38 protein-coding genes and 1 pseudogene are annotated in these 41,202 nt (G+C 74.4%); 30 read left to right on the top strand and 9 right to left on the bottom strand.

Translation table 11 applies throughout. The features are described from left to right. Nucleotides 1-967: 967 nt before the first annotated feature. From ACFY4B_RS36465 to ACFY4B_RS36435, 7 genes are all read left to right on the top strand, one after another. On the top strand, nt 968-2,338 hold the full coding sequence (locus ACFY4B_RS36465) for a PLP-dependent aminotransferase family protein (protein ID WP_387975190.1): 1,371 nt from the start codon (nt 968-970) through the stop codon (nt 2,336-2,338). Further along, on the top strand, nt 2,335-3,480 hold the full coding sequence (dpgA, locus tag ACFY4B_RS36460; protein ID WP_387975187.1) for a 3,5-dihydroxyphenylacetyl-CoA synthase DpgA: 1,146 nt from the start codon (nt 2,335-2,337) through the stop codon (nt 3,478-3,480). The genes ACFY4B_RS36465 and dpgA overlap by 4 nt, the downstream gene beginning before the upstream one ends. A gap of 20 nt (nt 3,481-3,500) precedes the next feature. Beyond that, nucleotides 3,501-4,184, top strand: a complete 684-nt coding sequence (gene dpgB, locus ACFY4B_RS36455) for an enoyl-CoA-hydratase DpgB (RefSeq protein WP_049659703.1) — start codon at nt 3,501-3,503, stop codon at nt 4,182-4,184. Further along, nucleotides 4,181-5,482 (top strand): (3,5-dihydroxyphenyl)acetyl-CoA 1,2-dioxygenase DpgC, encoded by a 1,302-nt coding sequence (gene dpgC / locus ACFY4B_RS36450; RefSeq protein ID WP_387975184.1) that lies wholly within the window; start codon nt 4,181-4,183, stop codon nt 5,480-5,482. The genes dpgB and dpgC overlap by 4 nt, the downstream gene beginning before the upstream one ends. A gap of 67 nt (nt 5,483-5,549) precedes the next feature. Further along, nucleotides 5,550-5,780, top strand: a complete 231-nt coding sequence (locus ACFY4B_RS36445; RefSeq protein ID WP_074005399.1) for an MbtH family protein — start codon at nt 5,550-5,552, stop codon at nt 5,778-5,780. After that, complete coding sequence (locus tag ACFY4B_RS36440) at nt 5,777-7,825, top strand: ABC transporter ATP-binding protein (RefSeq protein WP_387975181.1); 2,049 nt, start codon at nt 5,777-5,779, stop codon at nt 7,823-7,825. Before ACFY4B_RS36445 ends, ACFY4B_RS36440 begins: the two co-directional genes overlap by 4 nt. Further along, the gene (locus ACFY4B_RS36435) at nt 7,822-12,792 is read left to right on the top strand and encodes an amino acid adenylation domain-containing protein (protein WP_387975178.1); all 4,971 of its coding nucleotides are present in this window, start codon (nt 7,822-7,824) and stop codon (nt 12,790-12,792) included. The genes ACFY4B_RS36440 and ACFY4B_RS36435 overlap by 4 nt, the downstream gene beginning before the upstream one ends. 57 nt (nt 12,793-12,849) lie before the next feature. On the opposite strand, the gene ACFY4B_RS36430 is transcribed toward ACFY4B_RS36435, so the two are convergent. From ACFY4B_RS36430 to ACFY4B_RS36420, 3 genes are all read right to left on the bottom strand, one after another. Continuing rightward, the gene (locus ACFY4B_RS36430; protein ID WP_387975175.1) at nt 12,850-13,149 is read right to left on the bottom strand and encodes a hypothetical protein; all 300 of its coding nucleotides are present in this window, start codon (nt 13,147-13,149) and stop codon (nt 12,850-12,852) included. 123 nt (nt 13,150-13,272) lie between these two features. After that, nucleotides 13,273-13,848, bottom strand: a complete 576-nt coding sequence (locus ACFY4B_RS36425; protein WP_387975172.1) for a GNAT family N-acetyltransferase — start codon at nt 13,846-13,848, stop codon at nt 13,273-13,275. After that, nucleotides 13,845-15,149, bottom strand: coding sequence for a hypothetical protein (locus ACFY4B_RS36420; protein ID WP_387975169.1), 1,305 nt, complete (start codon nt 15,147-15,149; stop codon nt 13,845-13,847). The genes ACFY4B_RS36425 and ACFY4B_RS36420 overlap by 4 nt, the downstream gene beginning before the upstream one ends. Nucleotides 15,150-15,825: 676 nt before the next feature. Between ACFY4B_RS36420 and ACFY4B_RS36415 the strand changes: the two genes are divergently transcribed. The 17 genes and pseudogenes from ACFY4B_RS36415 (at nt 15,826) to ACFY4B_RS36335 (ending at nt 26,572) form a co-directional block, all read left to right on the top strand. Next, the gene (locus ACFY4B_RS36415) at nt 15,826-15,957 is read left to right on the top strand and encodes a hypothetical protein (RefSeq protein ID WP_387975167.1); all 132 of its coding nucleotides are present in this window, start codon (nt 15,826-15,828) and stop codon (nt 15,955-15,957) included. Beyond that, nucleotides 15,957-16,508, top strand: a complete 552-nt coding sequence (locus tag ACFY4B_RS36410) for an ATP-binding protein (protein WP_387975164.1) — start codon at nt 15,957-15,959, stop codon at nt 16,506-16,508. The genes ACFY4B_RS36415 and ACFY4B_RS36410 overlap by 1 nt, the downstream gene beginning before the upstream one ends. A 244-nt stretch (nt 16,509-16,752) precedes the next feature. Beyond that, the gene (locus ACFY4B_RS36405; RefSeq protein WP_387975161.1) at nt 16,753-17,229 is read left to right on the top strand and encodes a hypothetical protein; all 477 of its coding nucleotides are present in this window, start codon (nt 16,753-16,755) and stop codon (nt 17,227-17,229) included. A 19-nt stretch (nt 17,230-17,248) separates the two neighbouring features. Continuing rightward, on the top strand, nt 17,249-17,593 hold the full coding sequence (locus ACFY4B_RS36400) for a hypothetical protein (protein WP_387975158.1): 345 nt from the start codon (nt 17,249-17,251) through the stop codon (nt 17,591-17,593). Continuing rightward, nucleotides 17,590-18,435, top strand: coding sequence for a hypothetical protein (locus tag ACFY4B_RS36395; protein ID WP_387975155.1), 846 nt, complete (start codon nt 17,590-17,592; stop codon nt 18,433-18,435). The genes ACFY4B_RS36400 and ACFY4B_RS36395 overlap by 4 nt, the downstream gene beginning before the upstream one ends. Nucleotides 18,436-18,474: 39 nt before the next feature. Further along, a complete protein-coding gene (locus ACFY4B_RS36390) occupies nt 18,475-19,500 on the top strand; it encodes a thymidylate synthase (protein WP_387975152.1) in 1,026 nt (341 codons plus the stop codon). Further along, a complete protein-coding gene (locus ACFY4B_RS36385; RefSeq protein WP_387975149.1) occupies nt 19,497-20,018 on the top strand; it encodes a nucleoside-diphosphate kinase in 522 nt (173 codons plus the stop codon). Before ACFY4B_RS36390 ends, ACFY4B_RS36385 begins: the two co-directional genes overlap by 4 nt. Continuing rightward, nucleotides 20,015-21,190 carry a radical SAM protein gene (locus ACFY4B_RS36380; protein WP_387975146.1) on the top strand — a complete coding sequence of 392 codons (1,176 nt, stop codon included), beginning with the start codon at nt 20,015-20,017 and terminating at the stop codon, nt 21,188-21,190. Before ACFY4B_RS36385 ends, ACFY4B_RS36380 begins: the two co-directional genes overlap by 4 nt. A 9-nt stretch (nt 21,191-21,199) precedes the next feature. After that, nucleotides 21,200-21,814, top strand: a complete 615-nt coding sequence (locus tag ACFY4B_RS36375; RefSeq protein WP_387975143.1) for an exonuclease domain-containing protein — start codon at nt 21,200-21,202, stop codon at nt 21,812-21,814. Next, nucleotides 21,811-22,410, top strand: coding sequence for an AAA family ATPase (locus tag ACFY4B_RS36370; RefSeq protein ID WP_387975140.1), 600 nt, complete (start codon nt 21,811-21,813; stop codon nt 22,408-22,410). The genes ACFY4B_RS36375 and ACFY4B_RS36370 overlap by 4 nt, the downstream gene beginning before the upstream one ends. After that, nucleotides 22,407-23,147: an aldo/keto reductase gene (locus ACFY4B_RS36365; protein WP_387975137.1), complete on the top strand. Its 741-nt coding sequence runs from the start codon at nt 22,407-22,409 to the stop codon at nt 23,145-23,147. Before ACFY4B_RS36370 ends, ACFY4B_RS36365 begins: the two co-directional genes overlap by 4 nt. A gap of 14 nt (nt 23,148-23,161) precedes the next feature. Then, entirely contained in the window at nt 23,162-23,677 is a 516-nt protein-coding gene (locus ACFY4B_RS36360; RefSeq protein WP_387975134.1) for an NUDIX domain-containing protein, read from the top strand. Beyond that, the gene (locus ACFY4B_RS36355) at nt 23,674-24,204 is read left to right on the top strand and encodes an NUDIX domain-containing protein (RefSeq protein ID WP_387975131.1); all 531 of its coding nucleotides are present in this window, start codon (nt 23,674-23,676) and stop codon (nt 24,202-24,204) included. Before ACFY4B_RS36360 ends, ACFY4B_RS36355 begins: the two co-directional genes overlap by 4 nt. Nucleotides 24,205-24,218: 14 nt before the next feature. After that, nucleotides 24,219-25,028: an NRDE family protein gene (locus ACFY4B_RS36350; protein ID WP_387975129.1), complete on the top strand. Its 810-nt coding sequence runs from the start codon at nt 24,219-24,221 to the stop codon at nt 25,026-25,028. Between the two features lie 96 nt (nt 25,029-25,124). Beyond that, entirely contained in the window at nt 25,125-25,463 is a 339-nt protein-coding gene (locus ACFY4B_RS36345) for a MazG-like family protein (protein ID WP_387975126.1), read from the top strand. A gap of 288 nt (nt 25,464-25,751) precedes the next feature. Next, nucleotides 25,752-26,111: pseudogene (locus ACFY4B_RS36340) on the top strand (sulfatase-like hydrolase/transferase); the annotation flags it as partial. A gap of 20 nt (nt 26,112-26,131) precedes the next feature. Further along, a complete protein-coding gene (locus ACFY4B_RS36335; RefSeq protein ID WP_387975123.1) occupies nt 26,132-26,572 on the top strand; it encodes an NUDIX hydrolase in 441 nt (146 codons plus the stop codon). Between the two features lie 659 nt (nt 26,573-27,231). Here the strand turns inward: ACFY4B_RS36335 and ACFY4B_RS36330 are convergent. Then, the gene (locus ACFY4B_RS36330; protein ID WP_387975120.1) at nt 27,232-28,278 is read right to left on the bottom strand and encodes a DUF4190 domain-containing protein; all 1,047 of its coding nucleotides are present in this window, start codon (nt 28,276-28,278) and stop codon (nt 27,232-27,234) included. A gap of 268 nt (nt 28,279-28,546) precedes the next feature. On the opposite strand from ACFY4B_RS36330, the gene ACFY4B_RS36325 reads away from it, so the two are divergent. Next, the gene (locus tag ACFY4B_RS36325) at nt 28,547-29,053 is read left to right on the top strand and encodes a kinase (protein ID WP_387975117.1); all 507 of its coding nucleotides are present in this window, start codon (nt 28,547-28,549) and stop codon (nt 29,051-29,053) included. Between the two features lie 84 nt (nt 29,054-29,137). After that, nucleotides 29,138-29,557, top strand: a complete 420-nt coding sequence (locus ACFY4B_RS36320; protein WP_387975114.1) for a helix-turn-helix domain-containing protein — start codon at nt 29,138-29,140, stop codon at nt 29,555-29,557. Between the two features lie 49 nt (nt 29,558-29,606). Here ACFY4B_RS36320 and ACFY4B_RS36315 read toward each other — a convergent pair whose 3' ends face one another. Next, a complete protein-coding gene (locus ACFY4B_RS36315) occupies nt 29,607-30,431 on the bottom strand; it encodes an arylamine N-acetyltransferase (RefSeq protein WP_387975111.1) in 825 nt (274 codons plus the stop codon). A 175-nt stretch (nt 30,432-30,606) separates the two neighbouring features. On the opposite strand from ACFY4B_RS36315, the gene ACFY4B_RS36310 reads away from it, so the two are divergent. The 3 genes from ACFY4B_RS36310 to ACFY4B_RS36300 are packed head-to-tail and all read left to right on the top strand — an operon-like array spanning nt 30,607 to nt 34,303. Further along, nucleotides 30,607-32,214: an alpha/beta fold hydrolase gene (locus ACFY4B_RS36310; protein ID WP_387975108.1), complete on the top strand. Its 1,608-nt coding sequence runs from the start codon at nt 30,607-30,609 to the stop codon at nt 32,212-32,214. A gap of 59 nt (nt 32,215-32,273) precedes the next feature. Continuing rightward, nucleotides 32,274-32,987, top strand: coding sequence for a response regulator transcription factor (locus tag ACFY4B_RS36305; protein WP_074005393.1), 714 nt, complete (start codon nt 32,274-32,276; stop codon nt 32,985-32,987). Continuing rightward, nucleotides 32,987-34,303, top strand: coding sequence for a HAMP domain-containing sensor histidine kinase (locus ACFY4B_RS36300; protein WP_049655786.1), 1,317 nt, complete (start codon nt 32,987-32,989; stop codon nt 34,301-34,303). The genes ACFY4B_RS36305 and ACFY4B_RS36300 overlap by 1 nt, the downstream gene beginning before the upstream one ends. A 128-nt stretch (nt 34,304-34,431) precedes the next feature. Here the strand turns inward: ACFY4B_RS36300 and ligA are convergent, their stop codons facing one another. The 3 genes from ligA to ACFY4B_RS36285 form a co-directional block, all read right to left on the bottom strand. Further along, a complete protein-coding gene (gene ligA / locus ACFY4B_RS36295) occupies nt 34,432-36,483 on the bottom strand; it encodes an NAD-dependent DNA ligase LigA (RefSeq protein ID WP_387975105.1) in 2,052 nt (683 codons plus the stop codon). A 66-nt stretch (nt 36,484-36,549) separates the two neighbouring features. Continuing rightward, nucleotides 36,550-37,593, bottom strand: coding sequence for a hypothetical protein (locus ACFY4B_RS36290; protein ID WP_387975102.1), 1,044 nt, complete (start codon nt 37,591-37,593; stop codon nt 36,550-36,552). Next, nucleotides 37,594-39,132, bottom strand: a complete 1,539-nt coding sequence (locus tag ACFY4B_RS36285) for a phenylacetate--CoA ligase family protein (RefSeq protein ID WP_387975100.1) — start codon at nt 39,130-39,132, stop codon at nt 37,594-37,596. It abuts the gene before it with no gap. Nucleotides 39,133-39,527: 395 nt separating this feature from the next. Here ACFY4B_RS36285 and ACFY4B_RS36280 point away from each other — a divergent pair, with 395 nt between their 5' ends. Beyond that, the gene (locus ACFY4B_RS36280) at nt 39,528-40,169 is read left to right on the top strand and encodes a hypothetical protein (protein WP_117484956.1); all 642 of its coding nucleotides are present in this window, start codon (nt 39,528-39,530) and stop codon (nt 40,167-40,169) included. A 51-nt stretch (nt 40,170-40,220) separates the two neighbouring features. Here ACFY4B_RS36280 and ACFY4B_RS36275 read toward each other — a convergent pair whose 3' ends face one another. Next, entirely contained in the window at nt 40,221-41,000 is a 780-nt protein-coding gene (locus tag ACFY4B_RS36275) for a hypothetical protein (protein WP_387975096.1), read from the bottom strand. Nucleotides 41,001-41,202: the final 202 nt, after the last annotated feature.

Raw genomic sequence — 41,202 nt, 5'->3', positions numbered from 1 at the left:
ACGGTCAGGGTGGTCGCCGTGGTCAGCAACCTGCCTGCGGTGACTCTGCGTTGCATCGAGGCTCCTCGCATGTGGGGGTCCTCGACCGCGGACGGTAGGGGCTGGTGGCGCGCCGCGCAGCCGTATCCGGGGGACGGCCGTGCGGGCCGTCCGCGCTCGGGTGCCCGAACCCTCACACGGCGTCATGCTCGGGTCAATGCCCGGTGCGCGCGGGGCGGGGGGTTGGCGAATTCCGTCAAGCCGGCCGGTCCGGTTCGGCGCCAACCTGGGCTTTTGTCCCAGTGGTTGAGACCACGTCAGGTGACGGGCCATGATCGGACGGCGACCGGTCGGAGCGGGCCGGCGGCGGTGGACCGGACCGGCGAGCGGGCCCCGGGGCCGCCCGGCCGTCGGGCCCCGGACCCTCCCCCGGCGGCGCCCCGGGGCGGCCCGGCACCGCGGGGGCGCGGAGGCGGGCCGGTCGGCGCCGGGGTCGCGGGCACGGCGGCGGGACCGGGAATCCGGTAGCAGACTGTGACGGGGCGGAAACCCACAGCGCTTGACAGCCCCTCGCCCGGGGGCGCGTACTGGAACGAGGACAAACAGCAGACAGGGCCCTGTGCTCCGGATATCCGTCGGATACCGCGGCCGGTGCGAAAGCGGCGACAGGGCGTGCTGGGATCTCGGTACCCCCTCACGCCGCCTTCGGCCCGGTGCCCGACGGCGGTTTTCGCGTGCGGGCACCGCGCCGCCGCCGTTCGGACGGTGCGCCCGCGGTGGCGCCGCCGGAGCCCGTGGCCCGTCCGAGGGGCCGCCATGAGACCGACGTCGAGACCGACCGATGTTCGAACGCGGGAGGACGGTACCGGCGATCCGCCCACGGGGCGCCGCCGCACCGTCGCCCTGCCGCGCGTCCTTCACGCGAGCCCTGGCATCCGCCGTCCGACGGGGTGCCGCACGGCGGCTCGTCCACGGAAAGGCGGGCACCATGGTGCTCGATTCGACCACGCTGCACTCGAGCATCGAGGACCCGGTTCTCGACCGGATGAACTTCCTCAACGAGATCACGTCCAGCTACCCGGACGCGGTGTCCTTCGCACCGGGCCGCCCCTATGACGGATTCTTCGAGGTCGAGGAGGTCCACACCTACCTGCGCCGGTACGCGGCCTACCTGGAGAGCCGGGGCGCGGGGCCGGCCGAAGTGCGCAGCGGCTTCTACCAGTACGGGCCGGCGGCGGGGCAGATCCGGGAGCTGATCGCCTACTCGCTGCGGCAGGACGAGGGGTTCGAGGTCGCGCCCGAGGCGATCGTGGTGACGGTCGGTGCGCAGGAGGCGATGTTCCTGGTGCTGCGCGCGCTGTTCGCGACGCCCGCGGACGTGCTGCTGCTCGTGACCCCCTGTTATGTCGGGATCATGGGGGCCGCGCGGCTGCTGGACATCCCGGTGGTCGCGGTGCCGGAGCGTGACGGGCGGCTGGTGGTGGCGGACCTGGACGCGGCGGTGCGGGAGCAGCGCGCGGCGGGTCGGCGGCCGCGGGCCGTGTACGTGGTGCCGGACCACGCGAATCCGACCGGGTCGACGCTGGACCTTCCGACGCGTACCGGGCTGCTGGAGCTGGCCGGGCGCCAGGGTCTGCTCGTCCTGGAGGACAGTCCCTACCGGTTGAGCGGCCCGGGGCCGCGGTGCCCGATGCTCAAGGCGCTCGACACGTCGAGGAGCGTGATCCAGCTCGGCACCTATTCCAAGACGGTGTTCCCCGGTGCGCGGGTCGGCTACGTGGTGGCCGACCAGGAGGTGCGCGACGGGCGCGGCGGGATCCGGCTGCTGGCGCGGGACCTGGCGAAGGTGAAGAGCATGGTGACGGTGAACACGTCCTCGCTCAGCCAGGCGGCCGCGGCGGGTGCGCTGCTGGGTTCGGACGGGCGGCTGTCGGTGCTGAACGCGCGGGCGGCCGAGCACTACCGGCGCAGCATGGCCGCGACGCTCGCGCAGCTGGAGCGGTGGCTGCCGGAGCGGCGGCGCCGGGAGCTGGGGGTGGGCTGGAACCGGCCCGACGGCGGTTTCTTCCTCACGCTGCGCACCGGTTTCCGGACCGGTACGGCGGCGCTGGAGCGGTCGGCCCGGGAGTTCGGGGTGATCTGGACGCCGATGGAGTTCTTCCATCCGCACGGCGGGGGCGAGCGGGACATCCGGCTGTCGATCAGCTACCTGACGCCCGGGCAGGTGGTCGAGGGCGTCGAGCGGCTGGTGCGGTTCGTGGAGACGCTCAGCGAGGAGACGCGCGGCGGTGGGGCGCGCGGTGGTGGACGCACGGTGGCGACGTGCCCGGTACCCGGAACGGAGAGTGACGCACCATGACCACGGCCCTGGACCGAGCGCCGGCCGCCACGGTCCCGCGCATCGTGAGCGTGGGCACCGCCGTGCCGCCCGAGCACTACTCCCAGGAGGAGCTGCTGGACCTGTTCGGGATCACCGACCGCCGGGTGCGCTCGGTGTTCCTGCTGGGCTCCATCCGGCAGCGTTCGCTGGTGCTGCCGCCGGCGGCGCCGGACGGCACCAGGCTCCGGGAGAGCCAGGGCGACCTGCTGGACAAGCACAAGGCGTGGGCCGTGAGCATGGGGGCGGACGCGCTGCAGCTGTGCCTCAAGCGGATCGGGGCCGACCTGTCGGAGGTGGCGTACCTGTGCTGCGTGACCTCGACCGGCTTCCTGACGCCGGGGCTGAGCGCGCTGCTGATCCGCGAGCTGGGCATGGACTGGCACACCGCGCGGGCCGACATCGTCGGCATGGGCTGCAACGCCGGGCTCAACGCGCTGGCGGTGGTGGGCAACTGGGCGGCGGCGAACCCGGGCCGGCTGGCCGTGATGGTCTGCTCGGAGGCCTGCTCGGCCGCGTACACGATGGACGCCACGATGCGCACGGCCGTGGTGAACAGCCTGTTCGGCGACGGCGCCGCGGCGGTGGCGGTGGTGGCGGACCCGGTGAACGACGGGCGCCGCACGGCGGAGGGGGCCGAGGACGAGGAGGCCGAGGAGGAGGGGCCCGGCCGCCGGCTGGAGGGGCCCCGGATCCTGCGGACCGCGAGCGTGACCATCGTCGACGCGATCGACGCGATGCGCTACGACTGGGACCGCGACCAGGGCCGCTTCAGCTTCTTCCTGGACCCGCAGGTCCCCTACCTGGTCGGCGCGCACGTGGAGGGGGTCGTCGACCGGCTGCTGGCGGGCACCTCGCTGCGCCGCGACGACGTCGCGCACTGGCTGGTGCACTCCGGCGGCAAGAAGGTCATCGACGCGGTCGCCGTCAACCTCGGGCTGACCCGGCACGACCTGCGGCACACCATCACCGTGCTGCGCGACTTCGGCAACGTCTCCAGCGGCTCGTTCCTCTTCTCCTACGACCGGCTCCTGCGGGAGGGCGTGGTCCGCGACGGCGACTACGGCGTGCTGATGACCATGGGGCCGGGTTCGACGATCGAGTCCGCGCTCATCCAGTGGTGAACCGACCAAGGGAGACCGCAATGCCCGTCAACGCCCTGCCCGAGGGCCCCGTGCTGCACGTGGACGGCCGCCGGGAGATCTCGGCCGAGCTGACCGCCGCCCTCGGCGCCCTGTGCGACGAGGCGGAGAGCGCCGGCGCCGACGCCGCGACCCTGTTCCTGTCCGGCGCCCCCGACGGCGAGGCGGTGGCGAAGGCGGGCGACACCGCCGCCGTCACGAAGTGGGAGCGGGCGGTACGGCGCTTCGAGCGGCTGCGGCTGCCCACCCTGGCGGCGGCGAGCGGGGAGTGCGGCGGCGTCGCGCTGGACCTGCTGCTGGCGGCCGACGTCCGGGTGGCGGCCCCGGACCTGCGGCTGCTGCCGTCCTTCCACGGGCAGGCCGTCTGGCCGGGCATGGCCGGCTACCGGCTGGTCCAGCAGCTCGGACCGGCCCGCGCCCGGCGCACCGTGCTCTTCGGGGTGCCGATCACCGCCCGCGAGGCCCTGGAGCGCTGCCTGGTGGACCAGGTGAGCCGGGACCCCGGGCGCACCCTGGCGGCCGCCGCCCGGCTGCTGCGCCGCCTGTCCGGCCCCGAACTCGCGATCCGCCGCCAACTGGCCTTCGACGCCCAGTGGATGAGCTTCGAGGACGCGCTCGGCCCGCACCTGGCCGCCTGCGACCGCGCGCTGCGGCGCACCCGGGCCCCGGACGGGGTGACGGCGTGAGCGCGGCCACCGGGCGGGCGCCCGCCGCCGTACGGGAGCGCGCCGCGGACGGGCTCGCCCGGGCGGCGCGGCTGCTGCCCCCGTTCCCCGCGCCCGGGCCGCGCACCGGCGAGGAGCGCGAGCGCGCCGAGCGGGAGCTGGACGCCGGCCGCGCGCGGCGCACCGCCTTCCTGGACCGCCACGCCGAGGAGCTCTACGACCGGATCACCGCGGGCCGCACCCTGCGCCCCCGGCTGGACGCCCTGGTGGAGGGCGCCGCCCGCGCCGTACCGAACCTGGTGCCCACCGCGGCGCAGCTGCGGGCGGAGCGGGCCCTGCCGGTGGCCGAGCGCCTCGGCTACGAGATCGACCTGGGCGTCCTGCTGCGCGGCGTGCTGCGCGGCCCGGCCGCCGGCGGCCACCTGATGGACTCCATGCTGCGGCCCACCGGGCGGGCGCTGGAGCTGCTCGGGGAGTTCCGGGCCACCGGGGTGGTGCGGATGGACAGCACCCGGCTGGAGCGGCGCGCGGGGGTGGCCCGGATCACCATGTGCGCCGGGGACCGCCTCAACGCCGAGGACGAGCAGCAGGTCGACGACATGGAGACCGCGGTCGACCTCGCGCTGCTGGACGAGGGGTGCGAGATCGGGCTGATCCGGGGCGGCGAGATGACCCACCCGCGCTACGCGGGGCGCCGGGTGTTCAGCGCCGGGATCAACCTCAAGCGGCTGCACGCGGGCGAGATCACCCTCGTCGGGTTCCTGCTGCGCCGCGAGCTCGGCTACCTCAGGAAGCTGCTGCTCGGGCTGCGCACGGACGACGCGTCCTGGCGCTACCCGTTCACCGACATGCCGTGGGTGGCCGCGGTGGACGGCTTCGCGATCGGCGGCGGCATGCAGCTGCTGCTCGCGGTGGACCACGTGCTCGCGGCCTCCGACGCCTACCTGAGCCTGCCGGCCGCGCAGGAGGGGATCGTCCCGGGCGCGGCGGACTTCCGGCTGCCCGCGGTGACCGGCCCCCGGCTGGCCCGGCAGATCATCCTCGGCGGCCGGCGGGTGCGCGCGAGCGACCCCGAGGCCCGCACGCTCGTCGACCAGGTCGTCGACCCGGCGGACCTCGACCGGGCCGTCGAGCGGGCCCTGGAGCTGCTGCACGACCCGGCCGTCACCGCCAACCGCCGCATGGTGAACCTCGCCCTGGAACCGGCGGACGGCTTCCGCGCCTACCTGGCGGAGTTCGCCGTCCAGCAGGCGCTGCGCATCCGCGCGGCGGACGTGCTCGGCAAGGCGGGCCGCTTCACGGCCCGGCCCTCCGGGTGAGAGCGCCGCGCCGCTGCCCTCCCCCGCCACCCCGGCGGGCGGCACCCGAACGAACAAGGAGACCGAGATGACCAGCCCCTTCGACGACCCGGACGCCTCCTACCTCGTGCTGGTCAACCCCCTGGGCCAGTACTCGCTGTGGCCCGGGTTCGCGCAGGTGCCCGCCGGGTGGCGGATCGCCCGCGGCCGGGGCTCCCGCGACGAGTGCCTGGCGTACGTCGACCGCGTCTGGACCGACCAGCGCCCGCCGGCCCCGACGGCCGCGGCGCCGGACGGCAGGGAGGTCGTCGCGCCATGACGAGCGGCCCGGGCCCGCTGATCACCATCCGGGCGACCCCCGGCGACGGGACGCGGCCGGCCCGGGGGCAGGTCAGGCCCGGCACCTCCCGGCGGATCCTGCCCTACCTGCGGCCCTACCGGCGGCAGATCGTCGCGCTGCTGACGCTGACCGTGGTCGACGCCCTCATCACCGTCTCCACGCCGCTGCTGTTCAAGGAGCTCATCGACCGCGGCATCGTGCCGCGCGACCGGGCCGTGGTGGCGGGCGCCGCCGTCGCGGTGGCGGTCCTGGCGCTGCTGCAGGCCCTGGTGGGCTTCCTGGTCAGCCGTAGTTCGGCGCGCATCGGCGAGGGGCTGATCTACGACCTGCGCACCGAGGTCTTCCGGCACGTGCAGCGCCAGCCGCTCGCGTTCTTCACCCGCACCCAGACCGGTTCGCTGGTGAGCCGGCTCAACACCGACGTGATGGAGGCCCAGCAGGCGGTGACGGTGCTGCTGTCCAACGTGCTCTCCAGCCTGCTGGTGCTCTGCCTGGTGGTCGCCACGATCTTCTACCTGTCCTGGCTGATCGGCCTGGTGGTGCTCGTCACGGTGCCGCTGTTCGTGCTGCCGGGCCGGGTCGTGGGGCGGCGGCTGCAGCGCAACCTGCGCACCTCGATGCAGCTGGACGCCGAGCTCGGCTCGCTCATGCAGGAGCGCTTCAACGTGGCCGGCGCGCTGCTGGTCAAGCTCTACGGGCGGCCCGAGCGCGAGGACGGCCGGTTCGCCGGCAACGCGGCCCGGGTGCGGGACGTGCGCGTGGTCACCTCCGTCTACGCGCGGATGCTGCTGGTGACGGTGACGCTGCTGGCCTCGCTGGCCACCGCGGTGGTCTACGGCGTCGGCGGCGAGCTGGTGGTCGCCGGGAGCATCCAGATCGGCACCCTGGTGGCCCTGGCCACCCTGCTGGCCCGGCTCTTCGGCCCGATCAACCAGCTCTCCAACCTGCAGTCGAACTACCTGACCGCCCTGGTCTCCTTCGACCGGCTCTTCGAGGTGCTGGACCTGAAGCCGCTGATCGTGGAGCGGCCCGATGCCGTCGCCCTGCCCGTACCGGGCCCGGGCCGGGCCCCGGAGGTCGAGTTCGAGGACGTCTCCTTCCGCTACCCGGCCGCGAAGGAGGTCTCCCTCGCCTCGCTGGAGACGCTGTCGCTGCCGGCCCCGGAGCGCTCCGGCACCGCCCAGGCGCTGCGCGGGGTGAGCTTCCGCGCCCCGGCGGGCCGGCTGACCGCGCTGGTCGGGCCCTCCGGCGCGGGCAAGACCACCGTCAGCCAGCTGGTGGCCCGGCTGTACGAGCCGACCGGGGGCACCGTGCGGATCGGCGGCGTCGACGTGCGCGACCTGTCCCTGGCCTCGCTGCGCGACACCGTCGGCATGGTCACCCAGGACGCCCACCTGTTCCACGACACCATCCGCGCCAACCTGCTCTACGCCAAGCCGGACGCCACCGAGGCGGAGCTCGTCGAGGCCTGCGAGGCCGCGCAGGTCCGGGACGTGGTCGCGGCGCTGCCCGACGGCCTGGACACCGTCGTCGGCGACCGCGGCTACCGCTTCTCCGGCGGCGAGAAGCAGCGCCTGTCGATCGCCCGGCTGCTGCTCAAGAAGCCGTCCGTGGTCGTGCTCGACGAGGCCACCGCGCACCTGGACTCGGAGTCCGAGGCGGCCCTGCAGAAGGCCCTGTGGACGGCCCTGGCCGGCCGCACCGCCCTGGTGATCGCGCACCGGCTGTCCACGATCCGCGAGGCCGACCAGATCCTGGTGCTCCAGGACGGGCGCGTGGTCGAACGCGGCCGGCACGCCGCGCTCGTCGACGCCGGCGGCCTGTACGCGGAGCTCTACCGCACCCAGTTCGCCGACCCGCCCGCGCCGCGCCCCGAAGCCGGGCCGGACCCGGCCGACGGCTACGGCGCCCCGCCCCCGCTGCCGCCCGGCGGAGGCCCCCTGCGCCTGCTGCCGCCGCCCCAGGCGGCGGCCGGCCCCGACCGACCCGAACGGCCCGACCAACCCGAACGGAGAGCACGATGAGCCAGCTGACGGTCGAGGACGTGTGGCCGCTTTCCCCGCTGCAGGAGGGACTGCTGTTCCACGCCTCGTACGACCAGGACGCGCCCCGGGACGTGTACGTGGGGCAGCGGGTCCTCAACCTCGACGGCGAACTGCGGCCCGAGGTGCTCCAGGCCTCCTGGCAGGCGCTGCTGGACCGGCACGCGAGCCTGCGGGCCGGCTTCCGCTCCCGCGCGGCCGGCGACACCGTCCAGGTGATCGCCAGGGGCGTGCGGATCCCGTGGACGTACGCCGACCTCGGCGCACTGGACGAGCGGGAGGCCGACGCCCGCGCCGGCGCCCTGGCCGCGACCGACGCCCGGCGCTTCGACCTCGGCCTGCCCCCGCTGCTGCGGGTGCTGCTGCTGCGCGCCGGCCCCGACCGGTACCGGATGGTGGTGACGATGCACCACATCCTGATGGACGGCTGGTCGCTGCCGATCCTGTTCGACGAGCTGTGGCGGATCTACGACAACGGCGGCGACCCCTCGGTGCTCCCCAAGGTGCCGCCGTACCGCGACTACCTCGCCTGGCTGGGCCGCCGGGACACCGACGCCGCGCGCGCGGCCTGGCGCGCGATGCTGGCCGGCACCGGGGAGCCCACCCTGGTGGGCCCGGCCGACCGCAGCGGCCCGCCGGTGATGCTCCGGCACGTGATCGACCGGATCGGCGACGACCTCACCGACCGGCTGCGGGAGACCGCGCGCGACGCCGGGGTCACCCTCAACCGGGTCTTCCAGGTCGCCTGGGCGCTGCTGGTCGGCAAGCTGTCCGGCCGCCTGGACGTGGTCTTCGGCGCGACCGTCTCCGGCCGCCCCGCCGACGTGCCGCAGGCCGACCGGATGGTCGGGCTGTTCATCAACACCGTGCCGGTGCGCGTGCGCCTGGACGCGGCCGTGCCCTTCCGCACCGCCATGGCCGCCCTCCAGGACCAGCAGGCCGCCCTGCTCGACCACCAGCAGCTGAGCCTGCCCGAGATCCAGCGCGCCGGCGGCCCGGGCGCGGTCTTCGACACCCTGATGGTCTTCCAGAACTACCCCCGCGGCCCGATGGCCGCCCCCGCCGCCGACCCGGCCGCGCCCGGCGCGCAGCGGCCCGCCGCTCCCCCGCCCCCGGGCGAGGGCCTGGGCGGCTCCGCGCTGCGCAGCGGGGAGCAGGCCGGCGGCCCGCTGGGGCCGGGGCCGGGCCCGGAGCCGCCCGCGCCCGCGCCCGCCGACGGGACGTCGAAGCCGCCGCCGATGCCCGCCTGGGTCTCCCGGCGCGGCCCCACCGGGGTGCGGGTCTCGGCCGGCGGCGGCGAGGAGGCCGCCCACTACCCGCTGACCGTCGTCGTCACGCCGGCCGACGACACCGAGATCCGGCTGGACTACCGGCCCGACCTGTTCGACGAGCGCACCGCCCGCGGCCTCGTCGACCGGATGACGCTGGTGCTGCGCCAGGTCGCGGCCGACCCGGACGTGCCCCTGGGCCGGCTCGACGTGCTGACCGGCGAGGAGCGGCGGGACCTGGACGGCTCCGGGAACCGGACCCGCCGCGAGCTGCCCGAGGCGACCCTCGCCGAGCTCTTCGAACGGCAGGTGCGCCGCACCCCCGCCGCGGTGGCCGTGGTCGCCGGGGACACCGAGCTGACCTACGCCGCGCTGGACCGGCGGGCGAACCGCCTGGCGCACCGGCTGGCCGGGCTCGGCGTGGGCCCCGAGACCCTGGTGGGCGTGGTGGCCGAGCGCTCGCCCGAACTGATCACCGCACTACTGGCGGTGGTGAAGGCCGGCGCGGCGTACCTGCCGATGGACGGCCGGCACCCGGCCGGGCGGCTCCGCGCGGTGGCCGCGCAGGCGGGCCCGGCCGTCGTGCTGGTGGACGCGCCCAACGCCGGGCGGGGCCTGGCCGACGCCGGACTGTTCGCCCCCGCCGAGGTGCTGCGCCTGGCGGCGGAACCCGCCGAGGAGACGGACGCGGACGCGGAGGCCGGGGCCTTCCCGCCGGTGCCGGTCCGGCCGGAGAACCTCATGTACGTCATCTACACCTCCGGGTCCACCGGCCTGCCGAAGGGCGTCGCGGTGACCTACGGCAGCGTCCTCGCCTTCTGCCTCGACGAGTGCTGGTCCAGCGGGGCCCTGGAGCGGGTGCTGGTGCAGGCCAACCACGCCTTCGACGCCTCCACCTACGAGATCTGGACGACGCTGCTGCACGGCGGCCGGCTGGTGCTGGTGCCCCCCGGGGACATCGACACCGTCGAACGCGGCCGGCTGATCGCCGCCCAGCAGGTCACCAACGTGCACGCCACGGCCGGGCACTTCCGGGTGCTCGCCGAGCAGGCCCCGCACATCTTCGGCGGCGTGCGCGAGGTCTCCACCGGCGGCGACGTCGTCTCCGCGAACGCCGTACGGACCCTGCTGCGCTCCCACCCCGGCATGGTGGTGCGCACCACCTACGGCCCCACCGAGACCACCGCCTTCACCACCCAGCTGCCCTTCACCGACCCGGACGCGGTGCCCGACACGGTGCCGCTGGGGCGGCCGATGGACAACACCAGGGTGTTCGTCCTGGACGCCTTCCTGCGGCCCGTGCCGGTCGGCATGACCGGCGAGCTCTACCTCGCCGGGGCCGGACTGGCCCGCGGCTACCTCGGCCGTCCCTCACTCACCGCGGAGCGCTTCGTGGCCTGCCCCTTCCCCGCCGAGGACGAACCCGAGGGCGCCCGGATGTACCGCACCGGCGACCTGGCGCAGTGGACCCCGGACGGGCAGCTGCTCTTCCTCGGCCGCGCCGACGAGCAGCTCAAGATCCGCGGCTTCCGCGTCGAGCCGGCCGAGATCGAGGCCGTGCTCGCCGCGCACCCCGGCGTCGCCCAGGCGCTCGTCGTCGCGGTCGAGGACGGGGACGGCCACAAGCGGCTGGCCGGCTACGCCGTGCCGGCCGGCGGCGACGAGTCCGCCCTCGACCCGGAGGCGCTGCGGGAGCACCTCGCCGGGAAGCTGCCCGACTACCTGGTCCCGGCCTCGGTGACCGTCCTCGGGGCACTGCCCGTGACGGCGAACGGCAAGCTCGACCGGGCCGCCCTGCCCCGGCCCGTCTTCGCCGGCCGGTCGGCCGGACGCGAGGCGGCCACCGACGCGGAGGAGCTGCTGTGCCGGCTGTTCGCCGAGGTGCTGAACCTCGAACAGGTCGGCCCGGAGGACGACTTCTTCGTCCTCGGCGGCGACTCGATCACCTCGATGCTGCTGGCCGGGCGGGCCGGCAAGGCCGGCCTGGCGATCTCCCCGCGCCAGGTCTTCGAACTGTGCACGCCCGCGGAGCTCGCGCGGGTGGCCGGGCCGGTCGACGGGACGAAGGCGCAGCACGCCGAGGACGTCCCCTACGGCCCGGTCCCGCTGACCCCGGTGATGCGCGAGGTCGCGCGGCGGGCGGGCTCGGTGGCCCGCGCGGGCAGCCAGGCGATGCTGCTGACCGCGCCGCCCGGTCTGACCACCGGGCAGCTGGCGGACGCGCTGCAGGCGGTCCTCGACCGGCACGAGGTGCTGCGGGCGCGGCTGGAGGAGGACGAGGAGCAGCTGGTGGTGCCCGAGCCGGGCACGTCCTGGGCGGTCGCCGCGGCGGACCTGGTGAGCCGGGTGGACGCGGCCGGCCTCGACGGGGAGCGGCTGGACGCGCTGGTCGACGAGCAGGCCACCGCCGCCGAGGCCGCGCTCGCGCCGCGCGACGGCGTGATGCTGCGCGCCGTGCTCCTGGAGCGCGGCGCCGGGCGCGGCGGCCTGGTGCTGCTGACGGCCCACCACCTGGTGATCGACGGCGTCTCCTGGCGGGTGCTGGTGCCGGACCTGGCCCTGGCCCACGCGGCCCTGGCCGCCGGCGGCGCGGACGCGGCCGGGGCGGCGGTCGCCGCCGAGGCGACGTCGTTCCGCCGCTGGGCGGTAGCCCTGGCGGAGCGGGCCCGGGCGCAGCGGACGGTGGACGAACTGCCGGACTGGCGGCGGGTGGTGGACCGGGTCGAGGACCCGCTCGCCGACCGGCCGCTCGACCCGCGCGTGGACACCGCGGGCGGCGGCCGCTCGCGCGCCGAGCTGACCGTCCCGGCGCGCACCGCGGGGCCGCTGCTGGCGGCCCTGCCCGCCGCCTTCCACGCGGGCGTGGACGACGTGCTGCTGTCCGGTCTGGCCGCGGCGCTCGGCGAGTGGCTGCGCGCCCGGGGCAGGCCGGTGCCGGAGGGGTTCCTGGTCGACCGGGAGGCGCACGGCCGGGTGCCGCTGTCGGAGGACATGGACCTGACGCGCACCCTCGGCTGGTTCACCGCCGTCCACCCGGTGTGGCTGGAGACCGGGCCGATCGACCCGGCCGAGGTCCGGGCGGGCGGGGAGGACGTGGCGCGGCTGATCAAGCGGGTCAAGGAGCAGTTGCGGCAGCGGCCGGGCGACGGTCTGGGGTACGGGCTGCTGAGGTACGCCAACCCGGCCACGCGGTCGGTGCTCGCGCCGTTGGCGGCGCCGCAGATCGGGTTCAACTACCTGGGCCGGTTCGGCGGTTCCGGTGAGGAGGCGGGCTCCGCGGGCGCGGACGCCGGGGTGGGCTCCGCGGCCGGTGGGCGGCCGTGGACGTCGGCGGGCGAGCACGTGATGCCCGGCGGTGTCGACCCGGCGATGCCGCTGCGGCACGTGCTGGAGATCAACGGCCGGGCGCGGGACCTGCCCGAGGGCCCCGAGCTGTCCTTCGTCCTGGAGTCGCCGGCCGGGCTGCTCGGCGGGGCGGAACTGGCGGACCTCGCCGAGCGCTGGCGGGCGGTGCTGGAGGGCCTGGTGCGGCACGCCGACGAGGGCTCCGGCGGCCACACCCCGTCGGACTTCTCGCTGATCTCGCTGGGCCAGGAGGACATCGACGAGTTCGAGTCCGCCTTCGGCGGCGGGGACGGCGCGAAGGACGGCGAGAAGGACGGCGAGAAGGACGGCGGCTGAGGCGGCGGCGGGCAGGGGTCGCGGCCCCGGTGGGCGCGGCCCCTGCCCGGGGGGGGGTCAGCCGTCGCTGCCGATCGGGCAGGTCGCGTCGGGGGCGTGGCCGAGGGGCCAGGCGAGGCCGACCAGGACGGCGTTCTTGATCTTCGGGTCGAGTTCGACGACGGGCACGGCCTTGTTGTAGGCGTTGCCCTGCGGGTCGAGGCAGATCCAGCCGCTCGCGCCGTTGACCCGGTTGCTGCCGTGCATCCGCCTCCAGCCCTCGGTGACGTCGTCCGTCGAGGGCATCGCCACCTTGTCCGTGGTCTGGTTGCGGATGCCGGCGACGGCGGTGGTGACCGAGTCGTAGGTGACGATCACCCGGCCGTCGCGGAGGTCGGCGGGGCCGATCGCGTCGGGCGCCTTGGTGTCGGGGCTCTTCAGCAGGCCGGCCCTCGGCCCGGCGTACGGAGGAGCCGCTCCCGGCAGGCGCTGCCCGTCAGCTCAGAGGACGATCGGGCGCCACATGGAGACGTACCGCGGGGAGTCCGGGTACGGCTGCATGATCCCCATCTCGGTGTAGCCCCACCGCTCATAGAGGGCCCGGACCTTCGGGTGCTCCTCGTCGACCAGCAGGTTCGAGCGCTCCTCGATCCGGTGGGACAGCAGTTCCTCGTGCAGCGTGCGGGCGGTGCCGGTGCCGCGGTAGTCCTCGCGGACCATGACCTCGCACAGGGCGAACGTCTTGGTGTCGTGCTCGGTGAGGTCGACGCCGGGGACCTTGCTGACGAGGCCGGCCCACTGGTAGTCGGCGGTCCGGGCGAAGCCGTAGGCATAGCCGACCGGTTCGCCGTCGACCTCGCCGAGCGCGCAGCCCCAGCGGGAGGCGGCGGCGTGGCGGTGGAGGCGGTCGGTGAACCGCTCGACGGAGAAGAACGGGTCCGTGGCGGCCTCGGCGGCGTAGATCTCGGCGAACAGGCTAAGCAGCAGCGGCTCGACGGCGGCCAGATTGTCGGCGGTGTGGTAGCTGACGGTCAAGGTCTTGGGCAGGGCGGCCACGTTGCTGCTCCTGTTCCTCATGAGGCGGCGGTGACGGTGTCGTAGCGTGTCACGAAGGCGGCGGCTTCGGGAAGGCTGTACCCGGCCACCTTGTCCTTGACCTCTTCGAGGTGGATGGCCCAGCGCGGGCAGTGCACGGACGGGTAGAGGTCGAGGGCCTGGTCAGCCATGCTGACGGCCTGCTCGACCTGGCCGTCAGCCAGGTAGCACTCCGAGAGGTGGACGGCGGTCGCGAAGCGGTTGCGCCGAAACCCCGGGTCGAGGAACTGCATCGCCTGCTCCTCCTGGTGCGCCGCGCGGTCGGGCTGGCCCAGGTCCATGTACGACATCGCCGCCGCCGCCATCACCTCTCCCGGTCCGACGAAGGCGAGCCAGGGATCAGCCGGAGCGGGACCGACCCGGTCGAGGGCGGTCTCGGCCCGGGCGAGGGCGGTGCCGCACAGGGCGCTCTGCCCGGAGGCGGCGTAGCCGAGCGCCAGGCGGCCGTGCAGGAGAGCGCTGAGGCGGTGGTCGCGATTGTTGCGGGTGGTGTCTAGAGCTCGGCGCGCGATGGTGATGGTCTCGGTCGCCTTCCCGAGTGCCCAGGACTGCCGGGACATGTACGCCCAGATGCGGGCCAGGAGTTGCTTGTCGTCGGCGAGGAGGGCGGCGCGCAGGCCCGCGTCGAAGTTCGTTCCGGCGCGGTCTTGGTCGCCGCTGTCGAATGCAAACCATCCGGCGCTGGCGCGGAGTTGGGCGATGACCTGGTACAGGGCTTTCTCCACGCGGGGCCCGTACAGGCAATTCCGCATGGCCTCCTCGATCTGCTTGACGAATGCCTCGGCAATGGCGGCTAGCTGCTCTCCGCCGTAGAGGTCGTCCACGGCGTGCAGTTGGTCGATGCTCTCCCGGATGCGCTCGACGTCGCTGGCCCCTATGCGCCCGGACGTCGGGAGCGGGGCGAACGCGAAACTGAGCAGGTTGCCGGTGGCGGCGATCATGAAGCTGCGACGGAGCACGTGATCCTCCTTGGCTGTGGTCTCTACCAGCAGCGTAGGGGCTGTGTGGAACCCGGCAAGCTCGCGTGATCTTTTATCCGAAAGGGTGAAGCCCAGCTGATCCGCAGGCAGTCCAAAGACGTCCATGAGGCTGATGAGGTAGTGGTTCTGAGGCAGCGCTGTCCGGCCGGACAGCCACCGGCGGACGTGCCTCCCGGTCGCGTTCCCAGGCCGGCCGAACCGCCTCTCCTCGGCGGTGTTGACCGCCTCCGCCAGATCCTCCGCCGGAAGCTTCGCCTGCTTCATCAAGGCTCTGAGCACTTCGTTCGGTCGGACGGTTGCCATAGGCACTCCTCAGTCCGGTGAGGCGACCCCTCTCGCCCCGCTGCCGTCAACCCCTCGGAAATGTCCCGGGTGCGTGAAGACGACCGCCCCAGAATGGCCTATCCCCGCTTGCGTGACCACCGGTTCACTGAATGTCAGCAGCCGGTCAATCGCATGAACCTCAGCTCTTCCGGCCGGCCGGTCTGCTGCTCCGCGCCTCCGCAACGACGCGGCGGTGCGGCTGCGCCCCAGCACGGAGCCTCACGGTCTCCGCGGCGGCGCGACCACACACCAACGCTGCCGATACCCGGCAGCCACCCCGGAAGGACAGGTCCATGAGCGACGGCAACAACAACCACGCCCACGACGACGGCAACAACCACGACAGCAGCGGCAACCACAACGAGAGCGGCAGCGGCGACGAGTAGCCGGGCCGTACGCATAGGGCCCCCGGGCACACACCCCCTTCACCGGTGCCCGGGGGCCCACCCCCCTTGCGGAAGAGTCAGCGCCCCACCGCCGGCGCGGACGCGTCCCCTCAGGACGTGACGGACCGGCAGCCGGACGGCGGCCAGCTTGAGCATCACCGCGGCCCGGACTTCACAGCGGCGCATCGACCCTGCCGAGCTGCCGTGCCCGCCCTGCCCCCAGACGGTCCGGGCTCGGTGTCCCAGTGTGTCGTCCACAGGAGCACCCCATGCGCACCCCCGCCGCTCTCCTCTACCTTTGCACCACCGAAGACCCGCCCCTCCGCCCGGCCCGCGTCGGCTGCTGCGCGCAGCCGGTCGCCGCCGTCGGTCTGCCCGTCACCACCGGGGCGATCCAGTGATGGCCACCCGCGGTCTCGTCGAGCGGGTGACGCTCGACGCGAGCGCCACCGAGCTGGAGAAGCGGCTGGGAGCCGTTCCTGTCGTGCGGCACGCGCTGACCACCGCGCTGGTGCGCTGGGGCATCGTGGACACAGACCTTGACGATGCGCTGTACGTGGCCGTCGAGCTGGTGACCAACGCGGCTCGGCACAGCCCGCCGGGCATGCACCACGTCTCCCTTCACCTGTCCCCGGAGGGGGACGGCCTCCTCGTGACGGTGCACGACCTGAGCAGGGCACTGCCCTACGTGCCCGACGACGCGAAGGGCAACGCCTTCGCCGAGTCCGGCCGCGGCATGCTGCTGGTCGCCGAGTTGTCCGAGAAGTGGGGCACGGTGAAGACCAAGAGCGGGAAGCGGGTGTGGGCGCGGCTGCGGCTGCAGAAGCCCGCCGTGGTGCCGCTCCTGAGGTGCGCCGATGAGCATGCCGTCCGGCGCGACGTCGTCGCCCCGGCTCCGGCCGTCCGCCTGACCCGGCTCTGCCTGGTCAGGCAGCCGCAGACCACCACGTAGATGGCTTGCTGTGTCTCGCGAGCCGGCGGTCCGCTGGCTGCGCTCTCGACCCCTCCCCGGCCTGACGACGGCGTCAGGCCGGGGAGGTTCGGCCCTACATGGCCGCATCCCCCCCTCAAACGCCTGTGAGTACCCGGAGGACATCGTGTCTGGCAACGGCTCTGTTGACGCGGCGGCGGTGGCGCCGCCGGCTGCTGATCTCAGCGGCCCAACTGAATCGGGCGGAGGCCTGAGGGGCCACCTGGTGACCGGCGCGGAGCGCGAGGCAGCGGTGGCCCAGTGGCTCATCTGCGCCGTGCAGACGCAGGAGCGCCGCGCGGTCTGGCAGGACTGGACCCGGCACGGCGCCGCGCTGATGCCGTGCGGCGTCCTCTTCTCCGGGGTGAAGATCCCGGCGAGGACGGTGACGGCGGCTGCCGCCGGGGAGGACGTGGACGCGTACCTCGCGCGTGTCATCCAGGGGCCGGTGATCTGCACGCAGAACGGTCGGTCGTACGTGGCGCTGGTCGGGCCGAGCGTGGCCCGGCGGTGGAGGGTGCCCGGGGTCAGCGTGCTCGGCGACGGAGCGCTCCTCGGTGTCCCGCGGCCGTCGCTGTACCGGGCCTCCGGGGCGGTGGCGCACTGGTCGGTACCGTTCGACTCGCCCGGCGTGCTGTGCATGGGGCCGGACGTGGAGCACGTCGTGGAGGCGGGCAGGCGGGGAGGGCCGGCCTGTGATTGACACCGGGTACCCGTTGGACGTGAAGGGCGCCGAGGCGGCGGTCCGGGCGGCGGACGAGGTCGGGCTGTCCGCCGCGGTGGGTGGCTCGGTGGACTTCATCGCGCTCATTCCGCTCCATGAGGAGCTGACTGGCCATCTGCTGCTGCTCCTGGCGGCGGTGGAGGGGCTGTATCGGGATCAGCCGGGGCGCTCGCGGATGGGGCAAGTCGTCGAGGGGGTGGCGCGGCTGGCCGGCGGGCTCGTGGCCCGACCGGGCATCGGCCAGTTGAACGAGGTCCTGGTGGTTGCGGGTGTCTGCAAGCTGCTGCTCGTGCTGCACCAGATCCACCCGCAGGCCGCTCCCGTTCTGGAGGCCCTTTCGTGATCGCAGATCTGTCCATGAACGACGCGATGCGGTGGCTGAACAAGGAACTCGCCACAGCGGGGTTCCGGGCCTGGGAGGTCGTCAAGGACGGCCGCTACAGGCAGGTCACCGAGGGCACTGGCTGGTGTCAGGCGGCCGGTGTTTGGCCGGAGTGCTGGCCGCCCGGCGTGCTCGGGTGCCTGCGCGTCATCTGGACCCCCGACCCGGCGTACCAGCGTGACGACAGGACCGGTCGCATCCCGGCCGGCGCCGCCGAGCACTGGCAAGAGTCCACCGGGGCGCTGCTCGCGGCGGTTCGGGCGCTCGGCCTCGGCGCGGCGCTGACCGGGCCGCACCGGACCCCGGAGCGGTTCACCTCTGCGGAACTCCTCGTGTGGGAGCCGGGCCTCGAAACCCCGGCGGAGTGGCCACCACCCGGTGCCTGGGAGGGCGTCCCCCCGACGCGGCCCAACTGGGTAGACGGCTGGCACCGATGGGGCTCCGATCCCCGGGAGGAGCTGGCATGGGCGCTGCGGCAGGTTCGTAAGGCGCGCAAGGCGGAGGGGCGGCGGACCATCGGCAAGGTGTCGGCCGGCGACCTCGACGGCGTCCTGTGGCCGCCCGGCGCACACGCCCGCGCCCGCGTGCTCTGGCACCCGGAGCCGCCCCACGAGCGAGGCGCTGGCGGGCTGCTGCCGGAGGCCGCCGCGACGCACTGGCACGACGGTATCGCCCAGCTCCGAGACGACCTGACCTCGCTCGGCTACCAGAGCCGCACCGCGTGGGGCCACCGCGCGGCCAGGCGGACCAACTTCGCCGTCGTGCTGGCCTGGCGCGGCGCGCTGCCGGCCGCACGGACGTGAAGGACTACCTGATCCGCACCAAGTGAAGTGGAGTTCAGCGTGATCGCACCCGCCGTGTTCCCCACGTTCCAGCACGCCTACGCCGCCGTCCTGCGGCACGTCACCGAGAACCACGAGCACGTCAACACCGCTCGGGGCAACGACAGTCACGAGATCATCGGCGCGGCCTTCCGGCTCACCGACCCCCGCCGGCGCGCCCTGTACCTGACGAGCCGGCCGGTCAACCCCGTGTACCACTACGCGGAGGCGCTCTGGTACCTGGGCGGCCTGCGGAACCTCGACCTGATCGGGCACTACGCCTCGCGCCGCCGGGCGGACTCGCGCGACGGGACGACGATCGAGGGTTCGTCCTACGGGGCGCGGATCTTCGCCCCCCGGTCGGACGGCACCCCGTCCGCGTTTGACCGCGCGCTGGAACTGCTGCGGGCCGAGAAGGACAGCAAGCGCGCGTACCTGCCGGTGTTCCAGGCCGGCGACCTGGACGAGATCGGTCACCCCGATCTCCCGTGCCTGGCCGGGCTCCACCTGCTGGCCCGTGACGGCTACCTGCACATGGTCACCTACATGCGCGCGAACGACGCCAACCGCGGCATGGTCTGCGACGTCTACTCCTTCACCCTGATCCAGGAGTTCGCCGCCGTCCTGCTCGGCCTGCGCCTGGGCGACTACACCCACCACGTCGGGTCCATGCACGTCGGCGTCCGGGACCTGGAGCGCGCTGGCAAGGTGCTGGAGGAGACGGCGGCCAGCGGCCCCACGGCCGTGCCGCTGTTCCCGGGCCCGGTGATGCCCGCCGGCACCACGTGGAAGCACATCCGGACCGTGCTGGAGCACGAGGAGCTGTTGCGCACCAACCGGGTCCAGTACACCCCGGCCGACGTCGCCGGGCTGGACCTGCCGCTGTACTGGCAGCGGGTGCTGCTGCTCTTCGAGGCGCACCGCCAGATCGTCAACTGCCCGGAGGACCTGGTCGATCAGCAGACCCTCGACGCGCTGGAGTCCGGGGCCCGCTGGCAGCTTGAACGCCGCTGGCCCACCCGGGTCGCCACCGGGGAGATCGCGTGAGGCAGAACCCGCTGCACGGCGTGGACTGGTCGCGCTGGAGCGTGGTCCTCCTCAAGCCGGACTGCCTGCACCGGGGTCTGGCCGATGAGGTGCTGGCCCGGCTGGAGCCGGCCGCCCAGGTTGTGCACCGGCGCCGGGTCGTCGTCGCCGACTGGCAGATCCACGTCCACTACTGGGACCTGCTGGTCGACCGGGACCTGTTCGAGGTGGACGTGCCCGGCTGCCTGCGCACCACCTACGTGGGGCAGCACGTCGAGGTGGCGCTCGCCTACGGCGCCCCAGGCGTCCCTGAGCGGCTGCGCGGCCTCCTCGGGCACTTCGATCCGACCCAGGCCGAGCCGGGCACCATCCGCGCCGACCTGGGCACCGACAGCCTCACCGCCGCCCGCGCCGAGCGGCGTCTGGTGGAGAACCTGATCCACACCTCCGACCACCCCCGTGCCGCGCGGCGGGACTTCGGGACGTGGTTCGGCGCCGGCCAGCACCAGCTACTGGAGATCAAGGAGGATCACCGATGACGACCGCCACCCCGAGGGCCCGGCGCCCGCTGCCCCTGCTGACCAGCGGGCAGATCGCGGGGCTCAGGCCCGAGCTCGCCGAGGTCATCGAGTACCGCAAGTCCGGGCTGTCGCTCAACCACATCGTGGGCTGCCCGCTGGACTGCGGGTACTGCGTGCGCCACCTGTTCGACAACTTCGAGCTCAAGACGCCCAGGCGGCTGATGAGCGACGAGGCCGCGGTGGAGCTGCTGACCGGGCACCGCTACTTCCGGCCCCACCGCACGCCGATCCAGATCTTCAACAGGGCGACGGACCCCATGCTCCCCGTGGTCAAGCCGCACACGTTCAACACGCTGCGGCTGCTGGACGAGAAGGGCCTGACCAACCACGTCCTGGTCATCACCAGGTGGCGTGTCGACCCCGAGGACTGCGAGGTCCTGAACAGCGTCCACAACATCCGGTTGACGGTGCTGGTCACCCACTCCGGCATCGACCACCCGGGAATCGAGCCGGTGGACTCGGCCACCGCCGCCGCCAGCCTCCAGACGCTTCACCGGCACGCCGAGCGCTACCGCACGGTGCTGTACTGGCGGCCGATCGTGCCGGGCCTCAACGACTCCGACGCGCACATCCAGCGGGCCCTGGAGCTGTCGAGGCACGCCGACGCAACGGTGTTCACCGGGCTGTTCTTCCGCAACGAGATCGCCCAGTACTACGCCGACCACGGCCTGCCGATGCCGTACGAGGACACCGCCCGCCGCAAGATCATGCCGGAGGAGTCCGAGCAGCGCATCCTCGCCGCCTTCCGTCGGCCCGACGACCAGGGCGAGCCGTACGGGCCCCTGTTCCGCAAGACCAGCTGCGGCGTCGCCTACGCCCACAAGGTGCCCGACTACAACGGCCACTACGGCATCCGGGAGTTGTGCGACATCTGCCCGGTGGCGCAGCTGGGCCTGTGCCGCGACGCCTGGCAGGCCCCCCGCCTGGAGGAAGCCACCGAGGCCGCCCGTGCTCTCGGGGCGACCGGGGACGTTGAGGTGAACGAACGCGCCATCATCGTCTCGGGCTTGAACGAGCCGCCGCGCTACTACATGCAGCACGGCTTCGGCTATCAGGTCCACGACCGTGACAAGCCGCACCACCACCGCCGGCACGGCCGAGCTGAAATCGGCTGGACCGACCCGAAGTAAGGAGCCCTGATGGACTTCGGCACCTGGCCCCCCGTCCTCGTCGTGGACGTCGAAGGCAACGGCGAACAGCCGCCGGACCTGGTGGAGGTCGCCGCGATTCCCGTGATCGGCGGGAGCCCGGTGCCGAAGTTCACGCGCTCCACCCTGATCCGCCCGCCCCGCCTGATCACCCCGTTCGCTCGGCGGGTGCACGGGATCCGCAACCAGGACGTCGCTCAGGTGCCGACCTGGGAGCAGGTCGGCCCCAAGGTGTACGCCGACCTGGAGGGCGCGTGGATCTGCGCGCACAACGCTCACGTGGACTACGGCGTGCTGCTGCGGCACATGCCCACCTGGAAGCCGGCCGGGGTACTGGACACCCTGCGGCTCGCCCGCGCGACCTACCCGAAGGCCGGCCGGTACAGCCTCGACGCGCTGATCGAGCTGACCGGCCTGGACTTGGCGTCCGTTCCAGGCCAGCGCCACCGGGCCGCCTACGACGCCCACGCGACCGCGCTGCTGCTGATCGCCCTCGCCGGGCACTACGACACCTGGGACGCGCTGCTCACCGCCGCCGTCCCGCCCGGGATGCCCGGCGCCCCCTTGCCCGCCCCACCCAAATCCGAGGAACAGACACTGTGGTGACACCGCTTCGCCTCTACATCGCCGGGACGCACTCGACCGGCAAGACCACCCTCGCCAGGCGCATCGAGATGGAGTTGCGCGCTACCGGCATCACCGTCGCCCGCACCGGCGGCTTCGCCAAGCGGGCCGCCGAACTCGGTTTCCCGAAGATGACCCGGCACACCGACCGGTCCACCGCCTGGATCATCAACGCCACCTCCAACGCCGCCCTGGAGGCCGAGCTCACCGCGGACGTGGTGATCGTGGACCGCACCCCCTTCGACGCCCTCGCGTACTACCTGGCCGCGGTTCAGCACCGGAACGAGGACACCGACCCCGAGGCGCTGTCCCGCCTGACCGGCCTGGCTCAGCTGGCCTGCCCCCGCCCGCTGGTGTACCTCGCCACCCTCCTCGACCCGGCGTTGCCGCTGGCTGAGCACCCGGGCAAGGACCCCGATTGGGCGGATGCCGCGTTCCGCGAGGCCGTGGACGAACAGCTGCACCGGGCCCTCGGCGCCTACGCCGTGCCGCACGTTCCGGTGCCCAGTGATGGGCACGCCGCCGCCGTCGAGGTGGCAGTCGAGACGATAACCGCTTCCTGGGCGGCTGCCGCGTGAACACGATCACGATCGCGGGCAAGAAGGTCCCGCGCCTGGGCCTGGGCACCATGCGCCTGACCGGCCCCGGCACCTGGGGCGAGCCGGCCGACATGGTCGGCGGAACCGCGCTGCTGCGCGAGGCCGTTCACAACCTCGGCATCCTGCACATCGACACCGCCGACGCCTACGGCCCGCACACCGTCGAAGAGCTGATCCGCCGAGCGCTGCACCCGTACCCCGAGGAGCTGCTGCTGGCCACGAAGGTTGGCATGGTGCGGCCCGCGCCGAACGTCTGGCGCCCGCTGGGCCGTCCCGAGTACCTGCGCGCCGCCGCCGAGGCGTCCCTGCGTCGGCTCGGCAACGAGCGGATCGACCTGTGCTACCTGCACCGGGTGGACCCCGCGGTGCCGCTGGCCGATCAGGTCGGCGAGCTTGAGGACCTGAGGACCGAAGGCAAGATCGGCGCCATCGGCCTGTCCAAGGTGACCCCCGAACAGATCCGCGAGGCCGCCGCCCTGGTGACGGTCGCCGCCGTGCAGAACTGCCTGAACGCCGCCGAGCCGGACGATCCGGCGCTCGCGTACTGTCTGGCCAACGGAACTCCGTACGTGCCGTACCGGCCGTTGAACGCGGGTCTGCTGCCCGACCCGACGGCGGCCCTGCGATGGCTGCTGGACCTCGACCCGCTGGTGGCGCCGATCCCTGGCACCGCCAACCCCGCCCACCTGCGCGCGCTCTTCGCGCCCGCGACCTGAGCGGCAGGCACGCGATGTCGAAGCCCTGGATGCCCCGCGAGGAGTTCGTCGAGACGCTGCCACGCGCCCTGCACGGCTGCGGTGTGCTGCTCTTCGACCCGAACGGGAAGCTGCTGCTCCTGCACGACTCCTACAGTGCCGGCCGGGCCGCCCAGGGCTGGCCGCAGCGCTGGTGGGCGCCGGGTGGCCTTCTTGACGACGGTGAAGCCCCCGAGCAGGCGGCGCGGCGAGAGGTTCTGGAGGAAGCCGGCCTGCTGCTGGACGGTTCGCTGGTCCCGGTCGGCGTGGACTTCCTCCCGCCGGCCGAGGGCTGGCCGCCGGTGAGCACCTACTTCTTCGGTGCCGCTCCCCTGACCTGGGAGCAGGTGGACTCGGTCGTGCTGTCCGAGGCGCACGACGAGCACCGGTTCCTTCAACTCGCCGACTGGGAGAACGAGGTGTCTGCCACCATGCACGCGCGCCTGACCGCGCTGGTCACTGCCTTCGCGAACGAGCAGCAGGTCGTCCTGCACTGTGGCAGGCCGATGTGACCTGGAAGCAGCACGCCCGCGCGACGGTCCTGACCGGCCCGCGCATGGCCGTCCACCTGGACCAGGTCAGCCGGCCGGACGGGACGTTGGGGGAGGTGTGGGTCACCGAGCAGCCCGACGGGGCCCTGATCGTCCCCCTGGACGACCGCGGCCGGGTCGGCATGGTCCGCTCCGTCACGTACGTCCACGGTGAGGTCGTCACCCCGCCAGGAGGGACCGTCGAGCCCGGCGAGAGCCCCGAGGACGCCGGGCGGCGGGAACTCCACGAGGAGGCCGGGATCACCGCCCGGGACTGGACGGCGCTGGGCAGCGTCGCCCTGATGACCCGTAACACCGCGCGCCTGCACGTCTTCCTGGCGCGCGACCTGGCCCTCGGCGAGCAGCAGCTGACCGCCTCGGAGTTCGGCATGACCTTGGAGTGGTGGGGCCTGCCGGAAGCGGTGAAGGCGGCGTGCGACGGCCGGCTGACCCTGGTCGGCGCGTCGCTCGGCATCCTCGTGGCCGCCCGCTACCTAGAGACCGAGTAGGAGAGGGGACGCTCGTGTGCACGGCCTTCGTCAGCATCGACCCTGGCTCGTCGGTGCCGGTCCTCCTGCTCGCCGTCCGGGACGAGTACACCGACCGCCAGTGGCTGCCGCCCGGCCGCCACTGGCCCTCACGGCCCGCCGTCACCGGCGGCCTGGACCTGGAGGCGGGCGGAACCTGGCTCGCCATCCACCAGGGCGACGGCGGGCCGGTGGCGGCCTGCCTGCTTAACGGCTTCGGCCCGCGCCTTCCCTGGCAGCGGCGGCTGTCCCGGGGCGAGATCCCGCTGATCGCCGCGAGCGGTCAACGGATCGACCGATTGGAGCGCTACGACCCGTTCCACCTGATCCTGGCCCGCCCCGGCAGCGTTCGGCTTCTCAGCTGGAGCGGCAGCACCCTGGAGGATCGCGAGCTGCCCGCTGGTCTGAGCGCCGTACACAACGACGGCCTGGCCGGCCGGGCAGTTGCCAGCGGCTGCCCAGCGCACATCCGCGCCACGATGGCCGCCCGCACCGCGCACTTCCGCGCCCGGCTACAAGCCGTCGCGCGCCCTGAACCGGCGGCGGGCTCGTCGGACGCCGCGTGGGGTGAGTGGCTGCCGATCGTGTGCGGCGACGGTCTGCCGGCCGACGACCCGGCGGCCCTGGTACGCCGTCTTGAGGCGCCGGGCGGGCGCGTCTGGGGCTCCGTGTCGCTCTCCATGGTCGCCCTCGCACACAGGCAGGTGCGCTACGACTTCGGAGCTGTCTCCACTGCCGGTCCTTTGCCCCGGATCGTTCTGGAGTCAGTGCCGATGCCTGCGGTGAGGGCGGCTGCCGCGGGCTGAGCACAGCACTTGCAGGGGCATTGGGGCCTCGTCGGGGCCGCTGCGTTTGTGGTCGGCGTAGTGCCGGCCCTGTTCCGAGAGCATGGGGAGAGGCGGATGGAAGACGAGCTGTGGGGGCGGGTCGGGAAGTTGCGGACCTGGCTGGACGACCAGGCGGACGAGGTGCCGGTCGCGGACGTGCGGCTGCTGCGCATCCTCAAGATCGGTGAGGAGTTCGGGGAGGCCTCGGAGGCCGTACACGGGGCCCTTGGGGCGAACCCCCGCAAGGGGCGCTCGCACACCTGGGGGGACGTCGAGTCGGAGCTGGCGGACGTCATCGTGACCGCGATGGTTGCGCTCGACACGATCTCGGGTGATGGCCGGGCGGTGCTTGCGGAGCGGCTGCGGTACCTCGTGGAGAGGGTCGGTCTCGAGAAGCACGCGGAGGTCGGCTGAGCGCCCTGAGTCCGGCGGCACCGGCGGCGGGCCGAGGTACCAACTTCCGTGTCGCGACGGGCTGCGGGGGCCTCGGTCATGAGGGTTCTGACCGTGGGCGCACTAGCCCTTTAGGGTGATTGACGGTCCATCACCTATCCGGGTGGACGGAGCTGGTACAGGGTATTGGTACCCGCAGCATTTCAGCCAAGATCAAGAGTCTCGCGCAGATTGCCGAGACAGGATAGGTTGCGGCAACGAACTGCCTGATGTCCATGCTCCGCAAGCTGGGCAGACGAGGACTTCTGGCGCCCGGAGTTCTGCTCGCCGGAGCCGGACTCGACCCGCTACCAGGTCGAACACGCCCTCGACGTCGCCGGGGCCCGGGCGGACCGTCCCCTGTTCCTGTTCGTCAACGTCTCGGCGACGCACGTCCCGCACGGCCACTACCTCGGCGACAGCTCCGACTCCTGGCAATCGCAGGCCGCCGCCCTCGCGTACGCCGACGAGCACCTGGGCGACCTGGTCGACGGCCTGACCAGCGACAGGAGGTGGTTGGTCGTCCTGTGTGCCGACCACGGGGACGCCTTCGGTGAGGACGGCTACCACGGGCGCGGGATCATCCACCCGACGGTGACGAACGTGCCGTTCGCCTGCATGGTGGTCTGACCGCGGCTTAACCTCCGTGCATGACCAACACGCAGTTGCCCACCCGGGACGCGGCCGTGATCGTGGCCCGTGACTCCAACGGCCTGGTCGCCGTGCTGACCGCGCCGTTCCCCCTGCACGGTGGCGAGTACCTGTTCCTGCCAGGAGGGCGCCAGGAGGGCGACGAGAGCCCGGAGAAGTGCGCGCGGCGCGAGCTACGCGAAGAGGCCGGGATCACCGCCGCGACCTGGCGCCCGCTCGGGTCGTACGCCATCGTGCCGGGCTCGACGGCGCGCCTGCACCTCTTCGAGGCCCGGGACCTCACCCTCGGCCCCCAGGAGCTGGCGCCCGGGGAGGACGGCTTCAAGCTGATGTGGTGGCCGATGGAGGACGCCCTCGCCGCAGTCGGCGAAGGGCGGTTCCTCCTCCAGGGCGGCCCCCTCGCGCTGCTCCTCGCCGACCGGCAGCCGTCCGCAGCCTGACGGGCAAGGCTGGCGGACGTCATCGTGACCGCTATGGTCGCGCTCGACACGATCTCGGGTGACGGCCGGAGGGTGCGCGCGGAACGGCTGCACCACCTCACGGTGAGGGTCGGCCTGGAGCCCGCCGAGGCGAGCTGAGCACCCCGAATCCGGCACACCTATCTGGGCGGGCGGGGCCGGTGCAGGGTGTCGGTACCCGCAGCATTTCAGCCAAGGTCAAGAGTCTCGCGCAGATCGCCGAGACGGGGTAGGTTGCGGCCACGAACTTCTGATGTCCATGCTCCGCAAGCTGGACAGACGGGGGCGTGGAGGGCCCGGCAGGGTGACCGCCGGGCCCTCCGTGTGTCCGGGTTCGGGCGGTGCGCCGGCGCACTCGACCAGCAGGGGGGTGCCCGGCGGGATGCGCAGCCGGGTGCCGTTGCCCGGCTCGGGCCCCGTCAGTTCGAGGCCGACCAGCGCGGGAACGACGGCCTCGAACACGGCCATGCGTCCGTCCAGAAGCACGCGACCCCCCAGTCGTCCGGCGCGGCGGGAGTGCGCCGCGCCGGATGGAGAATAGGCGAGCCGGTCGGTGCGTCACAGGTGTATCGCCGGAGACGGGGCCTCGGTTGCCGATTCGTGACGTGCCGTCAGAGTTGCTGCGGGGGGCCGGTCGGGGGTCAGCCGGCCGGGCCGGTCCAGATGACGTCCTTGTACTCCGTGCCCATGGTGTGGTCGAACCGGACGGAGAACGGGTCGCCCGCGCCGGCCGGCAGGGCGTACGCGGTCAGCCCGGCGGCCTCCTCGCCCGGGGCCAGGGACTTGGCGAGGATCTTCATCCGTCCGCTGCCGTCGATCAGGGTGAAGACGAGGTTGCCCTTGGCGTCCCGGACGGTGGGCAGCCCCGAACCGAGGAGCGAGACCTCCGCTGGCCCGGTGTTGACGACGGTGATCCTCACCTGGACGATCGTGGCGTCCTTGGGGGTCTCGCCCACGCCCCCGCGCGGGACGTACGGCTCCGGCGCGGCCATCGTGACCTTCAGCCCGTCCGGGTAGGTGTAGGACTGGCCGAACGACAGGCGCCGGGCCCGCTCGTCCGCGGCCCGCTTCTCCTGCTCGGCCGCGAGCCGCTGGCGCTCGGCCTCGATCCGCGCCTTCTCCTTGGCCGCCCGCTCCTCGGCGGCCTTGGTCGCGGTCTCGAAGCGGATGCGCGCGGCCTCCGCCTGCGCCTTCTGCTCCCGGTGGACCTCCTGCACCCGGTTCACGACGAACACGCCGGTGCCGACCGAGACCAGCAGGCCGGTGACGCCCAGGACCACGCCCGCCAGGGCCATCGCCCGGTTGGCCGCCAGGCCCTTGCGCACGTGGCCCAGGGCGATCACGCCGAAGACCACGGCCAGCAGGGCGGGCAGCCAGGACAGCCAGAACAGGATGATGGTCAGGCCGAGCACGACGCCGACGATCCCGAGCACCATGGCCGCGATGCCCAGGCCGTTGCGGGGCTGCGGCGCGGGCGCCGGCATCGCGTAGGGCGGCCAGTACGGGGCGCCGGGTGCCTGGCCGGGGGCCTGACCCGGTATCTGCCCGGGGCCCGCGGCGGGGGCGGGGCCGAAGCCGGGGACCGTGGGGGCCGCGTCCCGGCCCTGGCCCGGCGGCGCCCACGGGTCGGCGGCGGCCGGCTCCTCGGCAGGCCGCGGGCTGCTGTCGGGCGGGACGGGAACGGTCATGCGGAATCCTTCGGGAACGGTGGGATGTCGGGCGGGCCGCTGCCCGGCCCCGGGTCGGGGGCCTCCTGCCCGGCTCCCCGACGGCAGCGGCCCGGCCCCACGCGTCACCCCCTGGGACGGGACGCCGGCCGGGCCGGCGAGTGATCAAGATATACAGGTGCCGGGCCGCGGCCTCCCCCCGGGTACCCGGTGGGCGCCCGGTGGTGTGGGCGGGGCGCGGCGCGGGGACGGTCGCGGTGTGACGGGCAGTCCGGAGAGTGTGTTGGTCGTGGTGCGGGGTCCGAGCGGCGCCGGGAAGTCCAGCGTCACCGCTCGGCTGCGGGCCGCCTACGGGCGGGGCCTCGCCGTCGTCGGGCAGGACCTGCTGCGGCGTACCGTGCTGCGGGAGCGGGACGTCCCGGGCGGGGCGAACATCGGGCTGATCGACCTGGTCGCGCGGCACGCCCTCGACCACGGCTTCCACACGGTCGTCGAGGGCATCCTCGCCGCCGAGCGCTACGGGCCGATGCTGGCCCGGCTCGTCGCCGACCACCGGGGCCGCAGCTTCCTGTACTACCTCGACGTGGACTTCGACGAGACCGTGCGCCGGCACGCCACCCGCCCCCAGGCCGCCGAGTTCTCCCCCGAGGACATGGCCGACTGGTACCGGCCCCACGACCTGCTCCCCGACGGTCTCGAACGGGTCGTCGGCCGGCACAGCGGCCTGGAGGAGACGGTCGGGCGGATCCTCGCCGACACCGGCCTCGCCCCGGCCGGTTGGACGCCCCGGCCCTGAGGGGCCGCGGCCGGCGCGCGGGCTTCACCCAGGGCGGAACCCCGTGCTCTTCCCCCGGGGCGTCAAGTACCTAGGGTGTGAGGGGTGAGCACCCATGCGCCGAACGAAGCCCGCGTCATCCCCCTGCGCCCGCAGGCGCAGCCGCCCGCGTCCGGCGGGCCGTCCCGTCCCCCGCACCCGGCGCCCGTACGGCGGGAGCCGCTGTGGCGCGACGTCGTCGGCGACGTGCTGCGGCGCGAACGGCTCGCCCAGGAGCGCACGTTGAAGGACGTCGCGGAGGCGGCCCGGATCTCGATGCCGTACCTGTCGGAGCTGGAGCGCGGGCGCAAGGAGGCCTCCTCCGAGGTGCTCGCGGCCGCCGCCCGGGCCCTCGGCCTCGGCCTCGGCGACCTGCTCTCGCTCGCCCAGGACGAGCTGGCCCGCTACGCCGCCGCCCCGAGCCGCACGGGCCGGGGCCGCGCCCCGTCCACGGGCCGGTACGACGGGCTCTGCCTCGTCGCCTGACCGCTCGCGCCCGCCCGGCTCTTCGGCCGGGCGGGCGGGAACTGGGCGCTCAGCCGGGGAGGGCCGGGAGGCGGTCCAGGGTGATGCCGAAGCGGGTGCGGTAGGCGGCGAGGGCCTCGTCGTCGGTGAGGGTCCGTTCGGTGCGTTCGCCGGCCGGGGTGGTGGTGATGAGGCGGTTGCCGCTGAGGGTCGCCCGGCCGCCGTCCGCGGTGAGCAGTGTGCAGGTCGTGGAGCGGGTGAAGTGGGAGTCCGGTGAGGTGGTCTGCCACCGGCAGGTCGGGGCGAAGTCGGCGAGTTCGTACGGGCGCGGGCCCAGGCGGTACTGGGGCGTGCCGTCCCGTAGGACGTCCAGGTCGCCGTCCGTGCCGGTCGGGGTGAGGGTGAACGCGCCCTCGGCGTCGGCCTGTTCGCCGCGCTCGTCGAGGCGCAGCGGGTGGTGGCTGAAGCGGCCGAAGCCGACGTCGGCCAGCCACGGTTCGTCGAGGTCCACCCGCAGGGCGAGGTGGTCGAAGGGCGGGCCGAGCCGTTCGCCGTCGAAGACGCGGGCGGCGAGCAGGCCGACCCGGTAGCCGAGCGAGGTGAGCAACTGCGCGAAGGCGCCGTTGAGTTCGTAGCAGAAGCCGCCGCGGCGGCGGGTGACGACCTTGGCCAGCAGGGCGGCGGGGTCGAGGACGATGCTCTCGCCGAGGTGGATGTCCAGGTTCTCGAACGGGACGGTGCGCAGGTGCGCGAGCTGGAGCCGGGCGAGCGCGTGCGGGGAGGGGGCGCCGGGGTCGGGCAGGCCGATGCGGTCGAGGTAGGCGTCCCGCTGGGCGGCGGTGAGGCCGTCGGCGGGGCCGTCGGACGGCTGCTCGGGGTGCGGCACGTGATCCATCGGGCCATTCCACCCGGGAGGCCGGGCGCGGGGCCATCGGCTTTTGGTCCTACGCCCCCGGGTTCCCGCGCGCCCGGGGTTCTTACACGCCTTTGCCGTCACTCTGCCGAACGGCTGACGGGCGCCCGGCAGAGTCGTGCCCACACCGACCGCAGGACGTACGGAGGACACCGCGATGACGACGAGCACGGCGAGGGGCACGGCCACCGGGGCGAACGGCGCGAGCGCGAACGGCGCGGACACGGGCGGCGCGGGGCGGCGGGCCCGGCGGGGCGCCCTGGCCGCCGCGGCCCTGGCGGTACTGGCGACGGCGCTGCCGCTCGCCACCGCCCCGCCCGCGCAGGCCTCCGCCGCCGGGGCGCCGGGCCGGCCCGCGTGGTGCCCGGCCGTCCCCGGCCACCAGGTCGACTGCACGACCATGCGCCGGCCCCTGGTGACGGGCGAGCCGCGCCTGGGCGGCGTCGACGTGAGCTACGCGGTGGTGCGCCACAGCCGCCCCGGTCCGGCCCTGGGCACCGTCGCCCTCAACCCCGGCGGCCCCGGCGAGACCCTGATCGACCGCGCCGAGCAGGTGGCCGGTGCACTGCGGGGGGTGCTGGACGACTACGACGTGCTCCTGCTGGACCCGCGTGGCACCGGCCGCTCCGGCCGGCTGCCCTGCGACGTCACCGAGGCCGAGTACCGCTGGGCCCCGCGCCCCGAACAGCGCGAGCTCGTCGCCGAGTGCGCCGAGGAACTCGGCCCGCGCGCCCGCGGCTACACCAGCGCCGCCACCGCCGACGACATCGACGCCGCCCGCGAGCGCCTGGGCGCCCCCAGGCTGGTGCTGTACGGCATGTCCTACGGCACCTACCTGATGCCGGTCTACGCCGACCGCCATCCCGAGCGGGTCGAGAAGATGGTGCTCTCCGGCGCCTACCCGGTCGCCTTCGACTCCCTGGCCCGGCCCGGCGCCCAGCAGGTCTCCCTGACGCTGCGCCGGATCTGCGAGCGCAGCGGCGCCTGCGACCCGGACACCGCGGTGCACGACCTCGCCGCCGTCGCCGAGCGGCTGCGCGCCCGCCCGCTGAAGGTGACCGCCGAGGCCGGCGGCGAGCGGCGCACCGTGCTGTTCACCGAGGACAAGCTCGCCGACCTGATGTACGAGCCGGCCACCCGCGGCATCGGCCTGCACCCCGGGGAGTCCGGGCTGCTCGGCGCCCTGCCCGCCGCCCTGCACGCCTTCGCCGCGGGCGACGAGGGGCCGCTGTCCGCCCTGGTGCGCGGCGAGATGGAGGGCACCGGCACCGAGGACCAGGCCTCCTTCCTGGCCGTCACCTGCAACGACTACGTCCGCGCCTGGGACCCGGAGGCCCCGGTGCCGGAGCGCCGCCGCCAGTACCGCGCCGCCCTGGCCGCCGCCGACCCGGCCGACTTCGGGGCCTTCAGCCCCGAGGGCTGGGCCGCGGGCCAGACCGACGGCGGGGACAACTGCCTGAACTGGCCGCGCCGGGGTACCGCCCGCCCGCAGCCGACCGACCTGGGGAACCTGCCCGACGTGCCCGTCCTGGTGCTCTCCGGGGACCTCGACACCAACACCCCCGAGGTCAACTCCCGCCTGTCGGCGGCCCAGTTCCGCCACAGCGCGTTCGTCTCGGTACCCAACAGCGGACACCTCCCGGAGATGGAGTCCACCAGCTGCGCCCTGGAGATCTCCAGCGGCTTCATCCGCACCGGCGAGGTCGGCGACACCTCCTGCCTGGCCCAGGTCCCGCCGGTCGCGGTCGTCCCGGTCCCCCGCTGACGCGTCGTCGGCAGCCCCCGACCGGCCTGACCACGCCCGCCACCAGCGAGGATGACACCATGACAGATCCCACCGCCGACGCCCGGCGCACCGTCCTGGTCGTCGAGGACGACCCCGGTGTCCGCGCCACCCTCGACCACCTGCTGCGCTTCGAGGGCTACCGGGTGCTCACCACCGCCGACGGCCAGGAGGCGCTGGAGCTCCTGGAGCACCGGCGCCCCGACCTCGCGGTGGTGGACGTGGTCATGCCCCGCCTCGACGGCCTCGCGCTGTGCCGGATGCTGCGCCGGCGCGGCGACCGCCTGCCCGTCCTCGTCCTCACCGCCCGCCACCAGCTCGGCGACCGGGTCGCCGGGCTGGACGCGGGCGCCGACGACTACCTCGCCAAGCCCTTCGCCACCGAGGAGCTGCTGGCCCGCATCCGCGCCCTGCTGCGCCGCACCGAGCCGCTCGACGCCGGGGACGGCGAGGACACCGGGCTCGTCCTCGCCGACCTCGCCCTGGACCCGGCCGCCCGGCTGGCCCACCGCGGCGGGCGCCGGCTCGACCTGACCAAGACCGAGTTCGACCTGCTGGAGCTGCTGCTGCGCAACCAGGGCACCGTCCTGACCCGCCACCGGATCTACGAGCGCATCTGGGGCTACGACTTCGACACCGACTCGCGCTCGCTCGACGTGTACGTCGGCTACCTGCGCCGCAAGACCGAGGAGCACGGCGCGCCCCGGCTGATCCACACCGTGCGCAACGTCGGCTACACCGCCCGGACCGCCTGATGCTGCGCACCCGCATCGGCCTGGTGGTCCTCGCCTCCGTCCTGCTGGCGATCGCCGTGCCCGTCACCGCCGCCTACCGCGGCGTCAGCACCCTGGTCTCCGACCAGCTCGACCGGAGCCTGCGGGACCGGGCCGAGACCGTGCTCGCCGCCCTGGACCTCGGCCGACTGCCGCCCGCCCGGCCCGACACCGTCGAACAGCTGCTGCCCGCCGACGGCACCGCCCGGCCGCTGGCCCCGGGCGGCGGGCCGGCGCTGCCGGTCTCCGAGCGGGCCCTGGAGGTGGCCCGCACCGGGCAGGGCTCCCACCAGGAGGACGCCACCGTCGACGGCACCCCCTACGGCGTCCTCACCCAGGCCCGCCCCGACGGGCAGGGCGCGGTGATGGTCGGCCAGACCTACGCCGGGGTCACCGAGGTCGACGACGCGTTCCTGCGGCGGATCACCGTCACCAGCGTGGCGGCCGCCGCCGCCTGCGCCCTGCTCAGCTGGCTCGTCCTCGGCCGCATCCTGCGCCCGGTGCGGCGCCTGGCCCGCGCCGCCGAGCACATCACCACCACCCGTGACCTGGCCACCCCGCTGCCCGCCGCCGGGCGCGACGAGGTCGGCGGCCTCACCCGGGCCTTCGAGTCGATGGTCGGCGCGCTGCGCCGCTCCCGCGAGCAGCAGCAGCGCCTGGTCCAGGACGCCAGCCACGAGCTGCGCACCCCGCTGACCTCGGTGCGCGGGTGCGCCGAGCTCCTCCAGCGCGCCCGCGGCCGGCTCGCTCCCGAGGACGAGGAGCAGATCCTCGCGACCCTGGTCACCGAGACCGTCGCGCTCGACGAACTCGTGCGTGAGCTGGTCGAGTTGGCCACCGACCAGCAGAGCGCGGAGGAGCCGGAGCCGCTCGACCTGCCGGCCGCCGCCGAGGACAGCGCGCGGCGCTTCCGCCGCCGTACCGGCCGGGAGATCGCCGTCATCACCGAGGGGCCCGTCCCGGTGCTGGCCCGGCCGCGGGCGCTGCAGCGCTGCGTGGACAACCTGGTGGGCAACGCCGTCAAGTTCAGTCCGGACGGCACCCTGGTCCAGGTCCGCGTCACCGGCACCCGGCTGGCCGTGCGCGACCGCGGGCCCGGGATCGCCGCCGGCGACCGGCAGGCCGTCTTCGGGCGCTTCTACCGTGCCGCCGGCACCCAGTCGACCCCGGGTTCGGGGCTGGGCCTGGCCATCGTCCACGACCTGGTCGTCGCGGACGGCGGCACCGTCTTCGCCGCCGCCGCTCCCGGCGGCGGCGCCGAGGTCGGCTTCCGGCTGCCGCCGGCCCCGGGCGGCTGACGGACCGTCGGACGGCGCCCCGGCGGACCGTCCGGTGGTCGGGTCCGGCCGGGAGGCCGCGGTGTTCCGGCCCGTGGGGCGTACCGGACCGCCCGGAGGGGCTCGGACCCCCGCGCGGGACGGGCCCGTCAGGCCGGGAGGAGGTGGGCGGCCACCAGGGTGGCGAAGTCCTCAGGGGTGAGGATGCGGATGCCGAGCTCCTCGGCCTTGGCGCGCTTGGAGCCGGCCTTCTCGCCCGCGACCAGGAGGGTGGTGCGCTTGGAGACCGAGGAGGAGGCCTTGCCGCCGGCGCGTTCGACCAGTTCGTTCATCTGGTTGCGGGAGAGGTCGGCGAGGGCGCCGGTCATGCTGCCGGTGACGACGACGGCCTCGCCGGCGAGCGGGCCCCGGTCGTCGGCGGTGTCGCCTTCCCCTGCCGTCGGCGCGGCGGCGGGAGCGGCGGGGGCGGTGACGGCGGTGCCCACGCCGAGGGCGGCGAGGCGGTCCAGCAGCGGGGCGAGTTCGGCGAGTTCGGCGGCGACGACGCGGGCCTTCTCGGTGCCGATGCCGTCGACGCCGGCCAGGGTCTCGGCGTCGGCGGCCCGGATCGCCGTCATGGAGCCGAAGTGCGCGGCGATCCGGCGGGACATGGTCCGTCCGGTGCCGCGGATGCCGAGGGCGCAGAAGACCCGGTTGAGCGGCCGGGTGCGGGCGGTGGCGATCGCGGCGAGCAGGTTGTCGGCGCTGGTCTCCCCCATCCGGTCCAGGGTGAGCAGCTGCTCGCGGGTGAGGGTGAACAGGTCGGCGAGGTCGGTGACCAGGCCGGTTTCGACGAGCTGGACGGCGCGGGTGCCGCCGAGGCCCTCGATGTCGAGCTGGTCGCGGCCGGCCGCGTAGAGGACGGAGGCGACGGCCTGGCAGTCGCGGCCGCGGACGCAGCGCCAGCGCTGCTCGGTGGTGTCGATGGCGTCGCCGCAGCGCGGGCAGGTCTCGGGGAAGGCGATCGGCTGCTCGGCGCCGGTGCGGGCGTCGAGCACCGGGGCCTCGACCCGGGGGATCACGTCGCCTGCGCGGTAGACGAAGACCTGGTCGCCGATCATCAGGCCGCGCCGTTCGATGTCGGCGGGGTTGTGGAGGGTGGTGAAGGTGACGGTGACACCGTCGATGACGACGGGTTCGAGGACGGCGCGCGGGGCGATGACGCCGGTGCGCCCGACGTTCCACTCCACCGCGAGCAGCCGGGTGACCTGGTGCTGCGCGGCCAGTTTGCGGGCCACGGCCCAGCGCGGCGCGCGCGAGCCGGAGCCGGCCTCGGCGCGGTCGGCGGCCAGGTCGGCCTTGACGACCACGCCGTCGATCCCGAAGGGCAGTTCGGCGCGCAGTGCGGCGATCTCCTCGACGCGCCGCTGGACCTCGGCGGTGTCGGCGCAGCGCCGGGGGCGGGCGGCGGTGGTGGCGGCGGTGTGGGCGCCGAGGGCGGCGAGGTGGTCCAGCAGGGCGCTGTGGGCGAGGCCGTCGGGGCCGATGGCGTCGTAGGCGAAGAAGGTGAGTTCGATCCGGTAGGGGCGGTCCTTGGCCCGCAGGGTGCCGGCGGCGCCGTTGCGCGGGTTGGCGAAGGGGGTGGCGCCGTGGTCGGCGCGTATCCGGTTGGCGTGGTCGAACTGGTCCCGGGTGAGGAGGACTTCGCCGCGCAGTTCGATGTCGGCGGGTTCGGTGAGTTCGGCGGGCAGGCCGAGGACGGCGTCGGCGGCGTGGGTGATGTCCTCGCCGGCGAGGCCGTCGCCGCGGGTGACGACCTGCTGGAGGCGGCCGGCGCGGTAGCGGGCGGCGATGGCGAGGCCGTCGAGCTTGGGCTCCACGCACCAGGCGGTGACGGGGCGGCCCAGGCGCCGTTCGAGGCCGGCGGCCCAGGCGTCGAGTTCCTCGGCGGAGAACACGTTGTCCAGGGAGAGCATCGGGGCGCTGTGCGGGACGTCGCCGTTCGCGGCGCCGCCGGCCACCTTGCCGGTCGGCGAGTCGGGCAGCGTCTCGCCGGGGTGGGCGCTCTCGTAGGCGGCGATGGCCCGCAGCAGGGCGTCGTACTCGTCGTCGCCGAGCGGGGTGGAGCCGTCGGTGTAGTACGCGGCGGCGGCCCGGACGGCGGTGGCGACGGCGTCGGCGTACGCGGACGGGGAGGACAGCGGTGCTGCGGTGGCGGTCATGCGGGAATCATGGCGGCCGGCACTGACAGGGCCTCGGGACGCGCGCCGGCGGAGCCCTGGAAGGCGTCAGACCAGCCGGGCGGTGGTGGGGGTGTCGGTGCCGTGGCGGCGGGCGTCGCGGCGGGCGTGGCCGGGGGTGGGGCCGGTGCCGAGGACGCGGCCGTCGGCGAGGGCGAGCCAGGTGCCCGGGGGTGTGCCGTCGGGGACGGGGGCGGCGAGGGCGGCGGCGGGTTCGTGGCCGACGGAGGACGGCAGCGGGAGCGGACGGTTCTCGCGCCACTGGGCAGTGGTGCGTTCGCCGCCGCTGCGGCGCCGCCAGTACAGGTGCTGGGCGACGATCAGCGGGCCCAGGGCGGTGAGCAGCGGGAATCCGCTGGTGAGCCAGCCGGCGGCGAAGCAGGCGCTGACCGCGCTGGTGGTGAGCAGGCCGACGAGGGCGGCGACGGCGGCGGCGGTGCGGCCGTGGGCCTTGGCGGCGACGAGCGGGTAGAGGACGAGCAGCAGGAGGTCGCCGAGGCCGACGGCGACGGGGGCCGGGCCGCCGGTGAGGGCGAGCAGGGGGGCGAAGGGGCGGTCCTGGACCTGTTCGAAGAAACGGGTGGTGGTGTCGGTGAGGGTGGTGGCGGCCAGGTCGTAGCCGGTGAGGACGGCGGCCAGGGCGGCGGTGTGGCCGGAGCGCAGGCCGCTCTGGGTCCAGAGGTTGGCGACGCCGACGACGGCGGTGGCGATCATCAGGTCGCTGCCGGTGCGGGCGGCGGCGGGGTGGCCGGTGAGGGCGGCGAGCGCGGTGGCGGCGGTGGCGGTGAGGGCGGCGGCCCAGGACCAGGGGGTGGCGCGCAGCGGGGTGGCGGCGAGCAGCGGGGCGAGGGTGAACTGGACGGCGAGGCAGGCGACGAGGCCGAAGACGGCGGAGACGGCGGCCGCGGGCAGGGCGGTGTAGAGCAGCGGGGCGAGGACGACTCCGGCGCACAGGACGGCGATGTCGCCGCCGGTGTAGACGCCGACCGGGGGGCGGGGCATCCGGACGCGGGCGAGGTACCAGGCGGCCAGGGCGGTCTCGGCGGCGACGGCTGCGCTGAGGGCGGCCAGGGCGGCGGGGTCGACGGTCATTCAGCGCCTTCCGGGGACACGGTCGGGGGCGGCGGGGGTGCCGGGGGCGGCGGGGACGTCGAAGGTGTCGAAGGTGTCGAGGGTGTCGAGGGTGTCGAGGGTGTCGAAGGTGTGCTCGCGCAGGTCGGCGCGCAGGGGTGCGGTCGGCGGCATGGCGGCGCGGTCCTCGTACAGCAGGATGTCGGCCAGGCGCAGGCCGGCGGCGCGGGCGCGGTCCTCCAGGCGGCCGCGCAGGGCGGTGGCGGGCAGGCGGTCGACCAGCAGGTGCAGGCGGGCCGGTCCGTCGGGGCCGTCGGGGCCTTCGGTGAGGGCGTGGCGGGCGGGCAGCGGGACCTCGGGTTCGGCTTCGACCAGGTCGAGCACCTCGCGGGTGGTGACGGTGCGGCTGAGCGGGCCGTTCCAGCGGCCGAGGATCTCGGAGGTGGCGGGCAGGTGGGCGAGTTCGCAGTCGGGCGGCTCGGCGGGGAGGCGTACGAGGTCGCCGGTGGCGTAGCGCAGCAGCAGGGTGCACTCGCGGTAGGGCACGTAGGGGGTGTGCACGACGGTGCCGGTGCCGCCGGGGGCGGTGGGTTCCCAGGTGAGCGGGTCGAGGACTTCGAGGTGTCCGAACTCGGTGGTGTGGTGGAGGTGGCCCCGGGTGCAGGGGGTGGCGCCGGAGGGCAGGATCTCGGTCATCAGGTAGGCGGAGGTGGCGGTGGCGCCGAACACGGCCTCGGCGCGGCGGCGCAGCGGTGCGGAGAGCACCTCGCCGCCGACGCTGATCGACTCCAGGCCGAAGTCGGCTTCGCGCCACTTGTGCTGTTCGGCCTCCTGGACGAGGGCGGCCAGGTAGGAGGCGGAGGTGGTGAGGTGGGTGACCTGGGGGTCCTTGCCGGGCAGGCCGAGCGGGGCGGCGAGGCGGTCGAGGGCCACGGCGGGGGCCACGGTGCCGAGTTGGACGAAGCCGGCGCCGACGCGGGTGGCCGACTCCTCGGCGTTGACCAGGGACAGGGTGGCGCGGGAGCAGCCGGCGTAGGCGACGGTGTGGCGGGGGCGCAGGCCGAGGCCGAGCACGGCGGAGATGGTGCTGAAGGCGATGGCGCACTCGAGTTCGGCGCGGGAGAACCACACGGCGGTGGGGGTTCCGCTGGTACCGGTGGTGAGCGCCTGCAGGGCGGGGCGGGCGGTGTCGGAGACGAAGGCGGCGGGCAGGGCGCGCAGCGCCTGTTTGGGGGTGACGGGGACGCGTGACCAGTCCTCGGGCTCCAACCGGTCGGGGTCGAGGCCGAGTTCGGCGAAGGTGCGGCGGTAGTAGGCGGTGTGCCGGGCCGCGGAGCGGGCGGTGGCGCGCAGGCTGCGGCGGGCCACCTCGCGCCGGACCTGCGGGTCGACGTGTCCCGCGCGGCCGGGCAGCAGGGCGGAGTCCTCGCCGGGCTCGCCGAACTCGGCGATGGTGGCGACCAGGTCCCGGGCGAGGCGTTCCAGGTCGCGGGGGCGGATGCGACGATTCGTCAGGATCGCTGCGCCGTAGCGCAGTTGGCTCAGCGCGGTCGCGAACAAGCGGACTCCCAGGCCAGGGTCGGACGATGGGCCACCCGGCCCCGGCCGGGGTCGGTCGGATCAGACCATGTGCAGGAACATCGCGGCGGTGAGGGTGCTGAAGGCGTACTTGAGGTAGTGCTTGACCATGATCGGTTCTCCCTCGTACGGGCGGCCGGCCGCCCTGGCCGGGCGCAGCGGCGGATGTCCGGGGCCGGGTTCCGGCCTACGGGCAACGGCAGTATAGGGACGGTCCGGCGGTGTGCAACAGGCTATGTGCACGGCCAACCTTCCGTTTGTGCAGGGGAGTTCGGGGTTTTGGGTGTGCGGTGGGGGTGTTCTGGGCACGATCTGACGAATCCATGCCGGGTGCCGGCCGTGTGGCGGTCCGACACCCCCTCCCCCGAGGAGTCCCCTTGACGAACACGTTCCTGCGGCGGCTGTCCTTACCCGCCGCGCTCGCCGTCCTGACGGTCGCGGCGTCGGCCTTCTCCACCGGTACGGCCCACGCGGCCGAGCCGGGCGGGCCGTGCGACCCCCGCGTCTCCCGGACCGGGCTGTACGAGGTCTCGACCGCCGTCGTCGAACCGGTGCTCACCCACCGGAAGGGCATCACCATCGCACCGGGCACCACCGGCTCCGTCGAGACCACCGTGACCGAGGTCGAGAACGTCAGCACGACCTTCAACGCCTCGACCGAGATCAACGCCGAGGCTGGCGCGTTCTTCGCGAAGGTCTCCATCAAGGTCGGCTTCTCCGTCCAGACCAGCAAGTCCACCACCAGCACCTGGTCCCAGAAGGTCACCTACAACGTCAACCGCCCCGGCGACTACATGGTGTTCAAGGGCACCCATCGCATCCAGGGCAAGGCCGACGAGTACGTCTGCGTGAACCGCCCCTGGAGCGACCCCGGCGACGGGTACTGGGCCTATGCCTTCGGTTCCCACCCCACCTACAGCACCTTCGACGCCGAGATGGAGGGAATCGTCTCCTGCGACACCCCGGTCAACCCCGGCACCATCCAGGAGCTGGCCCGCAACCTTCTCGTCTGCCACTGAGCCCCGCCCCCGCCCGGGGCCGGTCCGTGCCCAGGACCGGCCCCGGGCGGGTCAGCGCCGGGGTACGGCGGCGTGCGGGATGGCGAGGTCGGCCATGCGGTGCAGGACGGCGGCGGGGATCGCGGGATTCCTGGCGGCGGCGTCGGCCCGGCACGGGTCGAGCAGCAGCACCACCAGCTCCTCCGGGGGCAGGGCCGGGTTGACGCGGGCGAAGTGCCGCACGCCGCTGTCGGGGTCGGCCGCGAGCGCGGAGGCAGTGGCGGGGGCGAGCCGACGGTCGGCGGCGGCGGCCCGGCGGACGGCCGGGTCGGGGTCGGCGGCGGCCCGTTCGACGTGGGCGGGGGTGGCGGCGGGGTCGTCGAGGGCCAGGGCCCGCAGGCGCGGGTTCGGGTCGGCGGCCAGGCGCAGCAGGCCCAGGCGGGGGAAGCGGGGGTGGTTGCGCGGGCGGCCCGGCCCCTCGGCCAGTTCCGCGAACAGCTCGCGCAGCGCCGCCCCGGGCGTGGCGGCGATCAGCCGCTCCCACTGGGCCGGTGACAGCCGGCCGCTCTCCGCGGCGCCCATCCGCACGCGCCGGTCGGGGTGGGCGATCGCGGCGTCCAGGACTCCGTCGGGCAGGTCGTCGCGGTCCAGGAAGTGGTGCTCGCCGGTGTCCAGGAGGCGCAGGAGCAGGCCGGCGGGGGCCGCGCGGTTGTGGCCGAGCCCGGACAACCAGGCGAGGCCGGTCGCGCGGTCGACGGCGGTGGCGCGGGTCAGCAGGGTCCAGACGGGGCCGGGCTCGGCGGGCTCGACGGGCTGTCCGGCCTCGGCAGGGGGTGTCGGTGCTGGTGTCACCGGCGGGAGCCTACGCCCGCCGCCCGTACGGCCCGCGGGGCGGGGCCGGGCAGGTCGGAGCGGCGGGAACGGGCGGAAACGCCGGCGGGGGGGGGGGGGGGGGCGGGCCCGCCCCCCCCCCGCCCGCCCCGCCCCCCCCCCCCGCGGGGGGGCGCCCGCGCCGCCCCCCCCCCGGGGGGGGGGGGGCGGGCGCGGGGGGGGG

Origin of the sequence: Kitasatospora sp. NPDC001261 (genome assembly GCF_042896795.1) — a bacterium.
Classification (GTDB): domain Bacteria; phylum Actinomycetota; class Actinomycetes; order Streptomycetales; family Streptomycetaceae; genus Kitasatospora.
This window is presented reverse-complemented; position numbering and strand designations above follow the sequence as displayed.

What these genes read in the sequence shown, in the direction of transcription:
- ACFY4B_RS36465 (WP_387975190.1), top strand. Translation starts at nt 968, where the DNA reads ATGGTGCTCGATTCGACCACGCTGCACTCGAGCATCGAGGACCCGGTT.
- dpgA (WP_387975187.1), top strand. Translation starts at nt 2,335, where the DNA reads ATGACCACGGCCCTGGACCGAGCGCCGGCCGCCACGGTCCCGCGCATC.
- dpgB (WP_049659703.1), top strand. Translation starts at nt 3,501, where the DNA reads ATGCCCGTCAACGCCCTGCCCGAGGGCCCCGTGCTGCACGTGGACGGC.
- ACFY4B_RS36445 (WP_074005399.1), top strand. Translation starts at nt 5,550, where the DNA reads ATGACCAGCCCCTTCGACGACCCGGACGCCTCCTACCTCGTGCTGGTC.
- ACFY4B_RS36440 (WP_387975181.1), top strand. Translation starts at nt 5,777, where the DNA reads ATGACGAGCGGCCCGGGCCCGCTGATCACCATCCGGGCGACCCCCGGC.
- ACFY4B_RS36435 (WP_387975178.1), top strand. Translation starts at nt 7,822, where the DNA reads ATGAGCCAGCTGACGGTCGAGGACGTGTGGCCGCTTTCCCCGCTGCAG.
- ACFY4B_RS36425 (WP_387975172.1), bottom strand. Translation starts at nt 13,848, where the DNA reads ATGAGGAACAGGAGCAGCAACGTGGCCGCCCTGCCCAAGACCTTGACC.
- ACFY4B_RS36420 (WP_387975169.1), bottom strand. Translation starts at nt 15,149, where the DNA reads ATGGCAACCGTCCGACCGAACGAAGTGCTCAGAGCCTTGATGAAGCAG.
- ACFY4B_RS36415 (WP_387975167.1), top strand. Translation starts at nt 15,826, where the DNA reads ATGCGCACCCCCGCCGCTCTCCTCTACCTTTGCACCACCGAAGACCCG.
- ACFY4B_RS36410 (WP_387975164.1), top strand. Translation starts at nt 15,957, where the DNA reads ATGGCCACCCGCGGTCTCGTCGAGCGGGTGACGCTCGACGCGAGCGCC.
- ACFY4B_RS36380 (WP_387975146.1), top strand. Translation starts at nt 20,015, where the DNA reads ATGACGACCGCCACCCCGAGGGCCCGGCGCCCGCTGCCCCTGCTGACC.
- ACFY4B_RS36375 (WP_387975143.1), top strand. Translation starts at nt 21,200, where the DNA reads ATGGACTTCGGCACCTGGCCCCCCGTCCTCGTCGTGGACGTCGAAGGC.
- ACFY4B_RS36360 (WP_387975134.1), top strand. Translation starts at nt 23,162, where the DNA reads ATGTCGAAGCCCTGGATGCCCCGCGAGGAGTTCGTCGAGACGCTGCCA.
- ACFY4B_RS36345 (WP_387975126.1), top strand. Translation starts at nt 25,125, where the DNA reads ATGGAAGACGAGCTGTGGGGGCGGGTCGGGAAGTTGCGGACCTGGCTG.
- ACFY4B_RS36335 (WP_387975123.1), top strand. Translation starts at nt 26,132, where the DNA reads ATGACCAACACGCAGTTGCCCACCCGGGACGCGGCCGTGATCGTGGCC.
- ACFY4B_RS36330 (WP_387975120.1), bottom strand. Translation starts at nt 28,278, where the DNA reads ATGACCGTTCCCGTCCCGCCCGACAGCAGCCCGCGGCCTGCCGAGGAG.
- ACFY4B_RS36315 (WP_387975111.1), bottom strand. Translation starts at nt 30,431, where the DNA reads ATGGATCACGTGCCGCACCCCGAGCAGCCGTCCGACGGCCCCGCCGAC.
- ACFY4B_RS36310 (WP_387975108.1), top strand. Translation starts at nt 30,607, where the DNA reads ATGACGACGAGCACGGCGAGGGGCACGGCCACCGGGGCGAACGGCGCG.
- ACFY4B_RS36305 (WP_074005393.1), top strand. Translation starts at nt 32,274, where the DNA reads ATGACAGATCCCACCGCCGACGCCCGGCGCACCGTCCTGGTCGTCGAG.
- ACFY4B_RS36300 (WP_049655786.1), top strand. Translation starts at nt 32,987, where the DNA reads ATGCTGCGCACCCGCATCGGCCTGGTGGTCCTCGCCTCCGTCCTGCTG.
- ligA (WP_387975105.1), bottom strand. Translation starts at nt 36,483, where the DNA reads ATGACCGCCACCGCAGCACCGCTGTCCTCCCCGTCCGCGTACGCCGAC.
- ACFY4B_RS36290 (WP_387975102.1), bottom strand. Translation starts at nt 37,593, where the DNA reads ATGACCGTCGACCCCGCCGCCCTGGCCGCCCTCAGCGCAGCCGTCGCC.